Here is a 57,671-nt window from a genome sequence, read left to right on the forward strand (position 1 = left end):
TCCAAATCCATCGCCTTTGCGTTTGACCCTGTACACCGCTTTTCCCTCAGCAATCACTTCTCCCGTGGATTCGTGAAAAGCCTTCATGCGCGTCACGATGATCGCGCTGCCGCTGCGCACGATTTCGCCTTCGGCAATCACGTTGTCGGGTTTGGCCGGTTCCAAATAATCCACCCGGATGTCGATCGAAGAGATCATGTCGTCAGGGCCGGTAAGTGTGGTGATGGCAGCGGCACCGCCCGCTGAGTCCAAAAGACAGGCGATAATGCCGCCGTGCATCCGGTTGCTCCGCGGATCGCCCTCCAATTCGGGGCGGTAAGGCAGGTACAACTGCGCCCAACCCGGCTTGACGTCGCGCAGGCTGATGCCGAGGAACTTGTGAACGGGGATCATCTCATCGATGACCTGCGCCATGATTTTTTTCAGGTGTTCTTCCATGCAAGGGCAGGGTTTGAAAAAGTAACATGTAAAAGGCAAGCATGTCTTCGCAGGCTGCCACCGAAATCCGTTCGTTGGTGTTGTGAATGCGCCCGCCCTCGTCTTTGTGCACACAAAACGGGGAAAACCGGAAGAGATTTTCGCTCAAGGGGATGAAGTGTTTGCTGTCCGTGCCCGCGGGCATGAGCGCGGGCGACAAAATTGCCGTCGGATAGATATCGGTGATCGTTTCGCCGAGCATGGCAAACTCTTGACTTTGGTGACTCGTGACCGGCGAGGGCTCGGTCGGATCCTCCATCACGGTGATTTCGACGCCGGGATCGTTGATCGTCTTACGGATATGCTCCACCACGGAGGCGATGCTGTCGCCGGGCATGATGCGCACATTCAAAACCACCGTCGCCTCCTTGGGCAAAACATTCGATTTGAGTCCGCCGTTGATGATCGTCGGCGAAATTTTGGTGCGGATGATGGCATCGGTCAGTGGATCCTTGGCAAGCGCATGAAGAATCTGCTTGCGCAGCAAGCGGGCATTCTTCATGGCAAACTGCGTTTTTTTGTCCATCAACGGCGACACGTTGCGCAGGCTTTCCATGACCAAGGGCAACAGCCGCTCTTCCATCGGATTTTTTGCCAACCGGTCCAAGGCCATGGCGAGTTTGCCGATCACGGTCTCAAACGGCGGCGTCGCCGAATGCCCGCCATTTCCCAGAACTTTGAGTTGGATGTTGGCATGGCCTTTTTCGGCCATTGCGACCAAGGCGATCGGTGGATCCGTTTCTTTGAATGCCCCTTTGATCACGCCCAATCCCTCGTCGAGCACCCAGTCCAGCCGGATGTTCTCTGCCCCTAACCGACGCGCAATCCGGGAGGCACCTTGATTGCCGCCCACTTCTTCGTCATGTCCAAAGGCAAAGTAAATTGTCGACTCGGGCCGAAATCCCGCAGCGATCAGCCGCTCGGCAGCCTCCAATTGGCAGACGATGAGACTTTTTGTATCAAGTGCGCCGCGTCCCCAGATATAGCCGTCGGCAATTTCGCCCGAAAATGGCGGGTAGGTCCAGCCTTCGCCGTTTTCGCTCTCGACGGGGACCACATCTTGGTGGGCATAAAACATGACAGGAAGATTTTCCGGCTTGCGGCCTTCCCAACGAAACAAGAGGGAATGGCCCCCGATCACCTCGGGTTTGCATTCGGCGTTGACCTTTGGAAATGCTACACGCAAGAAATTGGCCAGCGCATCAAAGGCTTTCCAATCTGTTTTCAGGGAATCGGTATAGGAAATCGTCGGAAATCGCAGTGAAATCGCGATTTTTTCGTGAAGGGCAAGGCTGTCTTCACCGCCGGCACGCAAGAAAAGGGGGGCAAAAGCAAGCACCACGGCAAGGGTTGCCGTCCAATGCCTAGCCTTCCACATGATAAGATTTGAGTTCCAGGCAGACTTCGCCCTTTTCGTATTTCACCAATCCAACGCCCTTTGCAAAGTACTGATACTGAACTTCAGTGGTCATCGTCTCCTCGTTGACGTGGTAACTTTCGACCCTGATTTTCATACAATCCTTGAATGTGCCAGCCGGTACCACCACATCTACCTTTTGCTCGGTGGTGAAAACGGAAAAATGGTTTCCAGCCTTCCAAATCGCATAAAGCACATCTCCAGGCTGACTTGCATTGTTGTAAATCAGCTGAAACGAGCGCGGATTGTCAGGATCGACCGAATGCAATTCCCTTTCGTTTCCGGCAATGACGGTCGACAAAAACGACTTGTCTTTGCAGAAATAAGTGCTGTCCAGCGCTTCGTTGTAGTAGGAGCCGCTGATTTCCGGATTTTCGAGGAAGTAATAATCCAGGCCATTGACCTCGATTTTGCGCACGTTGTAGCGGTAGGTATCGTGCTTGGTTCCACTGGATTTGTATTCGTAGGCGGAACCCTCGACGAGTGGAAAATGGTCGTCTTTCAGCGATGGCGCGGCTTCGGAATTGGCAGGATTGGGTTTGCGGCGACCGTTGGTGGCTTCGTAGTACTCTACTTCGGACTTTTTGCCATCGTTGCGGTCAAAAGCTACGGCATAAAGAAAGCCACGGGAGGCGTGCATGGCCAAAGTTGCCATGGCGACTGCCATTTCTTCCCAATCTTGCTCGCCAGCGATGGCGTCGATGTCCAGAAGCATGACACCTTCGCTACGGAAGCTGTCTTGCAGACCCATTGCATCTGCGCCGCTTGCCTCAGATTGATTTTCGGCCATGGCACGCTCAAGGGCAGCTTGGTCCCTGAATTGAAAAATGCCTTTGTATGTCTGCCTGAAGCCCATTCTGATTCAAATTTTACGTTTTTCGCCTCCTGCAAATACCACACGGAAACTCGAAGCTAAATTGAGGTATTCATTGGAAAGGTGCAAGCAATTCGAATTGTCAAAGTCGTTAAAAATCGATCTTGCATTCTTGCCTTCTGTTTTACATTTTCAGGCTTGGATCCATGGGCGCCACGGCCTATGGTATTACACAGATTATGAATGTATTATGATTCGAAACTTGTCCTCCTTTTTCCTGACAATCACCTTGGTTTGCTTGGGATCCGCCATGCAGAAGACCCCATCTGTACAAACCGTGAGTTATTACATTCTCGGAACAAGTGGCGGTGTCTACAAAAACAACGCAAAAATTGACAGTGGTTATGAGGCTTTGGCCATCGCAGCTTCGGGGAATGACTATTTTATCTTGGGCACCGGTGGCGGTGTGTACAAAAACAACGTCAAGATCGCCTCAGGATATGAGGCTGTAGACATTGCGGCCGATGAGACGGGTTGGTACGTGCTCGGTGTAAGTGGCGGGGTTTACAAAAATGATGCAAAAATCGACTCCGACTATGAGGGTATCGCCATCGATGCCTATGGGGGTCATTATTATGTGCTCACTGCCGGTGGCAACGTTTACAAGGACGGCGCCAAAATCGACAGTGGATACCAGGGAATCGACATTGCCGTGGATGCTACCGGTTACTACGTGCTGGGAACGAGCGGCGGAGTGTATAAAAACAATGCAAAAATTGACAGCGGCTATGAAGCCCTTGCCATTGACGCCGCAGATGGACACTATTACATCCTGGGAAGTGGCGGAGGCGTGTACAAAGACAATGCAAAGATTGACAGTGGCTACGAGGGGATTGATATTGCCGTAGCAGCGGAATAGGACTTTGCCATTCATCCCTGAAGGCTGATCCAAGTATCCTTTTGAGTGGCGAATCCCAGCCTATTTGGGTGCGTCAGCTCCACAATACTGTTTGCGCATCGTTTCGCCTTCGTAGTTGCCGCCGTCGGCAGCGACCTTCAAGTCTGCACAGCCTTTTTCAATTTGCCCTGAATTGATCAGGGCCACACCGCGGTAATAGTAAAATGCCGGATTGTCAGGCTGCATCTCGATTGCCCTTGACATCCATACGACACCTTCAGGGGCCTGTCCTGTATTGGTGAGAATGATTCCTTTGTAAGCAATGGCTCCCAGGTAAGTTGAATCCAACGACAATGCTTTGTCGATATCTTTGAGCGCGGTGGCATAGTCGCCCATGCCGATGTAGGTATACCCCCGGTTCAGGAAGCTCACCTTGTCGTCGGGCATGAGTTCGATGGCTTTGTTGAAGTCACTGATCGCGGTTTTGTTGTCTCCGAGCTTCGAATTGTAATACCCGCGGTTGGTCCATGCGAAGTGGCTTTTGGGATCTGCCTTGACGGCTTTGTTGAGGTAGTCGAGCGCGAGGAGGTCGTCGCCCATGTTGCCTTCGTTCACGCCGAGGTAGGCGTAGGACTCCCCGACGTTGTAGCCACATTCGACTGCGTAGAGGAAGTCTGCCTTGGCTGACGGGAAAATTCCTTGGATATAATTGGCAAAGCCGCGGTCAAAAGCATAGGAGCCGATCGTGTCGCGGGGCGCATTGGCTTTTTTGGCGATGTCAATGGCTTTGGTGAAATCGGCCATGCAAAGGTCCCACTTTCCTTGTTGCATCCTGGCGTTCGCGAGCCCGTTCCAGGCGCCGGCATGGGTAGCGTCTTCCTTGACGATGGCTTGAAAGGCGGCCTCGGCCTCAACGAACTTCTGCTCGGAGAGCAATTGATTGGCCTTGGCCATTTTGTCTTGGCCTGAGCAAGCGCTGAGTGTCGTCAGCATCAACACAATGGAAAACAGCAGCTTCATACAGCTCAAATTTTATTTCAACCGAATGTCGGAATTCATCGTGGCGTTGCCATCGAGCAAATCTTTCAAATTGTTTTCGATTGTCACGGTCTTCTTGTCGGCACCTACCAAGGCAGCATCGTTGCCCTTGACCTTCTTTACTGCGGTCGGGAAGGTGTATTTGACGTTGTATTTGGCGTCTTTGAACATCATCATCGCCATCTCGGCGTATTGCTTTTGTTCTTCGTCTTCGTCCTCTTTTGGGTCCATTTTCATGTCGAGCTTCCGGCTGAACTTTTTGCCTTTGTAGCTGAAGGTGTTTTCCTTCTCCGTTTCGCCGGATTCTTCTTCACCCATTCCCAATGCTCCACCCATGCCAAAATCCGTGCCACGTGCGACTTGGGCAGCGTTTAAGGCATCCATGTCTTTGAATTCGAAGGAATAGCCGATTTGTTTCTTTTCCTTGTCGTTGAGGTTTTGCACGTTGGTGATTCCAGGCAACGTTTTGAGCATTTGGTAGGTTTCATTTTCGGCAAACATTTCGTCCATGGACTTGTCACCGCCGCCCTCCCCTGTGGAGTCGAGCGCGGAGCCAAATGCAGCCATCATGTCTACCATTTTGGAAACGTCCACAATCATCGTGGCTTTGCCTGAGCCATCGGCGTTGAATTCGTATTCTTCAAAAATATCAAAACAGGAAGAGGTGCCGATCGCGATGGTGAGAAGGGCGAAGCCAAAGAAAATTTTGAAATACTTGCGCATGTAATTTTTGCCAGGGGCGGTAATGAGTGTGCAAGTTATGGAATGTAAGCCGAAAATGGCTAACCCCGGTGGCTTTTTTGTAGCCGAATCCTATTTCGTCAAGGCCCAAATCCACTTGCCTTCCAGGTCGATATAACCGATGGCATCATCGTCTTCGACCTGTATCAAATCGCCCATTCGTCGCACAGTATCGTATTTTGCATCGAGCAAAACCTTGCCATTTCCATCTACCACGCCGATGCTCCGGCGCATCATGGCTGAGGCGAGACCTTGACTGAAATTGCCGATGGCATCGTACTTGCAAGGTGTCATGACTGCCCCAAACGTGTTGATCAAGCCCCATTTGGTGCCCATTTGCACCGAAATGATGCCTTCCTGCCGGAATCCGACCCCATCATATTCGCAGTCGATCACCCGCGTACCGTTCTGATTCACAAACCCCCAACCCAATCCCGAGACAAACACGGCTGCACGACCATCCTTGAAATCGGTCACTTTGTCATAAACCAACGGCACGGCAATCTCTCCGGAAGGATCAATAAATCCCCATTTATTGCCCACTCTGACCGCGGCCCGGTTTTCTGTGAAGGCATTGACTTTCAGGAATTCGGGTTTGATGATGACCGCCCCCGACGTATCAATGAACCCCCATTTTCCCTGGACAAAGATCGCAGCACGTCCACAAGCAAAATCCCCGGCATTGGCGAATTGGTCTTCAATCCGGGTAATGCCTTTGGCATCCATATAGCCATATTCCAATCCGCTTTTGAACCTTGATAGGCCTTCACTGAAGTCGCCAATCTCCTTGTAATGGGGTCGCACCAAAAACTCGCCCTTGGGATTGATCAGGCCAAACTGTCCCTTTTCCTGGATCACGGCCACGCTGTCTTTGAAGCTGCCGATGCGGTAATAGTTGGGCTGCACCGCCCAATTTCCCTTCCGATCGATGAGTCCAAAGACGCCCTTGCGCTTGGCGGGGGCAAGCCCCTCGCTGAAATCACCTACCGCTGAAAAGGCCGGCTTGATTTCCATCTGCCCATCAAGCCCGATGAATCCGAAAAATTTCTCCGTTTGCACCCAAGCCAATCCCTCCTTGAAATCTCCTGCACGTAGGTATTTCTGCGGCGTCAATACATTGCCCACACTGTCGATATAGCCCCATGCGCGGTTGTCACGCACGCGGGCACGCCCTTCGTGAAAGTCGCCGACGGCACCGTATTGCGGCGGAATGACCACCTCGCCTTGCAAATTGGCATAGCCCCATTTTTGGCCTTCCCGGATTTTGACAAGGCCCTCGCTGAATTGCCCGACCTCTGCAAATCGGGGCTGAATGAAAATTTCGCCCTTTTGATCGATGAAGCCGTAGGCAGTGCGGTCTTCGCCGACCGCAAACAGGATGCGGTCATTGACGCTAAACAATCGCTCGATGAAATCAAACTTTGGTTCCACGACAATGGCAAATGTCTTATTGACTGCCCCCCATTTGCCCTTCTGCTTGATACGGGCAATATTCCCGTCAAAATCCAAGGCCGATTCATACTCTACGGGTTTGAGCCATTTGCCGCGCGTATCGATATATCCCCATTTGCCGCCGCGACAATATTGATAATTGGTTTTGATCTCATTGCTGAAAACGTCGCGCGATTGGTCAGAGAGAATGGTATCAATCGCAACGCTTTTGCTCCATTCGATGCGCCCGCCCAAATTGATACGGGCAATGCTGTCACAAAACGGGCCGATAAAGGCGGCATTCTCAAAGGTTGCCGTTTTCCCATCCATGGAAAGGAGCGCATACCGGCCCGAACCCGCATAGATCACCCTTGCCATGGGGCTAATCCTCCAATCGCTGGAAAACACCTTTTCAAACAAGGGTTCGGAAAGCGTGCGACCCGTGGTGTGGTCCACAAGACCCCAAGCAAAGTCTTCCGAACCCTTGATTTTTGCCTTTACCAAGGTGTATTTCGTTCCTGGCACCACCTCGATTGCCGGGTAAGTCGGATCGATCATCACACGTCCCGTGCGGTTGTCGCGTAAGCCCCAGAGGTTGCGTGCAGTGGAGACAAACCAACCCAGTGTGGAATTTCCCGCAATGGAGAGCAAGTCCACCTCCTCATCTTCCTTTTCCTTGATGATGACGATGCGCTTGACCTTGGAAGAGTGCCCGTTTTCATCAAAATAGGAAAAGGTCCAATCCTCACCGAGTCGCGCTTTGGCGGCTTGCAGGTAGATTTTTACATCATCGTATTGCGGCGGAATCAACCATTGCCCTTCCACATTGATCATACCCCATCGACCCTTCAGCTTGGCGCGTGCCACCTTGGATGCAGTGAAGTTCCCGAGCGAATCAAAGGAGATGAATTTGCGGACCTGACCATCTGTTGCATACCATTTGAGATAGTTTCCATTTCGGGCGAGAATCGTGGAATCATTGGCCATCAAGCAATTGTCATATTTGACCGGCACAATTTCCGTACCAGCCCGGTTGACTGCGCCCGAAGCTGCATTCGCCTTCACGAGGCAAAAGTCCTTTTGGAAAAGGGCCACTTCCGTGAACATGTCGCGGGTAATGACGCGCTCGGAGGTATCTGCCAATCCGGTGTAATCCTTGATTTTGTAGGTCACCCAATGGTAGGGATTTACCCAAAGAAAGGTATGGATGGGTTGGTTCAGGATTTTACCTGTGCTGTCCATCAGCCCTAAAAACAGGCCTTTTTGGTAGGCGACATAACTTAGACCGGCGTCCTTGAAGCCATCATGGGTCGGCTCCACGATGAGCTTGCCACGGTTGTCGAGCAAACCCCACAGCTTGCCGCTGCGCATGGCAATATGCGTCGGGGAAATGCGTTCCAGCTTTTCGTACTTGGGCTCGACGATCATCCTTCCGAGGGCGAGGTCATACAAACCCCAGCCTTTGTCACCTTCGACGTACACTTCGTTTCCGAGGCCATACATGATCCGCTTGAATTGGGCAGGGAGCAGCTCGGTGGCCGTGGTGTCCACGATGCCCCAAAGTCCGCCTTCGCAGTCTTCGTAACCGCATTTGCCTCCAACATTTACGCGTGCATGCCCCTTGTCATTGAATTCGGCGATCAGTTGAAAGGTCGGCGCAATGGTTTGGTCGAGCAAACGGTTCATGATTCCCCATTTTCCGCCTTCGCAGTCCTCTCCGGTACATTCTCCGCCGAGATTGGTGAGAATGACGTCGTTGGAGATGCATTTGAGATAGGAATAAGACGGCTCGATCAAGGTTCTGCCTCCTGAATCCACGAGGCCATATTTGCCGTCCAATACCACCACTGCTTGCCTGTCCATGATCCTGGCAATGGCGTTGTATTTGGGTTCGGCAAGCATCTTTCCATTTGGGTCGATGATGCCCCAGAGCCTCCCGGACTTGACCGGCAGCATCTGCCCAAATGCGGTCATTGACAGGATTATCACCAAAACGTGGACTGCGATATGTCGATGCAGGTGGATCAAGGTGGTGAATGATTGAGCTTGGGAAAAAGCTTAAAGGTAAAGGTAAGCAAGTCGAGGTGGTTTGTCATAAAAATGCCCCAGATTCCAATCAGGAACCTGGGGCATTCCGAGTCAGGTTCAAACACCAAGTATCAAGCGGAGGTCGGCTGCCGAATGCACTTCGGTTTCCTTGGCCTCAAACACGACCTTCTGTTGCATTGATTTTGACTTGTTCAGCAGACTTTTGAAACCCGCAGGTCCAAATACAGCCACTTTTGAGCCAGGGATCACCACAACAAGATAGTTATCGTCAGATGGATTGAATTTGAGCAGCACGTTTTCGGTTGGCGTCAACGTCATCACAGCGCGGTTGTTGCCGGTGATATGGTACACCACGGTATTGCTGGCATTCACGTAGCTGTTTTCGGGAAACTCGAATTTGGTATTGTAGCTGACCGCGTCTTTTGAACCATAGAACCGGTCACAGTTGTAGATGCCAAACCCTGAGATGGAGAAGCTGCGGTAGACGTCGGCTTGGGTACCGAGACGATCTTGTTCCTGTGCCCGCTCCATGACCATTTTGTCATAAGCCGCTTTCTTTTCCTTGAAGCGTTTCATGCCTTTTTCGTAGTCCTCGTCCTCCAAAATCGGTTTCACGTTGACGGAAAGGGTGGCTTTTGACTTGCGCTTGAGGGTAATCTTGTAGCGCAAACCTTCGCTGTCCAATTCATCCAAGGTGGCATCGTTCCAGACATGGCTGTGGATCTTGTCCTCCAACTTTGCGTATGCCGCCTTGTCTTCTGCCATCCAGCGCACTTCCTTGTAGGGACGGAGTTCTGGGAATTCATCGTAGTCGACATTGAACATCACCTCTCCGTCTTGCTCGACACCTTTTTCACCTTTGACGGGAGGGCGGGGTACGGAGGCCATTTGACCTGAGCCTTCCAAATCCTTACCAGGCTTTGAAGCCTTTTTGGCGGGATTTGCCTCAGTCGTCGGCTTTCCAATGTCTTTCCAGCCCGCTTTGGGATCGAGGAAGTAGAGATTGTAGTCGTCTTCGGGGGTGAAGGATGCCATGCGCACGTCGATTTCCTTGCCTTGGGCAATGTAGACGGGAGACTCGCCTTGTTTACCGAGGATTTCCATCATTCCGGCAGTCTGGAAGTTTTCCTGGGCACCGTTTTCATTGTACTTCATCGTGATGCCACTCAAGATGATGTCTTCGGCGTCATGGAATTCGCGGTATTTGATTTGAACGTCGCCGGTGACCGGCTTGCCTTGTGCATCGACAAAGGTGCCGGGGTCCACGGTGAGCACGGTTCCGCTTGGGGCGGTCCAAGTGCCGCCGTTGTCGGCGCTGACGGTGAATCCGAGGTAGGGGACGTTGGTCTCCGGCATCGGCGGGGTCACTACCGGCGAAGCCTCGTAGAGATACTCTGCCTGTGAGGTAAGTGCAGCATTGTCGTCGGCACCCTGCGGAACGACCGCCGTCATTTTGCTCGGATCCTTGCCATCTTGGTTACCGTTGGTGGCAACGAAGTAGATGCCGGTACCGACGATGGCGGTGATCGTCGTCACGAGGGCGATCTTCCAGCCCAGCGCGATCTTGGCGAGGCCAGACTTTGCTGCGGTTGAGGCACCTGCGGCAGAGGAGCCGGCAGCTGCTGCGGCCTGCTGTGCGAGTCCTGTTTGAATATTGTTCCAAACCTGATTGCTCGGAACCTGGGAGTCAAACTTGTCCCTGTTGTTCTTGATGAATCCTTCGAGGTTGTTAGACATAAGACATTGCAGTTAAAATTTCCTTCAATTTTGATTTGGCGCGGTTGAATTGAGATTTGGAGCCGCCCTCCGAGATGCCGAGAATCTCAGCAATTTCACGGTGGTCGTAGCCTTCGAAGAGGTAGAGGGTAAAGACGACACGATAGCCATCTGGAAGTTGGTCGACTGCTCTTTTGATTTGCTCGACATTCCAGACAATCGGTTCTTCACCTTCATACATGTCCGCCTTTGCGGCGTTGGCGGCCTCTTGCGCGGCTTGCTCCTTGAAACTCAAGGATGCTTTTTCCTTCTGGAGCGCATTGATGCTCTTGTTCACGACGATGCTTTTCAGCCAAGCCCCAAAGGTGCTGTCGCCGGTGAAACCCGAGATTTTGGTAAATGCCGCCAAGAAGGCTTCCTGTAATACATCCTCGGCTTCGGCAGCATGTTGGACGATACGCAGGGCGGTGTTGTACATGGCGACCTTGTACAATTCGTAGGCTTCAAACTGAGCCCCGGGGTCACCTTCTCGCAATCTGGCGATCAGTTCCATGTGATAATCTATTTTTCTTTGTGCCATACTCCAGATGATTTACAACCCAATGACAGGCATATAACGCCTGGGTTGCATCTGGTTTCAACATTGTTGCTATTTTTTTCAATGATCCGACATCTTTGGACCAATCGGTCAATGCATCAAGGAATAAAGGTCGGTGAACCGAAGCAGGCGCTCCAATTCGGATACCGTTTTTACTCCCGGGGCTACGATTTCAATGGTGCGGGGCGATTCGGGACTCAAATCGAAGAAATTATCTGAAAAGCTGGCCTTGTGAATTGGCAATTGAAAGCTGCAAATCCTTGATCAAATGCTTGGAACGCAGGCTGATTCGAAACATCTCACCATCCTGCTGCAAGGTAAATTCCGGTGTTGTCTTGCGCAGACGCAGCTCTTTGGGGGCAACGAAATAAACGACATGACGGGCGATCGGCTCAGCTTGTAGGATGTTTTTGCTTCCGTCAAACACGGAAATCACCGCTTTGGCATTGCGCATGTCGATCGGTTTTGATTCAAAATCGCGAATGGGGTAGGCAAATTCATTGATGCCTTTGCGAAGACTGGAGGCGCATAAATGTTCCACAATGCTGGAATCATCCAGCGTGAGAATGTCGACGCTGAGCTTCACAAATTGGGTCGCAGCCTCTGCGGCGATGCGCACAAACAAGCTGTCATTCTTCCGTTCGGCTGCAACCAACCCAGGCGCATACAAGCGTTTCAAGGCATAATGCGCGGGCTTCCAAACGCCATCAAAGTCAATGGTACTCCAGGAAGCTCCCGGCCAACAGTCGCCGAGTTGCCAGTACAAGGTCCCCATGCAATGCGGACTTTTCATCCGATGGGCCTCGATGGCGAGCGTCATCGCATCACGTTGCAGCAATTGGCTCAAGGTCAGGAACGCGGAAAAGTCCTTGGGTTCGCCATACAACGGTCGCAGGAACTTGAGAATGGGCGCATTGCCCTTGTAGCTTTTTTGCCGGTTGCGAATGGCTGCACTGTCAACGTTCCAATCAGCCGAATCGATAACCCCGCGCAAGGTTTGCTCGGAGGGCCAAGATTGGAAACCGTATTCGCTCATGAAACGCGGGACAAAGTGGCTGAACCCGTCGAGGCTGTCGGTTCCATGCCAAACGCCCCAATAGTGCATGTTGTGGTGGTTGAAATTCTCTTCCTTGCCCCAATTGCTCAGCGGACTCGTGCTGATGTAGGCACGTTTCGGATCAACCTTCTCTAGAATCGAGGGAACCGATTCCTGAAAAAAAGGTCACGTATTCCTTCCAAAGCTTGGCTGCAAATTCCTCCGAATACTTGAATTCCTGCTGCCAGCCCCAATTGTGCCAAGCCACATCTATTTCATTGTTGCCGCACCAAAGCGCAAGGCTTGGGTGGGTGCGCAAACGCAAGGCATTGTCGGTAAACTCAAGCTTGGCATTCTCCAGAAATTTCCCCTCCAGCGGATACATCATGCAGGCGAAGGCCAAGTCTTGCCAAACGAGCATGCCGTTGGCATCGCACCATTCGTAGAAGGCCTCATCCGCATAAACGCCGCCGCCCCAGACGCGAATCATATTCATCCCGACGGCCTTGGCCGCCTCCAGCAATTGAATTTGCTTTTCCGCGCCGCGGGGCAAAAACGCATCCGAAGGCACATAATTGGCCCCCTTCATGAAGAGCGGTCCGCCTTCTTCCAAAAAATCATTGAAGGAAAAATAAAAGCTCGTTCCGATTTCGTCCTTTTCCCGCACCAAGCGGACCGTGCGCAAACCCGTATTTTGTCCAAAGGAATCCACCAATTCGCCCCCGCGCTCCAAACGCGCCTCCACATGGTACATCTCGGGTTTGCCCATGCCCACCGGCCACCAATACCGAGGTTGCGTCATCGTGTAGTTCAATTCGAATGTTTGAAGTCCCGGCTTGAGTTGGCGCCGCGAGGATGCTACCGTCTTTCCATCGAGCAACAAAGTCAATTCGTAGTTCCCGGAAAAGGCCACATCCACCGTCACACGGCTGCGCACCTTTGCAACTTCCCGTTTCAATCGAACGGGCTGCGTCGAAACGGCTGCAATCTTGGCATTCTTCCATAAAATCAATTTCACCGGTCGCCAAATGCCCGCCGTCACCATTCGTGGTCCGAAGTCCCATCCGAAATGATAGGCCGCCTTGCGCACATACGGACTCACCTTGGTCGGGGAGGCATCGTTGCCGGATGAAAGCAGAAACGGCGAGGCCACTACAGCAGGCATGGCCATCTTCATCGGCGAAAAGAACTTCAAAACCAGCTCATTTTCGCCGGTTTTAAGTCATTCTTCCCATCAAAAACCCAGCGGCGGTGCATGTTGTCACAATGCCCCAACAATTTACCATTGAGCAAGACATCGCAGTAGGTGTCCAACCCTTCGAATACGAATTCCGATTGGGTGTTTTGGATTTGCGCCGGCGACAATAAGAAGGTCTTGCGGTACTCCCAATTTCGCTCTTCGATCCATTGTACAGCCTTTTCATTCAGGCCAATGTAAGGATCCGGAATCCGCTTCAATGCCAGTAAATCGGTGTGGACCGTACCCGGAACCGTCGCCTGCAGCCATTTCAAGCTGTCTTCTTCGCGGAATTGCCAATCCCCATCCAAGCTGATGTGCTCAGGATGCTGACCGATCATACAGACGGACCATGCCATCAACCCGAAAAACAGGGCTATGGAGGTGCGTCTTTTTCGCATGGAAATTAGAAGCGATCCATGTTGAGGATGATCGAGGCAATGATTTGCCCGACGACATAGATGATCGCGCATGTGGCAATGATCGTGCTTGTGCGCTTCTTCTTGGCGATGCGGTCAGCCGCCTCGTTGGCATATTTTCCATTCGGAAAATAGCGCAAATAATGCTCGTAATACGTGCGGTTGTTGTAGGCAAGGCAAGTCTGCCAAGCCCGCTCGTCCTTTTGCTCGGGGGTGAGATTTTCTTCTTGTGCTCCGAAGGTGTTGTTGGTATTGGCGGCCGGGCCGGGACCAAACGATTCCTCGGCGGCAGGTGGTTGAAGACCCTTGCCGGTCAAGTCCCAGATTCCCTTGAGCAGCTTGCGCATGCCTTTGTGTTCGGTGCCACCGGTCCAGTCGGAAAGATCGGCATAAGCCACAGCATCAGTTCCGGGTGGCGGGATGATGTCCTTGTGGATGCGCGTTGCGATCAGCCGTCTGAGCGTGCTGCCCGCGCGTGCCTCTGCCTGTATGCGACCTGAACCCGCCGAATTGTTGCTCCAAATCACCACATGGCAATTGGTGTTGCTGATCGTGGTTCGCAAGGTTTGAAGGCTTTCCTGACTTGTGGAAGGCTGGTCACGAAACCAAACTTTGAGTCCGACCCATTCCAATTCCTCCACGATGCGGCGCACTTGCGCCTCGTCTTCGGGCGCGTAGCTGATGTAAACGTCAAATTGATCGATGGCCATATTGGCGAATTTAATGGAGAATGGTGAATTGAAAATGGAAAATTGAAAATGGATATCCGCTTCAGGCGGGCAGCGAAGCTAATGAACCCGCCGATCGCCAAAGTGCCTTCAATGAGCCGGCACTGCGAAAAACACGACTGGAATTCAGCTTGCAGCCTCCCCTTACAGCTGAATATAGACGTTTTTGGCTTCAGTGAAAAAATGCAAGGCTTCCATGCCGCCTTCACGACCGATTCCGGAGGCTTTCATCCCGCCGAATGGGGTGCGTAAATCCCGGACGAGCCAGCTATTGACCCAGACAATGCCGGTTTCCAAGGCCGCCGCCACGCGGTGCGCCCGCTTCAGGTCGCTCGTATGCAGCGATGCTGCCAAACCGTACATCGTTCCGTTGGCGTAGCTGATCGCCTCTTCCTCTGTATCAAATGGCCAAATGGTCACCACCGGACCAAAAATTTCCTCCTGATTGGTGCGGCAACTGGGCGCAAGGCCCGTAATCACCGTCGGTTGCAAAAACCATCCACCTTCACAACGGATGTTGGGCGCAGGTGCCGGTTCGCCGCCGGCGACAATGGTTCCGCCTTCATCAGTTGCGAGTTGGATATAGCTCAGATCCTTTTCGAATTGATCTTTGGAGACGATCGCACCAATGTCGGTTCCATCTTCGAGCGGATCGCCGATGCGCAAGGCCTTCACGCGGGCAACAAAATCCTCGACAAACTTGGGGTAAAGTGACCTTTCGACCAAAATCCGCGAACCGCAAAGGCAAATCTGCCCTTGGTTGGCAAACGACGAACGCACGCTCGTGGCCAAAGTCGCTTCGTAGTCGCAGTCGGCAAAAATGACATTGGGGTTTTTGCCGCCGAGTTCGAGGCTGAGTTTCTTGAACATCGGTCCGGCGACCTCCATGATTTTGCGTCCGGTGACGGTGCCGCCGGTAAACGAAATGGCCGGCACCTGCGGATGGGCCACGATGGCGGCGCCGGTTTTGTGTCCGAGGCCATGCACGATGTTGAGCACGCCTGCGGGCAAGCCTGCTTCAATGCAGATCTTGGACAGCAAAAACGAAGTCATCGGCGTAATTTCCGACGGCTTGGCGACGACGGTATTGCCCGCTGCGAGTGCAGGCGCGATCTTCCATGTGAAGAGGTAAAGCGGCAAATTCCACGGCGAAATGCAACCGGCGACGCCGATCGGGCGACGCAAGGTGTAGTTGAAGCCGCGGCTGCCCATGTCGTAGGTTTCGCTGTGAAACTGGGTAATCGCCTGCGCAAAAAACCGGAAATTGGCTGATGCACGGGGAATGTCGATCTCGCGGGCAAGAAACAGGCTTGCCGTTGTCGATGCTCTCGGCGGTCGCAAGCTGATCCATCTTTGCGTCGATCAAGTCAGCAATCCGCAGCAAAATCGCCGAGCGCTTCTCAATCGGCATGTCGGACCACGCTGGGAAAGCTTCGCGGGCAGCTTCGACGGCCATCTCAACGTCGCGTTCGTCGCTGTCGGGAATCAGGGAATAAACACGCCCCGTTGCAGGCTCGATGTTGTCAAGCCATTGGTTGGCATGTGGGTCGACCAATTCGCCGCCGATGTAATTTTTGAGCTTTTCCATACAGGATCAGAATTTGCGAGCGCGGTGTTCTTCTTGCGAATAGTATAGCAATGTGGATCGGTTGTCTCTGATCGTGTAGCCAAAAGTGGGTTGTGAATGGGCGCGTTCCATGATCACCGAATCGGGTTGGGGTGCGCGTTTGCCTTCCACGATCTCGTGCATCGCAGCATGTACCGCCTGAATTGCGTCCTTGTCGGATGCGCTTTTCCCTTCTGGAAGCAGCCATTCGCCCTCCCATTCATCGCTGTAAATGGTATCGCCCTTGTGGCAGACGATATAGAAATAGACAAGTGTGTCCAAGGGACTCTCTCCGAAATAGCCGGCAGTAAACTTGTCGGGGAGTTCGGCGCCGCAAAACGGGGCTAAATGTTCGACAAACATACTTGCAGGCGGAACAGGCTTCAGGGCATCAGAATCCACGGAGGAACCTCCACATGCCGTAAGCATGAGGCAACTGAGCAGTGCGAGAGCGGCACCGAATCTAGGCAAAGTGCTGGCCATGCTGCCAATTTAGGAAAATTTAAAGAGGCATTTCCAATCCTGTCATGAATCAGAGGCTTTTCGTGCGTCCGCCGTCGACGGGCAGGTTGATGCCGTTGATATAGCTTGCGGATGGGGAGGCGAGGAAAGCGATGGCATAAGCCACTTCTTCGGGTCTGGCGAAGCGTTTTGCGGGGATGGAGGACAGCATCTGATTGGCGGCTTCGGCTTCGCTGATGCCTGTTTTTTCCACTTTGGCTTGGAGAATGCTTTGAAGGCGCTCGGTTTCGGTCGCACCGGGGAGCACGTTGTTGACGGTAATGCCAAAGCCGCCGAGTTCATTGGCGAGGGTTTTGGCCCAGTTGGCAACTGCGCCACGGATGGTATTGGAAACGCCGAGGCCGTCGAGCGGCTGCTTGACGCTGGTGGAGATCACATTGATGATGCGGCCGTAGCCACTGGCTTTCATGCCGGGCAGGAGTGCTTGCACCAAGATATGGTTACAAACTAGGTGCTGGTTGAAGGCCGCGCGGTATTCTTCGATGTCTGCAGAATGGGCGGCGCCTCCGGCCGGGCCACCGGTATTGTTGATGAGAATATGAATCGTATGGAGGTGCTCGGCCATCCAACGGTCGAGCGCATCGCGCAGTTGGGCGGGACGGTCAAAATCGGCAACGAGGTAGCCATGATGCTGGCCATTGGGTGTTGGCAATTCGGCAGCAACGGCTTTCAGCTTCTCGGCATTCCGCGCGACAAGCGTTACCTGTGCGCCCATGCTTGCGAGCTCGATGGCGGCGGCTTTGCCGATGCCTTGCGTGCTGCCACAAACCACTGCCGATTTTCCATTTAAATTCAGTTCCATATCCGACCGTTGTGCTAAGTATTGCGTAAGAAACAAAAAGTCAATTCTGCGAATTCTACTGGAATGCCGCATCCTTTCTGCCAAATTGTTACAGAATTTTTATATTTACTTGGAATGCCGAAAAAAAGCAGGGCACAATCCTGTTTTGAATTCGTCAATCCGAGTGGTTTTTGGTGGAAAATACGCTTTCTGGACCATGAACTGGCTTTTTGAGAAATTAGGTTAGAGAATTAAACGACATCTGATGATGAGTCAATTACCACAATCGCCCTTTGGGAACCCTTTACGCTTTTTGCTGATTTTGCTCACCCTGACAATCGGAATTTCCGGTGTGCGAGCGCAGTGCCCCGTCAATGCCTCCTTTAACCACAGCTCGAGTTACATCTGTCAAGGTGCAAGCCTTACCTTTAACAATACAACCACAGGAGGTGCCATCGGCCAGAATTGGTTTGAGAACGTCACTTCCTTCTCTACGCTGCTCAGCCCGACCCGAACGTTCAATACGCCGGGCACTTACATCATTTCGCTGCTTTCAACGAATGGGGCTTGCACGGATACCGCTCAATCTGCCATCACCGTGAGCCCGACCATGACGGCTACGGCAACATTTGTGAGCCCGACCTGTTTCAATGGCACCAACGGATCTGCCAACCTCACACCTGGCGGAGGCACTCCCAACCGCAGCGTCAACAACAACCGTGCAATCTCTGACTACATCGCCGCCAACACCGTTTCCAATGCGGGTTATGCAGGTGGCATTACGGTCGAAGCTTGGGTTAAACCAAGGTCCACTTGGACAACAGGGGACGGCCTTTTTATGGCGTTCAACCAGACCGGCGGTACAAGCAATCGCTTCTTCGTGGGATACAATCCTGGCTTTCAGCAGTTTGTTTATTTTGATGACAATACTGGAAACTCATTCATGCTGGGAACCCAACCTCGGGGAAATTGGTACCATGTTGCGCTGACAATCAATGCTGCCAACCAAGTGAATTTTTACTTGAATGGGGTCCTCAATAAAACCTTCAACACGACCAATACTTGGATTCCGCAAGCGGGAGATCGCTTTTCCATGGGACAAGAATGGGATTACACGGTGCTTTCCCAGCACTTTGATGGATTCATTGACGAAGCCCGTGTATGGAATGCAGTTTTGTCTGGCCCAACGATTTTGAGCAATAGAAACAGTTGCATGGGCATCAACAATACCCACCCCAACTGGGGAAATTTGGTTGCCTATTACAGCATGAACGAGGGTTCGGGCACGTATATTTTTGACCGCTCTGGCCGCAACAACCACGGTCAGCGCATCAACGGCACTGTTTATGGCACCGCTGCTGAAAGCAACTGGGGCTGCTTCAGTGCTGGAACGGGTTACGGCTATTCCTGGAGCAATGGCGCCACCACCGAAGACCTCACAGGCATCGGCGCAGGCACCTACACCGTCACCCTGATGGATGGCGCTGGCGCAGGTTGCAATCCGACGGCGACCGTGACCCTCATCAACCCAGCAGCTACGGTAGTCGCAATCACCCCTCCCGGACCGGTCGCGATTTGTGCCGGCTTGTCCACGACCTTGACCGCATCTGGCGCGAATACCTATGTTTGGTCACCGGGAACCGGCCTTTCGGGAACGACGACGCCATCTGTCACGGCAAGTCCGACCGGCACGACGACCTATACTTGTGTCGGTACAAGCGCATTGGGATGCACAGGCAGTTCCACCGTACAGGTTGTCGTCAATCCCTTGCCAACAGCAACGATTACAGGAACCAACATCCTTTGCTTTGGAGACACCACTACCCTTACAGCTGGCGGAGGTACCTCTTATGTGTGGAGCAACGGCCCTACAACCGCTGGAAACACGGTGACTCCTGGCACGACGACAACCTACACGGTCACTGTCACCGACGCCAATACCTGTATCGATACGGAAACTGCAACGGTCACTGTCAACCCATTACCGATCGTGACCTTCACGGGAATTGACACGATTTGCAATGGTGATTCGACAACGATCACCGCCGCAGGCGGCACTGGCTACGTATGGAGCAATGGCCCCACTACCGCGGGTCAAATCCTTGCTCCTAATACTTCGACAAGCTACACGGTCACCGTTTCGGATGCCAATTCTTGCGAAAATACGGGCTCCATCACGGTCGTTGTCAATGCATTGCCGGTGCTGAACTTTGCCGGCATCGATACGATCTGTGCGGGCGATACTACGCAAATCACGGTTGCTGGGGCAAGCACCTATCTCTGGGGCCATGGTCCGACCACGGCCCTCGTCGATTTGAATCCGTTTGGAAACACATTTTATAGTGTGATGGGAACCGACAGCAATGGTTGCAGTGCTGCCGATTCGATCGAAATCATCGTCAATGCCTTGCCGGTCATCACGATCACAGGCAACGATACGCTCTGCGTTGGCGATTCCACTTTGCTCACCGGAAATGGCGGCACAAGCTACCTTTGGAGCACCGGGGATCTGACGTCCATGATCACAGCGATTCCCGCCGGCAATACGACCTATACCTTGACAGGCACAGATGGCAATGGCTGCAGTGGTAATGCCGCATTCGCAGTCGTGGTCAATGCGCTTCCGACCCCGACCATCACAGGCTTGGACAGCATCTGCGTTGGTGACACCACGACTTTGATTGCCTCAGGCGGATTGACTTATTTCTGGAGCACGTTTACGAATACCGCAAGTATTTCCGTCGGTCCGTTGGTCAATACCACTTATACGGTTACCGCTACGGATGGCAATGGCTGCGAAGCCTCGGCAAGTACGACCGTAGTGGTCAATGCCCTGCCAACGACACCGGTCATCACCCAAAGCGGCAACCTGCTGTCGACAACGGGCGGATTTGCCAGCTATCAATGGTTTTTCAATGGCAACCCGATTTCGGGGGCAACGTCTGCGAGCCATACTGCAACACAAGACGGCAACTATACCGTCACTGTGACCAATGCGGCAGGATGCTCTGCAACTTCAGCTCCACTTGCAGTCATCGTCATCGGGATCACGCCAAGTGGTTTTGCCAACTTCGGATTGCAGGTTTATCCCAATCCGAATGGCGGCAAATTCACGGTGCGTTTGGACTTGGAGCGTGACCGGAATGTAAGCTTGCGGATCTTTGACTTGGTCGGCAAGCAGGTTTGGAGTCAGCAAGGCGATCTTCCATTCGGCGAATGGAAACAAGCCATCGACCTCAGCCAATTGACCAAGGGCACCTACATGCTCGACGTCACTTCTGAAGGTCAACGGATGACGACGAAGGTGGTCGTGCAATAAGCGCTGGAGATCGTGAATCAAAAAAACGCCCCGAAGAGAAACGGGGCGTTTCTTGCCCCATTTCTATTTTCCTGCAATCGCAATCGCGGTTACAACACCGTATCATAAGCCTGCGGCAGCTTCTCGGGATAATCCGTCGTGAAGTGCAGGCCTCGGCTTTCCTTGCGAATCTTGGCCGATTTGATGGTCAGATAGGCGCAGGTGATGATGTTGCGCAATTCGCAGAGCTCGGGGGAGACTTTGGTTTTGCGGTAAAAGTCTTCTGTCTCTTCGAATATCAACTTAATGCGGCGCTCGGCACGCTCCAAGCGCAGGTTGCTGCGCACGATGCCCACGAAGTTGGTCATCAAGGTCTGCACCTCGCGGAAGTTGTGCGAAATCAGCACCCATTCCTCGGTCAATTCCACGCCTTGCTCGTTCCATTCCGGGATATCTTCCTGAAAATTGTAGTTCTGCCAGTTTTCCTTGACGGCTTCGAAGATGTTGTGGGCATAGACGATCCCTTCGAGCAAGCTGTTGGATGCCAGGCGATTCGCCCCATGTAACCCCGAACTGCTCACTTCACCCATGGCATACAAACGGCCGATGCTCGAATGTCCGTGCATGTCGATCAAAACCCCGCCGCAAGTGTAATGCTGTGCGGGCCTTACAGGAATCATGTCTTTGGTAATGTCGATACCCTTGCTCAGGCACTTCTCCAAAATGTTGGGGAAATGGCCATGCAATTCCTTGGGGTCGATATGGGTGGCGTCGAGCCAGACAAATTCGGAGCCGGAAAGCTTCATTTCGTTGTCGATGGCGCGGGCGACGATGTCACGGGGTGCGAGGTCCTTGCGGGGATCGTACTTTTCCATGAATGCCGTCTTGTTGTATTGCGTGCGCAAGATGGCGCCGGCACCACGCATGGCTTCGGTGATCAAAAAGGCGGGGCGCACGCCGGGTTCGTAGAGCGAGGTCGGATGAAACTGGGCGAATTCCATGTTGGCGACGCGGCCCATGGCGCGGTACACCATCGCGATGCCGTCACCCGTGGCGACGCTCGGGTTGGTGGTCGCATCAAAGACATTGCCGCAGCCGCCCGAGGCGAGCATGGTCAGGCGCGAGAGGATGCGCACGACCTTTTTGGCCTTGACGTCGAGGGCGTAAACGCCGTAACATTCGATGCCGGGAGTGCCGCGGTTGAGGTAACGCCCGAGATGATGCTGCGTGAGCAGGTCGATGGCGAAGAAATGTTCGCTGAGGGTGATGTTGGGATGCAACTCGACAGCGGCCAAGAGGGCGCGTTCGATTTCCCAGCCCGTGGCATCCTTGGAGTGGAGAATGCGGCTTTCGGAGTGGCCACCTTCGCGGCCAAGGCTGAGGGTGCCGTCTTCGCGGCGGTCGAAGCGGGCGCCATTGTCGATGAGCTCCTGCACGCGCAGGGGGCCATTTTCGACGACCATGCGCACCACTTCCTCATTGCAAAGGCCGTCGCCCGCATCGAGGGTGTCGGCAACATGGGATTCGAAGGTATCCATATTGGAAACAACGGCCGCGATACCGCCCTGCGCATACTTGGTATTGCTTTCGTCTTTGTTGCGCTTGGTTATGATGAGCACCTTGCCCAACTGCGCCGCCTTGAGCGCAAACGACAGTCCGGCCACGCCGGAACCGATCACCAAAAAATCTGTGCGAATGTCCATGTGGCTAAAGTAGGGAATTTTTGTTTCCTACGGTTGGCCATGAACGATGCTGTGATGTCCCAACCTGCGGCAGCGTCAAATAGCGAAGGGGGCGCTATCACCAAAAAAGTGTTAGCGCCCCCTTCGCACAAAAAGGATTACCCCTCGTTCATCAAGCGCTTGATGATGTCGGCGCTCGTGATGCCTTCGGCTTCAGCGGTGAAGCTGGGCACGATACGGTGGCGCAAGACGGAAACGGCGACGGCCTTCACGTCTTCGATGTCGGGGCTGTATTTGCCGCGGAGCAGGGCGTGCGCCTTGGCGCCGAGGATCAGGTATTGCGAGGCGCGTGGGCCTGCACCCCATGTGATCAAGTCCTTGATAAATGCCGGGGCGGCAGGCGTGCCGACACGGGTTTTGGTGACCAAGTTCACGGCGTAGGTGATCACAGTGTCTGTGACAGGCACCTTGCGCACGAGGTCTTGGAAATATTGGATGTCTTCGCGGTCGAGGATGACCTTGAGCTCGGCTTTGTGATCGCTCGTCGTCTGCTTGACGATGTTGATTTCCTCCTGCAGCGTAGGATAACCGACCTCGATGTTGAACATGAAGCGGTCGAGCTGCGCCTCGGGCAATGGGTAGGTACCTTCCTGCTCGATCGGGTTTTGGGTCGCCAACACGAAGAAAGGCTCGTCGAGTTTATAGCTCTGACCTGCGATGGTCACCCTTTTTTCCTGCATCGCCTCCAAAAGCGCGGCTTGCGTCTTGGGAGGGGTACGGTTGATCTCGTCGGCGAGGATGATATTCGCGAAGATCGGACCCTTGATGAACTTGAAATATTTTTTGTTGGTGTCCACGTCGATCTCCAAAATTTCGGAGCCGAGGATGTCACCGGGCATCAGGTCAGGCGTGAACTGAATGCGGTTGAACTCCAAGTCGAGGATGCGGGAAACAGTGCTGATGAGCAAGGTTTTCGCGAGACCGGGCACACCGACCAACAAACTGTGACCTTTGCAGAAGAGCGCGATGATCAATTTCTCGATCACATCCTCTTGGCCTACAATGACTTTGCCAATTTCAGCTTTAAGGGCTTTGTATTTTTCGGCGAGCGCGTCGGCTGCCTGCTTATCGTCTTTGTACTTGCTCATTGAATCCAGTTGCTTAAAACTTCCTTGCAGTCGGTGTCTTTGATCTCGATGAAGATGTTCTTACGTGCACTCATCAACCAACGTTCGAGTTCGCCGGCTTGTTTTGCCTGAAGCGCCGCGGATTGAATTTTTTGGTAATCGGCCTCGAGGCTTGCCACGTGGGGTGCGACACGCTTTTTGAGGTAAAGCATGTGGTAAACCTTCTTGTTGTCGGGCTGAATCCACTCCATCGGCTCCGTGATATCGCCCTCCTTCATCTCATCGACCTTGAGGTAGAAGTCAGCGTCGAGGAGGTCAAGGGGAATCCGGGTTTCGCCCGTTTGCGGATTTTTGATGCATCCGCCGCAGGTTTTGGTTTCGTCGTCGTCGGAATATTCACGTGCAGCGCGCTCAAACGTCAAGGTGTCGGTCGCCTCGATCTTGGCCCGAATTTCCTTGAGCTGCTCTTCGGCGCGCAATTCGTCCTCATAATTGACGCGTGGGGCGACCAGAATGTGACGGGCACTGACGAGTTCGCCGACAATCTTGTATACCTGCATGATGTGGAAGCCGAATTCGCTTTTGAAGACTTGGGAAATTTCTCCCTCCTTGGATTTGAATGCAATCTCTTCAAAGGCAGGAACCATTCGCCCACGGCCAAATTCGCCTAAGTCGCCACCCAAACGTGCACTGCCAAAGTCCTCGGAAATCTTCTTTGCCATTTCCTGAAACCCGACTTCGCCGCGGACGATCTGCTCCCTTGCAGTCTCCAATTTAGCCTTGGCGTCCTTGATCGCAGCGTCGGTCGCCACCGGACGTTTGACAATGTGGAACAATTCGACCTCAGCGGGCAAATAGGGAAGGCTGTCACTGGGGAAGCCATTGTAGAATTTCTTGACTTCGCGCGGTGTGATCACGACCTTGGAGATGATCTGCTCGCGCATGCGTTCGACGAGCAGTTGGTCTTGAATTTCAGGCCAAAGGTCGGCTTTGATCTCGATCAGCGGCTTATGGTATTCTTCTTCGAGTTTGGCGATGCTGCCAAATCCTTGAATGAAGTAATTGAGTTTGCGGCCCAACTCGGATTCAATTTGGTCGTCGGTGACGGTGAGCGAGTCCTGTCTCGCCTTGTTCAGGAGGAGCTTCTCGATGATGAGCTTCTCCAAAATCTGGCAACGCAGCGTACCGTCGTCTTTTTGCCCATTGGCGATAAAATAGGCGAATTGGTTTTCGACATCAGAAAGCAGGATGATGTCTTCGCCTACCACCGCGACAATTTTGTCGAGCAATTGGGCTTGGAGGCTGCTGCCAAAACCGATGAACGAGACCAAGATGGCCAAAAGGATTTTTTTCATCTTGGAATCAGTATTCGTGGATGTAATTGTTGGTGCGGGCATTTTTCAGGATCTTCTCTTCGTTTTTCTCAATCAAGCTCACTTTCCGTTCATTGAGGATCAGATCCACGATTTTGTCGCGGCAAAGCTCGATGGTGAGCGGTTCGCCCGCTTCGACGACCTGAATCATCTTGAAAAGATAGTAGCGCTTCTCTCCTCTGATAACGCCATTCCATCGAATTAATTTTCCCGGGGCAGTTTTTTGAAGGTTTCCGTAGTAGCCTTTGGAGACAAACTCGATTTTGGACTCATTGACATAGTTGCTGTCAACTTTGGATTCGATCGCATTTTCCTTTGCCCATTCCTTGAGTTTGACGATGTCTTGTGGATTCCCACTTCTCATCCAGTCGGCCACCAAAGCGACATCACTTTTGTTGGTGACAATGTAAAAGTAGTTGTAGAGCTTCTCAGAACTGATAAAGTTGTCTTTGTTGGCTTCGTAGAAGGCCACGATTTCCTTTTTGGAGACATTTTTATCCAAAGACTCCTCGATCAGCCGGTTTTCGTAACCATGCATGATCAATTTGGCTTTGTAGTCCTGAACCTTGTGTTCGACTTCCTCTGCGAGGTCTTTGTAGGTGCTGAGGGCCTCGTCCATGATGGCCTGTTCCTCCAGCCATTGCTGTACAAATGCCTTTGAAACACGCGAACTATCTTCCGGGGAAAGTCCCTTTGGAAGATAGTTCGCGAGCATTTCCTTGGTCAGTTGACGCTCTTTGTAAGCGGCAATTGCGCCATTGTCATCTGGTGTTTTGCCCCCACCACAGCCCATAATGGCTAAGGTCAGGCCTATTCCCGAGCAGATATGCAGGATATGCCGGGGATCAAACACGCTTATTTATAGAGCTTTTCGAGCACTTTGGTTTTCACTTCGACAGGATACTTGGCCGCAAGTTCCTTGAGCCACTCAGCCTCCAGATAGTTCTGGTATTGGGTAATGCACTCGCTTTTGGCATCCTCAAAGGACTTCTGACCAGCAGAAAGATTCTCCTGCAATACCAAAATACGGAATGTGCGGCCACCTTCCAGGATTTCACTGCGGAAACCTTGTTGCTTGCCAAACATCACGGCCTCTTGCTCGGCTTTGCCTTTTTCGTAGTTCTGTGTGCGAATGCGGATGTTGAGGGCCGAACTTTTGTTGACTTCGGTGTCAATTTCCTTTTCGGTTTTGCCATCGGCAAGCAACTTCTGAACCTGCTCGATCACAGGGCGCTTTTCAGAGATGTACTCGGTGACAACGACACGTTCGCCAGCGGTGAATTTGCTTTGATTGTCGTTGTAGTACTTCTTGAGGCCAACGGTGTCTTCGACGGCTTTGCGCCACACTTTGTCTTCTGTGAGGGTGAAGAGCAGGATTCCGTCACGGTATTCTTTCAACAGTTCACGGTAGTCGCGGTATTTTTTAGGCAATTGCTGCTCCTCGTAATTGAGCATTTCTTGCTCGATGTACATCGGGAGAAGCTTGTCGGTGACCTGCTGCGTTGTTGCACCTTCGAAGCCTTTGTGGAGGTTTACATACCAATCAAGGTAGTTTTTGACCGTACCTGTTTTCTTCTCGGAATCTTTGCCGATCGAGAAAACAGGGAGTTCATACAGTCCTTTGTGCAAGGAATCGGTTGGTCTCCAGAAGCCTTTGGTATATACACCTGATGCGCCTTCGTCGTCAATTTGCTTCACCAATTTGGCCATGCCATCGGTGAATTGCTGAAAAGCATAGTCCTTTTTCACGCGAGCGATCAGGCGCTCGCGGCTGAGGGTGCTGCGCGCATCACGAGCGATGCGGGTTTTCAATTCGGGGGCGGATTCTTCAAAGCTCTTGATCGGCTCTACCTCGGTTACCTTCAAGATGTGGCTACCAAAGCTCGTCGAAAACGGTTCGGAGACTTCGCCGGCACCCAATTTGCGCTTGTAGGTTTCCATTTCCGGGATCAAACGGCCTTGTCCCAAGGCGCCGCCTTTTTTGGCAGTATTGGGGTCGTCGCTGTATTTCTCACATAACTCGTTCCAATCACCGCCGGCTTTGAGCTTCTGGTGAATTTCATTGATCATTGTTTTGGCCTGCTCTTCAGTCTTGGCGGTGTACTGTGCACCGACACGGATGATGATGTGCGCGGCTGTCTTTTTGCCAGTATTCGGGACACGGTCATAGACCTTGACGATGTGGTAGCCAAAGGTGCTGCGCACCGGCTTGGAAACCTCGCCGACCTTGGTATTGTAGGCACCCGATTCAAAGGGATAAACCATGTCAAAAACACTGAAATAGCCAAGGTCACCTTTGTTGGACTTGGCACTTGGATCGGTACTGTGGCGCTGGGCCATGGTGCCAAAGTCCTTGCCGCCGGTCACGATGGAGTCACGGATTGCGAGAATTTTCTCGTAAGCCTTGAGTGTATCTTCGGCAGGCGCATCAGGACCTACGGCGATCAGGATATGTGACGCAGCTACGATTTCCTTGCTACGGTCATAGGCTTGGTGTACAAGCTCTTCCTGGCTGCTTTTGTCGACGAGGTAAGGCTGGGCGAGTTGCTTGCGATAGCCTTCGAATTCAGTTTTGAAGGCGTCGGCGTTCTGAAGACCATTGGCTTCAGCTTCGAGAACCTTGCGCTTGAAATTGATGTAGAGGTCGAGGTACTCCTTGTACTGCGCTTGGGTATGGCTTTTGACTGCATCCCAACCGCCATTGTTTTTTTGGTAGACATACTCAAAGTCACTCTTTTGGACGGTGTCTTTGCCAGGGAATACCAAAAGTGCAGGATCCTTTTTGCTGGTTTTGCCCTTGCCCTTGGATTTGCCCCCGCCAAGATCGGCCCCCGAAACCAAGGAAAACGATCCGAAAAGCGCAAAAGCGAGAAGTAAGACGATGGTTACCTGTTTTCTCATTGCATTCAATCCTTTATTCTGAATTTAGGAGGGCAAATTTAAGCAAAATAGCGATAAGTCAGGCAATAATTCTGAGAATCAAGACCCCGAAATCTTGGCTGCGAAAAGTTTGTTGAGGATTTTTAACAGTCGCCGCCCTTGCGGCATCCGCAGTTTCACGTCTTGGTCCAGAGCCGGCAGGGCGCTTTCCGGAACAAAAGCTCAGACATATTTGATGAAGCGATAGACGAAATGGTCGTCGTTTTCCACGACCTCAATCTTGTCCATGATTTTGTTGATCAGAAAAATGCCCAAGCCTCCCTTGGTGCGCTTGCGAATGATCTCGGCAAGGTCTTCGGGCTTGTATTCATGGATCGGAAACGGATCGCCGTTGTCGGTGAGCTCAATGAGCAACTCCTTGCCGTTGCGGCTGATGGTGAGCTTGATCCGCGAACTTTCGTCACAAAGGTGATGGTGAATGATGCTGTTGGCACAGGCCTCGTCCACCGCGAGCACGAGCTGATGGGTGACAGCGTCTTGCACATTAAGGGCACGCAGTTCCTCTTCCACGAAGGCTCTGATCTTGGGGAGACTCTGCTTGGAGCAAGCGGCTACGTAATGTGTCTTCATACGCCTAGGAGGTTTTCTGCTTCTTCATTGGTTGCCACAATCGTCATCAACTGCTCCAAGCCCAACAATTGAAAAACCTTGAAGACGTTGTCTGCCATGTTGGTGAAGACAAACTTGCCGCCGTTGGCATTCAATACGTCCATAAAGGAGATGAATACACCAAGCCCTGCACTCGAGATGTAACGCAATCCGGCACAATCGATATGAAACTTGTAGATATCGCGATCGATGCCTTCTTGGATTTTTTCATCCATTTGCATGGACGAATTGGCATCCAAATCTCCGTCGGGGATCAGGGTGATGTACTTTCCGTGATTGTGCTCCTTTATCTGCATCGCCTTTTTTTACGGTTTCTATTTCGAATTGGTTGACGTCATAAGAATTTGATTACCAAGATGCTGTAATCGTCCTCGATTTTTCCTCCGGTAAACGCCTTGACTTGGGAGACCAAGGTCTCCACAATCAGTCTGGAATCGGTCCTGCGCAGCCTTTGTACAATTTCTTGCAGACGCTCGAAGGTGAATTCTTCCATGGTTGAATTTCTTGCCTCAATGATGCCATCGGTAAACAAAATGATCAGGTCTCCCGGATGAAGTGCGATTTTCTCGGGTTCGCCGATGTAGTTGGCAAATGAATCGTTGCGCACGATGCCCAGCCCCGGTCCGCCCTTGCTCAGGATGCGCAAAGCATCCTGTTGACTGTCGTAATAGAGCGTTTCGCAATGTCCCGCGCGCAACAATTCAAGTTCTTTGCGCTCCATGTCGATCTGCAAATAGGTCAGGGTCATGAAGCTGCCCTTGCGGAGGCATTTGCTCAGCGCCTTGTTGGCAGTCAAAATCACGTCACGCACACCCATGTCGAGCTGCGTGAGTGCTTGAAAGATTCCCTTGGTCTCGGCCATGTAAAAGGCAGCGGTTGTCCCTTTACCGGAGACATCTCCGATGGCAATTTTGTAGGTTTGGCCGTTTTGAGTCACGTCGTAGAAGTCTCCCCCGATCTCGTCGACCTCTTGACTCATGACAAAAAATTCGATTTGATCGGTGCCGGGAAGCGCTTGCGGCAAAATCTGCTTTTGGAAAGTTTTGGCCATCCTGAGCTGCTCACGGTAAACTTCCAAATCAATGGACCGGGCGACAAGCTCTGCGTTTTCGATGGAAATACCGCTTTGCTCGGTCAATCCGACCAACATCAGCACCGTTGCGTCCTCAAACGAGCCAGCCAATTCATTGAGCAGATAGATCACGCCGACCGGCTTGCGGGAAGTCATGATCGGCAAGGCCAACAAGCTGCGGATGCGTGTGCGTGCAAACCGGAAATGTTTGTGGTTGCGGATGTTACGAATGTGGATGTGTTTCCCCGAATCCAAAACTGCACGGGTGATGTTGTCCCGTCTGCGCAGTTCTTCGATTTCGGCCATTTCCACATTTTTGGAATAGCTCACCAACAAGTCGGTTTTGCCCTCGCTGTCACCGTAAAGTTCGATCCACCCGCCCGTTGCATTGCTTGTGAGTAGGCTGGCATCCAAGAGTGTGCGCAAAATCTCCTCCGAATCCAGATTGCTTTGGATGCTTTGGTTGATGCGCTGAATGGTCGCCAACTCGGAGCTCCGTTGCTCAAAAACACTGCTCGTCGGCAAATTGAATATCAAAACCAGTCCGGAAATGAGCGTGTAGATCACCGGAAAGAGAAAAAACAGCCCCAAGATCAAGTAGCGCTTGGTGAGCAATTCGCCAAAATCGGAGCTATGGGGCAAGGCATCAAATGGAAACTGCTGGAAGAATGCGACAAAGAGCAGGACGATGATAATGATGAGAAACAAGCTTCTCAGCTTTTGGTTGAAGTTGAGGTAGGCACTCCAATTCACATTCGCGCTCAGCAGTAAGGATGCCCCGATAAACACCGGAATCAAAATGCGATTGTAGATGGTCTCCAGTTGTGAGGGTTCATCGAGATTTGTGCCACCCATGAAGGAAAGGGAGGGTTCGGCCCCGATGAACAAGCGCACGATTCCGAGGACAAAAACGACCTCCATGATACGCCAAGAGACCACCTTGCGCTTATTTTTCTGGTAGAGAATAAGCTTTCGATAGATGAAAAGCGTGCTCAAACAAAAGATCAGCAAGGCATAAAGCTTGACAGAAACGCTGAGCGATTTCACCTGTGCATACAGGGCATCGGTTTCCATGTAGCTCTCAATGATCTCAAAAAGGAATACCAGGCTGATGCAGGAAATGCCGATGACGACCAGTTTCCAAAGCAGGTCGATCACATCCCATTTCTCGATGCGGCGCAAGACTTGATCGATGAGTACGTAGTTGCAAATGAAAAATGCTGCGTAGAAGCTCAGACGCAACGGTTCACTCAAAAAGTTTGGATAGATCGCATAGCTCACTGTCAGGTTGCTCACCCAATAGTAGAAATTGATGACCAGGATGGGAATCCACGTGGAGATCCCCAACAGGAACAACAAGCTATATTTACTGACCAGACGCAATCCGCAACGGGTATCGGTGGCTTTTGATTCTGGCCGGAGCCAAATTGATTCACGGCCAAAAAGAGCCTGCAAATTAAGCCAATCCTTAGGCCAATGCAAAGTTGCGGCTTGCTTGGTCATCGAGGAATTTCCCGATGGCGGCCGCCAGAAGGCAAAAAAGCTGCTCGCAGCCACTGAGGAGACGTTCTGAATCCGAGCGAATTCCGTACCTTCCCGCCCATGTACATTGTATTTGACACAGAAACCACGGGACTACCCAAGGATTGGAAGGCGCCCGTATCGCAAGTCGACAATTGGCCGCGGCTTGTTCAATTGGGATGGATGCGTTTTGATGCTGCGAATGAAGTCGTGGAAGAGGCGAATCTGATCATTTATCCTGATGGATTTGTCATTCCAAAGGAAGCCTCCCGTATTCACGGCATCTCGCAAGCGCGGGCGCTCGTGGATGGTTTGCCTGTTGCGGACGTTCTCACAAGATTTGTTCAGGCTCTGGAAGCGTCGCAATTTGTCATCGCCCATAACCTCGACTATGACGAAAAGGTGATGGGTGCCGAATTCATTCGTGCCGGGGTCAGCAACCCCTTCAAAGGCAAGAACATGCTCTGCACCAAAACTGCTGCCACCGACTATTGTCAACTTCCCGGGAAGTATGGTTTCAAATGGCCGACCTTGGCCGAATTACACCAAAAACTATTTGGCGCAGGCTTTGAAGATGCCCACAACGCCTTGGGTGACGTCCGCGCAACAGCCCGCAGCTTTTTTGAGTTGAGAAAGCGTGGAGTTATGTAGACTTATCGTATTTTGCATTACAATAAATAATAATCTCCCAATGAAACAGAACATTTTGAACGTTTTTGCCATCGCAATGGTCGCGGTTCTTCTCTTTGCAGGTTGCAAAAAAGACGATGTCACAGCTCCGGTCATCACGCTGCTCGGCGACAACCCGATGAACATTGAAATGGGTACCACCTTTACCGACCCGGGTGCGACGGCCACAGACGATGTCGATGGCGACCTTACAGTGCGATCACGGCATCTGGAACGGTTACGACGACTGCGCCCGGCGTGTATACCCGCAGCTATGTCGTCTCTGACGATGCCGGCAATGCTGGAACGGCTTCGCGTACAGTCAATGTTCAATTGAGCCGCGATGCCATTCTCGGAGCCTATACGAGCACCAACAATTGCCCTGTCCCACAAAGCTTTGTGGCAACCGCTCCCAATTTTGAGACCCATGGCACAGATGGTAAATTCACCATCAACATGTTTTATTACAACGGTGGCACGCTCACCTGCACACTCAATGGCTCGAATGTCACGGTCGATGCCGGACAAGCTCCCAATCCTCAATTTACGACGGTCACCGGAACAGGCACCTTTAATGCAAGCGGCAATGTCTTGACAATGAATTATGTTTTTGATCCAAGTGGATCGCCGGTTGCTTGCACCGTGATTTACACACGCAACTAGGAGCTAAAGGCTTTTCTTCTTAGATGATAGGCGCAAAAACGTAGAAATTTCCACGTTTTTGCGCCTATTCTCGTTTTCTGATCTTTTGTCGCAACTTTTTTTCAATCCACTTTGTGGAATCGTGGATCTCTAGGCACCCTAGATGCACTTACGCCGCAAAGCGCGGCATTCGCAGTCAAAAAACGCATTCGAAGATGAATACCAATACCGCAGTGCTCCATGCGGCAAGGAATCCGCTTGCCCAGATTTGGACATGGTTTTTGAAAGATGCCCGGCACTTTCAGATTCTGTCCCTGTCAACATTCCTCTGTTACGGGATCCTTCAACTCGGTTGGAACACCAACCTCGACCGGATTCTGATCACCTTTGGCACTTGTCTGCTCACGCAGCTTTTCTGGATCAAGTGGAGCGGCGCTCCTTGGCATTCGTTGAAGAGTGCCATGATTTCCAGTCTCGGACTTTGTTTGTTACTCAAAACGAATCTGCTCACAACCGCGATCATTGCGGGAATCCTCACGATCAGCAGCAAATTCATCATTCAGTACGAACGCAAGCACATCTTCAACCCCGTCAATTTTGGCATCATCGCCACCGTGATGCTCACCGGCGATGCCTGGGTCTCGCCCGGTCAATGGGGCAGCAGCTTTACCACGCTATTTTTTGTCGGCGCGGCCGGACTCATGGTGTTGCTGAAATGCGGCCGCATTGACATCAGCTTGGCCTTTATTGTTTCGTATTACGGACTCGAATTTACGCGCTCGGTACTCTGGCTCGGCTGGCCCATCGATCATTTCGGCCACATGGTCACCAATGGCGCCTTGCTGCTGTTTACCTTCTTCATGATCACCGACCCGGTGACGACGCCCAACCATCCCAAAGCCCGGATCGCTTGGGCGGTCATGGTCGGCCTGCTCACTTTTGGCCTGAACCATATCTTCATCCTGAATTCAGGAGCGCCGATCTGGGCACTCTTTATCATTTCCCCGCTTACGCTTGTCTTTGACAAATTCTTCAAGGCTCAAAAATTCAATTGGCTTCCTGCTCCCACTACGCAGGCTTGAAAATCCCGATTCGATTCCATTCCCCCATTTTCAAAGCACAAAAACAATGAAAACAAGACTTTCAAAAGCCCTGCTTCTCGCACTCTCCCTGCTCGTGGGTACCCAACAGGTAAACGCCTTCTGCGGCTTTTACGTCGCCAAGGCCGATGCCAAACTCTTCAATAAATCCTCGCAGGTGATCATAGCGCGCGATGGTAACCATACGGTCATCACCATGTCGAGTGATTATCAAGGCGATGCGAAGGATTTCGCCATGGTTGTTCCCGTGCCGGAGGTGCTCAAGGAGAGCGATATCCGCGTGGTCCAACAGTACATTTTTGACAAATTTGATGCCTTTACTGCGCCGCGTTTGGTGGAATATTGGGATGAAAATCCCTGCCAACAGTACTACTACCAACGCGCAGTATCCTCAAAAACAGAATCCAAGCGTTCCAAAGCCATTGAGGAGTCGAGCATGGATGACTTTGCCAAGGACAACGGTGTGACCATTGAGGCCAAGTACACGGTTGGCGAATATGACATTCTGATCCTGAGCGCAACGGAAAGCACCGGCCTCAAAACTTGGCTCACGGGTAGCGGCTACAAAATCCCGAGCGGGGCCGACGAAGTCTTGGATCCCTATATCAAGGACGGAATGAAGTTTTTTGTGGTCAAGGTGAATCTCGAACAACAAAAAGCACTCGGTGTCCAAACCCTGCGCCCGCTCCAAATCCAATTCAACAGCAGCCGCTTCATGTTGCCCATCCGACTGGGAATGGCCAATGCAGAAAGTGCCCAAGACATGATTGTCTACGCCTTCACCCGCAAAGGACGCGTCGAGACCGCCAATTACCGCACGACCAAATTGCCCACTGATCGCGACATTCCGGAGTTTGTGCTTACCGACAATCTATTCGGTGATTTTTACAAGTCTCTCTATGAAAAGGCTTGGTCGAGCGAAGGTAAAAACTCAGTCATGCTGGAATATGCCTGGGATGAAAGTTCGCAGCAAAGTGTTCATTGCGACCCATGCGTGACGTCGCCACTCAGCTTTGCGGAGGTGCGTGAGGCGGGCGTATGGTGGGTGACGCCTGATGCCGGCGACGGCGGCTATGACGGCGACCTCTTTGTGACGCGCCTGCATGTGCGTTACGACCGCAAGACCTTTCCGCAGGACTTGATGTTCATCAACACGCCCGATCAAAGCAGGTTTCAAGGACGTTATGTCATCCGGCATGCCGCGACTGGGTCCTTGGATTGCGAAGAAGGCAAACGTTATAAATCGGACCTGCGGATGCGTCGGCAGAAAGAATTGCAGGAACTTGCCGCGCTCACTGGCTGGAGCGTAAGCAAATGGGGAAGCTACCTCGGCCAAAACATCTTGCCCGATCCCGTGACGCCGGTGCTACCGAGCTTGCGTGACAGCAACATTCCGCAGTCAAGTTTCCCTATCGGTTTGACGGATCCCAAGGCACATGTGATCAAAGTCAACCGCGCTGGATTCATCATCGTCGAAGACAGTTCAAAGCCTTCAGTTGCCACCGCCCAATCAGACTCGGGCTTGGTGGATGAGGCCACCAGCATAGCAGCTAGCAATGCCTACCTCGGCGACGCTGTGTCGGCCAAGAAGCCGGCCATTACTAGGAACCAATGGCTGCTTGCACTCGCAGGGCTGATGTTTGTCGGGGGCATGATCGTGCGAATCGTTGGCCGAAAGCCAAAACCCGGCGCCAATGCTTGATCGAAATTACCAATTCCAGTGATCGTTTGGACGCGGCTCCCCAGCAATGGGTGGGCCGCTGTCTTTTGGTGGGTATTCGAAGTAAAACGGCAACGGGCAGGATTACCCTTGGGAAGAATCAGGCTGCGAGAAAAACTCGTTGAAAAATTGGGGAGGCAAGGAAAACCAATTCGAAGGAAAGCGAAGGCCTAAAAACCTATTCGTTACGCCCGCTGCGGAGAATGGAAATCAGCAGGAAGAAGCCGGTGATGGCTGCCAAGATGAAAAGTCCAGCGCTCACTTGGGGAATGGTGCCTTCTTCGCGGTAACCCGGAGACGCGACCATGACAATCGCCCCCGAAACGAGCATCGATGCCAAGGCAAGGGCAAGGCTGAGGCGGTTACCAATGCTGTCAAGCGTGTCCATCACCCGATCAAGTCCCGCATGGCGGACTTCCATCGTGATTTGGCCCTTCCTGATTTTCCGCAAAATGGCCTTGACCTCATTGGGGAAGGCCGTGAGGAATGACATCAAGGATTGGCCGCGTGTCGTGGCTTCCTTGAGCAAGTTCTTGGGGCTGAATTGCTCGGCAAGCAATTTGGCACCAAAGGGTTTGACGTGCTCGAGTGTATTGATTTTCGGGTGAATGGTCTTTCCGATCCCTTCCAAAATGGCCAAGGCGCGGAAGATCAAAAACACACTCCCCGGCACCGCCATCTTGTTTTTGTAGATGATCGACTGCAAGCGCTGGGAAATATCCGCGATCGAACTTTCATCAACATCCAAATAGGCAAAGTCCTCGATCAGGTCATTCAGTTCCATTTCCAGGATGCGCATGTCCTTGATGTCGTGCTCGACCGCCAAGCTGCGCAACGCCAAGGCCATTTGTTGTGCATCGTGGTTGGCCATGCCCACAAACACACCTGCGAAAGCAAATTTGTCCTTGGGCAACATTTTGCCCACCATCCCGAAGTCAATGAGGACGATGCGACCGTTTTCCTGCACAAACACGTTACCCGGGTGAGGGTCGGCGTGGAAATAGCCAAATTCGAAGATTTGCGTCAGGTAGATGTCCAATCCCAATTCCGCAATCGCCGTAGGTTCCAGCCCCCATTTGATCAACTGATCGACATCGGTGATTTTGCAGCCCTTGACGAACTCGATCACGAGGACCTTGTCGGTGCTGATTTCGCGATAAGGCTTTGGGACGTAAAAGGACTTTTGAGCCTTGTAAAAATTCCGGAACTGCTCCATTGCCCTACCTTCGGTGAGGTATTGCAGTTCCTTGGACATGGTCTTTTCAAACGAATCGACGATGTCAATGGCGTTGAGGATGCCTTGTTTCTGAAAATAGTTGTCGGCGTAGCCGACCAAGTCCTTGATGATCTGCAGGTCGCTTTGAATCTGCTCGCGCACCCCGGGGCGCTGCACCTTCACAACGACTTCTTCGCCCGTGATCAACCTGGCGCGGTGCACCTGCCCGATGGAGGCGGAGCCGATCACGTCATTCTCGAAGTAGGAGAAAAGTTCCTCGATCTTTTTCCCTGTCTCGTGCTCGATGACCGCGATTGCTTCCTCGGTCGGAAAGGGCGGCACGTTGCTTTGCAGTTTTTGGAGCTCATTGATCAGCTCTTCGGGCAAAATGTCAGGGCGGTTGCTCAGCACCTGACAAAGTTTCACGAATGTCGGACCGAGTTCTTCGGCTGCCATGCGCACGCGTTCCCAGCGGCTGTATTCAAACACGGGCCTGCCTCTGCGTTGCCAAGTAAGGCGTCGTTTTTGGGAAACCAAGCCGCGTAGCCGCGAATGGGTCACCAAATCCTCAAAGCCATACTTGAACAGTACGCCGATCACGGCCCTGATGCGCCGGATATTCTTGATGGTACGCGTGATCTGCATATTCCGAAGGGTGCACGAAATTAAGAAGAATGCTTGATTTGGCAGCAAACTAAAACGACCTCATTCTTGTGGAACGAGGTCGTTGTATGAACCGTCCGCCAGAGGCGGCATTTGTCCGGCCAAAATTAGGCTTCTGCAGTCGCTGCTTCAGCAGTTTTCTTGGCAGGAGCTTTTTTCTTGGATTTGGCGTCTTCCTTTTTCTCAGGAACTTCGATGCCCAATTTGGTTTCGACCACTGCGAGGCGATCCTGAAGCTCTTGAACTTGGGTTTGTGTGGCGAGGTTCATGCGCACCATCACTTCTTCGACCACTTTCTTCAATTTGGTCTCAAACTCTTCGCGCTTGGACTCAGTATTTTTGAACAGGTCGTCGACCAATTTCTTGCCTTCTTCTTGTGACAATTTGTCTTCGTCCACCAGTTTCTCAACCGACTTTTGGAATTTTTCGAGGCTTGAAGAAACCATACCGACACCGGTGTACACGAATTTTTTAAACAGATCCTCCATTTTGATGAGAGATAAAAAGGTTAATGAAAAAAGAATGAATTCGAAGAGTGACATTCAAGAATCGTGCACATGGCGGCCACAGAGGCACTTTGTTGTCTGCAACCTCATGTGAATCAATGCCAAAAGCGAGGTTTAGTGCGGATAGGGCATGATTTGAAGGCTTCAAAAAAATATTTTGAAGGTATTTTCCACTTGTGGCAAAGTGGCAGTCACATGTGACAAAGGGGCAGGGTGTCTGCCAAACACGGTCAAATCAAGTAGTTATCTGCATTCGACAATGCCTGAAATACTGAAAAAGCTGTTGGGCAAAAATTCGGGTGGTTACTTTCCGGCTTGTTCTCCGACGAATGCAACGATTTTGGTGATGGCTTCCTTGGCTTGATCCAGGTAGCGCCAGTAAATGTGCCAAACATGCATGAGCCCCTCTGAAACTTGGAGTGTCACATCAATTCCGGCGGCCTTTGCCCGCTCGGCAAGCTCTAAATCCTCATCGACAAGCACTTCGGTATCGCTCATTTGAAGCAACATCGGCGGCAAGCCTGTGAGGTCGGCATACAATGGGCTGACCAGCGGATGGTCGAGCGCCTCCTCGTCGGCATAGTTGCGGGCCCAAGTTTTCATCTCACGGAGATAAAACATCGGCGTCTTGTCCATGTACTTGTAGATGCTCGGCTTGGAGACCGTCAGATCCACCCATGGCGAAATCAAAACTTGCGCAGCGGGCATGGGCAAGCCCATTTCCTTGGCCTTCAAGAGGCAGGCCAACGCCAATCCGCCGCCAGCGGAGTCGCCCCCGACGATGATGTCCTTGGGGTCATGGCCAGTTTCCAGCAGCCATTCGTAACATCTAACGGCGTCATTCAGCGCACATGGGAACGGGAATTCGGGTGCAAGGCGGTATTCCGGGATCAGTGCACAGAATCCTGCCTGACGCACAATCTCTGCGGCAAGTGCACGATGCGTGATTTTGGATCCCAAGGCGTAACCGCCACCGTGTAGATAGAGAAAGACTTTGTTGTGATTCGCTTTTTTGGGGATGATCCATTCGCAGTCAATATGATCGACCATCACCTTTTCGGTTTCCACACCCGAAGGCATGAAAAACACGAAGGATCCCATATCGGCTACGCGGCGCATCACCGGGATGTTGTATTCGGACCCGCGCAAAGCCCATACGAGCGTGCCCAAGGTGGAGCGAATCAAGCCATGTTGTATTGTCGACACGAATGAAGTCCCAGTTTACAAATGTTAAATTAAGACTAAATCCAGCAATACAAAAGGCTAAATCGATTTTGTAACAGATAACAAAAAATCCGCAAGCCTGCGATCACGACCGGAATCGCTTGCAGATCTTGCGGATTTCTATTTAAAACCTTTGGCTTACAGCCGATTTTGTTGGGTCAAATTACCGGCTTCACCATCTTGCCCAAGAAGAGAATGCTCTTGGAGGCGTTGTGCTGAATCATGAAAATAAAAGGGTGGTCGGCCCGAAAATTGCGGATCGGATCTTCTTGCATCGCAGCGGATTTCTCCGCGACCACCACCGCAGTCGCTGCTGCAGCCTCGGTTCCCTCCTCATTGACCTCGACAAATGCCTTGTGAAAAACATCGCTGATCTTGAATTCGACAGGATCCGAAAACATGTTGGAAAAATCTGCGGATTCAAACAAAGAGGCCATTCCGAGAGAAGACAGGGCTGGCTTGATCGAACCGCCGCCTTCGATTTTGAACTTGGGGAGCCAAACATTGACGGGTGCCGGATGGAGCTGCATCGAAATCAGCGACCATTGTGCGGCGTCAAGTTTCTTTTCCAAATCAGCCATCTTGTCCAACTCTGGAAGCAAGACGATCATTGAGAGGTCGTCGCCCTGGTAGGGCAGGGAAAGTGCCTCAAAACCATCCATTTGGGCATATTTGAGCTTCTGCTTTTTGTAGGGCAAATACATCAGCGGGGCCTCCACCTTGTTTCCCTTTGAAAGCCAAAAGGGTTGTGACTGCGTCAGCTTCTTGTCGAATTCGAATTTCCACTTGCCCTTGAAATAGATGGCATTGGTGAGGACCATGCGGGTGAGTTCGGTGAGAGAGCCCTCGGGAAGAAGATTTTTGATGCGTTGGTTTGTCTGCTTTTCGACCCAAGCGTTGATGGTCTTGCGTGAATTTTCGAAATCGGATTTGAAGTTGAGCGGCAAGGATTCACCGTGGTAGACCTTGCGGATGACGGAAAGAAATTCTGGTTTGAGGTGAAATGACTTTTCGGGCCAAATGGCATTGGCTACGGCCAAAGCGTAGGGAGCGTCGCCACGGCTCAAGGCGGCACCCAATTCGCTGAGTCCGGCATGGAGAACTTCCCTTTCTGGCAGTGCGAGGGTGTTCTTGAGAATGTCGAGGGTGGTGCCACCTGCCCCCTCAGAGGTCATCGCCAAGGCTGCGAAGACCGAAAATCCAGACATAAATTGATTTTCCTCGGGCTTTTCGCCCACCAATTTCTGGTAGAGGTTGAAGCCAAAGGCATTGCTTGCGGCTGCGACGGCATCCAACGGTTTTGCTTGTTCTGTGGGGCTACTTTCACCAAGATTTCCGAGCGCACAAGCGACAGCTGTTTGCGCGGCACCAAGACAAAACATTCCAACAATCATGGATTTCAAAGGAATCATCATTCTACGGGCTTCGAATTTCATCTTTCTATTCTTTGATTTTCTTCACGGGATTCGAAAGGGCTCGAATCTGAAAGCTAGGTGAAGTTTGTTGGAAAATTCCACAAATGCATTCAGAAAATTCACGATTCAAAACACGATCGATGCTGATATTCGTCAGTAAACGAGCTCCTTGCATTCATTTGGGCGCAACTGAATCTCCACCATTCATGCATTGAAAACTTGGTCGCCCACTTCAGCAGCAAAAAGGGCCATCCACTTGCGCGGACAGCCCTTTCGTATTCTTGCTGAAAAGCCTTACAACTTTGCGAGCAGTTCCTTCTTTTTCTCGTTGAATTCCTCTTCCGTCAGTACTCCGGCAGCCTTCAACTCAGCCAAGTCTTTCAAGGTTTTCATGATGTCTTCCTTGCTTTGGACCGGTGGCTGATTCTGGTTGTTCTGCGTATTCTGCTGATTTTGTTGCTGATTCTGCATGTTTTGCATCATCATGTTCGCCATCATCATGCCGGCCATGTCCATGTTTCCGCCGCCGTTTTTGGCAGCATCTTCCATGGATTTTGCCTGCTGAAACTGCTGGAACTTGTTCAAGTCACCGACCATGTTCATCTGCGTGTTTTTGCGCAGGAACTCGTTGACTTCGGGAGGAAGCGTGATGCTTTGAATCTGGAAGTCGGTGATATCGAGGCCAAATTGCTCGAAGTAGTCATGGATGCGCGGCATCAAGGCCTTGGTAAACTCCGACTTCTGGGCCTGAAGTTGCACGAAGGACAAACCTTGCTCGGCCATTTCAGCGACAACTTCTGTGAAGCGGTCGACCAATTTGCCACGCAATGTGCCTTCGAGTTCACTCACTTGCACCTCAGGATCGGTACCTGCGAATTCCTTGAAGAATTTGCCGGCATCTTTGACACGGAAGTTGAAGGCACCAAAGGCGCGGATTTCAACCTGGCCAAATTTGCTGTCCGGGATATAGACCGGCGTTGGGGTACCCCACTTCAGGTCAGTGAATTGACGGGTATTGACATAGTAGATGTCAACCTTGAATGGCGACTCAAAGCCATATTTCCATGACCTGAGCGAGGTCATGATGGGCATGTTGCGGGTTGTGAGTTCGTAGCGGCCGGGCTGGAAAATGTCGGCTGCAGAACCCTCGTTGATCATGAGGGCCACTTGTGACTCACGCACGGTGAGTTGGGCACCCATTTTCACTTCCTTGTCTTGGTCGGGAAATTTCCAGATGATCGTATCGCGGGAGGCATCCACCCATTCGATGACATCGATAAACTGGCCACGGATAAAGTCAAAAAGTCCCATAATGTATCTTTATAAATCTAAGTCTAAGGTAGAAATTTATTGGATAACCTGTGTTTTGATTTTCTCTTTTTTCCAAAGCGGCACGGTGGAGCAGGGTTCGCCATACATGAGCTTGTCGGCGATCGCGCGGAGTCGCACGATGAATTCCACAAATGTGGCTTGGGGAATCTCTATGTCGCCACAACCTTTCACGACAATTTTTTTGCCCTCCAAGGCAGCATAGTCGATGCGGGCGAGTGATTTTTGCCAGATGGCCTTTTCAAGATCTTCACGGCTACCAAATACGATGGTTGCGGCAAAAGGTTGGAGTTGAATCGCCAAAAGCATCCAAGTCCAGCCTGGAATGATCGCATCGGCCGAGCAATAAAGGTGTACATGCTGCCCGGCGTACTGTGCCCAATCGTGTTCTGCAAGCCAAACACGAAAATCAGCTTCCTTGAGAAGCATGCCCATGTACAGCCGCTCCGCGATATCGATACCCACTCTTGGACCATTGTCATAATAGTCGGCGAGGTCAAAAGAAACGAGCGGACTGAGGGCGATTTTGTTGACGATGTCCTTTTCCATGTTGTCGAATACGGGATTAAAATAAGGAAGTCTTGGGTGAGTGGAAAACGTATCTCAGGAGGATTTGGTTTTGATACCTAATCAGAAACCGAAGTAGAAGGGGAATTGTCCCCATTGCAAAGATAATGTGCGATGGCACGCAATGTCGGTGGCGGACTCAATCGTTCATTTTCACTTCGCGTTGTCACTCATCGCGATACTGACGCGGATGCGCGCCTTGCCCAAAGTTCGATGATGACACGAACCCAAGCAAAAAAGCATGGCAATGCCTTCAAATGATAGGGATAGGCGTAAGCCTTTCGAAATGACTTGGGAGTAATGTCTGAAAAAAGCAGCGAAACACCGGCAAATACAAATAGCAGCAATAGAATGTCGGGCCATTGCCTTGGACCACTGAAAAACCAGAGCGCGACACCCATCATTGCAATCACATACGAAGGCGATTCCGCCTTGTGGTTAAAAATGACCATCCAAATCAACAGCGCCGCCAAAACCAATTGCCTGAACCATGGCTGCTTCCATTTTTGAATTTGAATTAAAGGCAACAGCATCAAAACCAGGCTGATACCTAACAAGAGCGTTTTGGGCGGGTTCATGCCCGAAAAAGATCCCAGCATTCCAAAAAAGGACATCCCGGCATATTTTGCGTGGTCGCCTAGAATCTGTGTATGCCAAGCTTCGTAGATCCCCCACAATTCTGAAGGGCTCACGACCACGAGTGGAACCAAAGCAAGCACCGCGATCCAAAGCAGGGTATACAAGGCTAGCTTTGGTTTTTGCGGATAGAAAATGAACAACAAAATCGCCCCAAATCCAAATAGTTTGATGAATCCTGTAATCACGATGAAAAGTGTCGCAGGCAGGTATTTGCGACGTTCAAGGAAGGCAAATGCGAGCAGCAACAAGGCTGCTACAAGCGCGTTGGTTTGTTGCGCTTGGAGGCAAAGCAGGCATTCAAAGCTGGCAAATACAAAAAACAGAAATTGCTTTGGAGGGTCCATGCCTGGCAAGGCGCGCATCGCGGCATAGGTCACTCCGACTGTGACCATCAACCATAACCAAAGTCCTATGCCTTGAGGGACATAAGCGAACAAGCCAAAAAACAAGGCAAACGCTGGACTGTATTTATAAGTGAAACAATGCTCGTCCAGATGGTCAATGTAGAGGTTTTTGCCATTGAGCAAATGTTCGTGGGAATACACAAAAAGGTCGTAGGTCTCGATTTGGGAACAGGCGGGCCCCTTGTAGGTTTTTGAGTTGTAATAAGTTTGGATGCAGGCAAAAGTGCCCATGCCAATGAGGATCACCAAAATCGTGTATCTCCAGTTGGCTACAGCCAAAGCTGCCCTCTTTAAGCGGTGATGGATGCCTCTCTGTTCCAATTTTTCCTATTCCCGAGACGTCAAATGTCAACAATAAGCTGCAAACCTAGAAAAATGTGCAGCCAATTTTGTTGTGCTGAAATGCCATTCATGTAGAAGTTCAATGCGCATTTGCCCGTGACCGGCTCATCCCGGCCATTCGCCAGTCTCGCTTTGCTCCCGAGCCATTGCCTCGTAATCAGGAATTTCCGAAAACTTGAAGTGGGGGTATTTGTCCTTGTATTCCTGACGAACCAGATCGAGCAACTGCTTTTTCAAAACGTCGATGTTGAGGTTGGCGCCTGCGGCGACAAAGGTTGCAGGTGCGTTTTCGCGGGCGATCCAGGTTTTTTCCAACGAATCGCGCTCCTCTGCCGACAATCGGTCGATCTTGTTGAAGACGACGATCGTGGGTTTCTCGTTGGCTTTGAGGGAGGCGAGCGTCTCATTGACCACTTGGATTTGCTCCTCAAATGCAGGGTGACTGAGGTCGACCACGTGCAGGAGAATATCGCTTTCGCGTACCTCATCGAGCGTGCTTTTGAAGCACTCGACCAAGTCGTGGGGGAGCTTGCGCAGGAAGCCGACGGTATCGCTGAGCAAGAAAGGTACTTGGTCCACGACCACCTTGCGCACGGTGGTGTCGAGGGTCGCGAAAAGTTTATCTTCGGCGAGGACATCACTTTTGCTCAGGCGGTTCATGAGCGTGCTTTTTCCGGCATTGGTATAGCCGACGAGGGCGACACGCACCATCTCGCCGCGGTGCTTGCGGCGGGTCTGATTTTGCTGATCAATTTTTTTGAGATCCTCTTTGAGCAGGTCGATCTTGAAACGGATGTTACGGCGGTCGGTTTCGATTTCCTTTTCGCCAGCACCTTTCATACCAATACCGCCCTTTTGCTTGCTCAAGTGCGTCCAAAGCCCTGTCAATCTCGGCAATAGATATTGTAATTGAGCGAGTTCCACTTGCGCCTTGGCCTGTGCTGAGCGTGCCCTTTCGGAGAAAATGTGCAGGATGATGCCACTTCGATCCATGACCTTGACCTCCAGCACACGGTCGATGTTGCGCACTTGTGAGGGTGTGAGATCATCGTCAAAAATCACAAGGTCCACTTTGTGTTCATCTACATAGGCCTTGATTTCTTCCAGCTTTCCCTTGCCAACATAGGTGCCTGAATGGACCTTGTCCATCTTCTGAAGATATACTTTGAGGGTTACTGCTCCTGCTGTTTGCGCGAGCAGTTGCATCTCTTCCAAATATTCTTCTGCCTTTTCCTTGGTGACCGTGCGGTTATAGATCCCCACCAAAATGGCCTTTTCTTTGCCTGCGTATTCCAATTTAACTCCTTGTGAATTCATGTTGTGCGAGCTCCCTCAATGACAGACTGACAGTGAGCGTGCAGCTTCTATTGCAAATATCCACCGAATTGGCGAAAACTTTGCTATCTTTACAATGTAGGTCGTGTGAGGTAAGAAGATGGCGGTTGGAAATTTTGATTTCCGATTTGATGTTTTGATTTTTGCCGTGGCCAGAAATGGCTTTCTTGAGATCAACACTTGAAACTTTGAACTTGACAGGAAAACCCTCCAAGGGTCCCAAAATAAAGCCTGAATCGAAAAAAAAGGCGCATTCTATTCCGTCGCTTCCTTTCGAAGTGGTCGTGATGGCAGGTGGGAAAGGTGAGCGTTTGAGTCCTTTGACGGATGACCTCCCAAAGCCCCTTGTGAAGATCGGCAATCGCCCCATTGCTGAGTACAGTATCATTCGGCTTCAAAAGGCTGGCGTGAAACATTTCACATTTTGTGTCAACCATTTTGGAGAGCAAATCGCAGCGCACTTTGGAGATGGCTCTGATTGGGGGTTGACCTTTGAGTACATCTTTGAACCTAAACCGCTCGGCACGATGGGCGGAGTGGCCCTCAAAGAAAACTTCGTTTACGACGATTTGCTCGTGATCAATGGCGACTTGCTCACCACCATTAACTTCGAAAAGTTTTTCGCCTTTTTTGTAGAAGAAGATGCAGATATGGCGGTGGCAACGATTCCCTACCGCATCAACCTTCCTTACGGCATCATTGAACTGGACGACCAACACGTCATCAGCTCAATCAAAGAAAAGCCCACTTTTACTTATCATATCAACTGTGGCATTTACTTCGTGCGGAAAGAGTTGCTTCAACTTGTTCCGGCAAACAAGCGATTTGACGCCATTGAGCTCATCGAAACCGCCATGCGCGCCGGGAAAAAAGTATCTTCCTTTCCGGTGATGGAATATTGGATCGACATCGGAAAGATGGACGACTATCAGAAAGCACAAGAGGACGTGCAGTTCCTCGATTTCTGAGCCCAAAACCTTTAGGTATTTTTAACGAATGTATCCCCTAGGGTCGGTAGGACCCGATTTTTGCATTAATTCAAGGTGAAAACACGCTTTCTGGAGCGATTTTGCTCGGATCTGGCAAAACCAAGGGTTACGGACCTGCGTTTAAAGGACTATCTCGGACTTTGACGAATTGGATGATGAAAAGATCGGTTGGAACATTTTTGCTTGCTTTTGTTGGTGCTGCATTGGGTTTTGGGGTCATGCGGTGGGTTACGCCAGCCGCTGACACCGGTTTTCAATTGAGCAAACCCATGGTGGTAGCCGCCAATCAAACCCATTTGCCCAATAGAGATCTCTCGCAAGTCGGGGAGTTGCCCAGTTTCGTTCAGGCATCCGCAATCGCGACACCCTCTGTGGTGCACATTCGGTCGTTTTTTGCCGAAAAATCAGGCGATCCTTTCCATGGTTTTTTTGGCAGCCCGTTGCAGGGCGGCATGCGGCCACAATCCTCGGGATCCGGCGTGATCATCTCCAAAGACGGCTATATCGCGACCAATAACCACGTGGTCAAAGGCGCCGAAAAGGTGGAAGTAACCTTGGAAGACAAACGCAGCTTCAAAGCAACCATTGTCGGCACAGACCCCACAACTGACCTTGCCTTGCTCAAAATCGATCAAGACGATCTCCCTTTCCTTCCTTTTGGCAATTCTACAGAGGTTTTGGTCGGCGAATGGGTGCTCGCAGTCGGCAATCCATTTAACCTGACCTCCACCGTCACCGCCGGCATCGTAAGTGCCAAAGGCCGCAGCCTCAACCTGCTGAATGAGGAATTTGCCATCGAGAGCTTCATCCAAACCGACGCTGCAGTCAATCCAGGCAACAGCGGAGGCGCCTTGATCAACACTGCCGGCCAACTCATCGGCATCAACACGGCCATCGCCTCGGAAACAGGCTCATTTTCAGGCTATTCATTTGCAATTCCCGTCAACATCGTGCGCAAGGTCATGGAAGACCTCCGCGAATTTGGCGAAGTGCAACGTGGCATCATCGGCGTGCAAATCCAGAACATCAACGCACAAATCGCCGAGAAATATGGGCTTGAGACCTTGGAGGGCGCTTTGGTAACAGGCACGATCCAAGGCGGAGCAGCGCAGTCTGCCGGCATCGAGCAGGGAGACATCATCACCAAGGTGAATGAAACCCCGATTCGTGGTGCCTCCGAATTGCAAGAGGAAATTGGGATTTACCATCCCGGTGACAAGGTGCAACTCACCTTGATCAGGGATGGAGCCACCCGCCAAATGGAAGTTGTCCTGCGCAGCCGCGAAGGCAAGACAACGATGAATGAACGCACCGCAGACGGGCAAAAACCCTCGGAAACCAACGATTCCGAAGGTTTCAACACAAAACTTGGTGTACAATTGGAGGCGATTACCTTGACGGAAAAGGGCAAGCTTGGCTTGGAAAACGGCGTCAAGGTCGTAAAACTGCGCAAAGGCAAATTGTTGGATGCAGGGTTGGAAGAGGGTTTTGTGATCACCCGTGTCAACAAACACTTCGTGGAAAGCCCCGCCGATGTCGAACGCTACGTGGCGAGCAGTGAAGGGGGTATCTTGATCGAAGGTGTGACCGCGGATGGCAAGAAGAAATTCTTCGCTTTTGAGTAAGCCACGATAACGACGCTTGCCGGATTCAAAAGCATTTGCCGATGCATCCAAGCCCGCTTGGCAAAATCTGCGTTGGCAAAAAATGAAGCTTGATCAAGTTGCTGAAACCAATCAGCCAACGGCTTTTGCTGGAACTGCCTTGTAGGCGCGGTGCGCCAAAAACAGGAATCCGACGCCTACGACGAACATGCATCCAAGAAACAGCGATGCATTGCGCATGGTGCCGGTGAGGTTGATGATGACACCGTAGGAGAATGTTCCGGTCGCCGTGGCAACCTTTTCCGTCAATTCATAAAAGCTGTAATAGGAGGCGTGGTCATCGGTTTCAGGCAGAAGTTTGGCATAGGTGCTTCTCGCAAGCGCCTGAATACCACCCATGACCGTGCCGACAAAAAATGCAACCACGTAGAAGCCGACCTTGTCGGTGACAAAAAAGGTGGAGCAGCAAACCAAGGCCCAAATCGAGGCAGAGATCATGATGGCTGGAATATTCCCGATTCGACCCGAAATGGCCGCAAACAGGTAGCTTCCACCAATGGCTACAAATTGAATGATCAACACAGTGATCATCAGCTCACTTGCCGACATGCCGATTTCCTTTTCTCCAAAAAGGGTCGCTAAATAGATCACAGTCATGTACCCCAGCGCACAGAAGAAAAATCCGGCCAAGAAAAATACCAGCTTGCGTTGCGCGGGCTGCCGCAATTGGCGCACCACGTTCAAAAGCTCTTTGTAGCCATGCGTGAGCAGGCGCTTGGAGTCGACCGGACGGGTATGGGTGCGTGCAGGCAACCCTGCAAAGGCGATTTGTGCGAAGCCTAACCACCAAAGTCCGGCCATCATGAAGCTGAAACGCGTGGCCAAGCCCGTATTGGGGTCACCATTGGGAAGATTGGGGATGCCAAAGGTATTGGGCATCATGATCACGACGAAACAAAGGATGAGCAGAATTGACGAGCCGATATAACCCATCGTGAAACCGCGTGCGCTCACGCGGTCCATTCGCTTTTCTTCGACGATTTCAGGCAGGAATGCATTGTAAAAAACGAGGCTGCCTGCGAATCCGATACTTGCCATGATCGACCCGACGACGCCAATCCAAAGATTTTCCCTGCCGGTAAAGAAAAACAGGGAGATGGATGCGAGTGCCCCGATGCTGGAAAATATCTGCATGAAGAGCCTTTTCCTGCCCGCATAGTCCGCAATCCCTGACAATATCGGGGAAATCATCGCCACCATCAGGAAGGAAAGGGAGACCAGGTAGCTATAAAACTCACTATTGACGACTTGGCGGCCGAGGAACTCGATATAGCTCACGTCACCGGTTTTGGTCACTGCGCCAAAGTAGATCGGGAACACCGCCGTGGTGATCACCAATGGATAAACGGAGTTGGCCCAGTCGTACCAACACCAAGCATTGATGATCTTCTTGTTGCCCTTTTCTATGCTCATGCCAAAATCGTTGCGTTGGGATTGGATGCAAGCTAATGAATTATTTGCTCCGTAAACGGTGAACTACATCGTCATCAAACCATTTCAGGAGCCTTTAGATCGGAGTCAGATGCGCAACCCAAAACCTGATTCGGAGAAACTCATCGGCCCCTGACCTGCGATTTTCATGTTTTTTTATCCGATTGGCCTGCGTTTTCAAGTTTTTTCAGGGCCGTTGGCGTTACCCGAAAGGTCATTTTTTCCGCATTCGCAAGTCGCTCATAATCAAAATGTTGCTCTCGCACACATGTGTATACATTATACGTGTGTGGCACTGTTACCTGGCACCTGCTTTTTCCATTGTCAGCCAAGCCCAACCCCGGAAGTTTGCAACATCAAATTTTAATTCTTTCACAAAAACATTAACGAAAATGAAAAGTGCAGTAGGAACAGCGGAACAAATGCCGCCGGTGAGCAAGGAAGAAAACCTGAAAGTGCTGACCACACAAATTCTGAAGACGATGATTTTGCTGGGCAAACCCTTCGGCCAAAACTACCTGATCAATGTGATGACCGGCAATCCGGAAACCAATTACCGTGATTTGAGCCATACCAAGCTCGAGACCTTCGGGGCTGTGCCACGGTATATGGCCAACCGCCTCGCTTGTGTGATCCACTATTTGGTCGATGCCGGACTGGTGGAGACAAACGTCCCGGCCTGCAATGTCCTCAAACCGACCGATGCTGGCAAAGCCTGGCTCGACGATCCGCAAGACCTGATGGCCAACTCAGGTCGCATGAACTTCACCGGCTTGGAAATCTACCTCCGCAATGCGCTCCGTGCCCACCGCAATGAAACTTCAAAAATCACTGGGACAGATTCCTGGGCGATATTCACCGATTATACCATGGACCGCATTGTTTTGGGCAAACCCTTGAGCCTTGAATATCTGCTGCGAATCCCGGGATTTTCCACTGCCAAATGCGAAAAATTTGGCCCGGGAATCATCCGTGTGGTGCAAAATGTGATTGAAAACTACGATGAATTCCGTCGGCAGACTTTGGTGCAGCAAGCCAAAGGACCTGGTTACCAGACGGTAAAGAAGATGTTTGCCGACAATTTCACATTGCCCGAGATTGCCCGGGTGGCTACGCTGAAGGTCGATACGGTGGTACGTTACCTCTGCGACCTCCACGAAATCGGTCAGGTGGACATGGTGCCCTGGATCGAAAAAAACATCAGCAGCAAATCCCTTTTCAAAGGCGTCGAATACTTCAACCGCGTCCAAGCTCCGACCTTGAAAGAAGCCTATTCGACGCTGGGCTTGGACTACAATACCCTTCGTTTTGCCTGGTTGTACAAGCGTGACACCGATGCACGGAAGGAAGAAGCGCGCTTGAGCGCTTGAAAATTGACCACTTACGTTTCGTTCTTTGAAGAAAAGTCCCGCCCCTCTGCGGGATTTTTCATTTTTAGCTTTTGAAAACCAACAGATTTCTGCTTACCTTTGTCACCCATTCACGGAGAGGTGTCCGAGTGGTTGAAGGAGCACGCCTGGAAAGTGTGTGTATCTCAAAAGGGTACCGCGGGTTCGAATCCCGCTCTCTCCGCAAAACAAAGGCTTGCGCCGCGTGTGGGCAAGGCAGGGGGTGTGAACAAAGTGATCACCCAAATACTTGCCCACACGTACGCACCTTCGTACAAACCCAAACGATTGCACAACTAAATATTCAAGACCATTCCGGAAGGTGTTTGAATTTGCGAGGTTGGAAGTCTCTTCCCTTTCCACAAGAATGCCCAAGTGATGAAATGTCTGCTGAAGGAGTAAGCAAAGTTGTGGATCAAGCGGAATGCTTGTGGTCAGCGACGAAGTGCATCCCGTTTGCATTACATCCATTTCGCTGATGGATCTGATCGGGGTTCCAAAGTTGGATCGTGCTGACACACAGCTTCTGGACCTCCTTTGCAAACAGCATCTTTTCAGGTCGAGGGTGAATCCTGCAAGGCAACCGTTGGAAGCCATGCACCCTCCGATTGGGGTAAAGTGTGACCACGTACTTGGCCAAAGGCATGACGATCCCAAGGCGACTTCCCGAATCGTCCTTTATACCCTTGTCCGAACCCAAATGTCGAAGGCCGCCAGCGGCGTCAGCCGTTATGCTTTTGTCAGCTTCTCAAATCCAGTGTATTTCTGCAGCACTTTTGGCAAAGTCACCGTGCCGTCTTCATTCTGGAAATTCTCCAAAATTGCGGCCATGATCCGCGGGAATGCCAATGCTGAGCCATTCAAGGTATGGCAAAGGGTGTTTTTGTTGCCGTCTTTGAAACGCAGCTTGAGGCGGTTGCTTTGAAATGTCTCGAAACAAGACACGGAGCTCACCTCGAGCCAGCGCTGCTGCGCACCGCTCCAAACTTCCAGATCATAGGTTTTTGCGGAGGCAAAACCCATATCGCCGCTGCAAAGCAGCAATACCCTGTGGTGCAAGCCCAACTTGTCAAGCAAGCCGCGGGCATGTTCCAACATCGCTTCGTGACGCTCATAAGATGTGTCAGGGTGCGAAAGCTCTACGATTTCGACCTTGTCAAATTGATGCAAGCGGTTCAGCCCGCGCACATGTGAGCCATAAGCGCCCGCCTCACGACGGAAACACTGCGAATACGCGCAATTTTTGATCGGCAAGTCCCCTGCATCCACGATCACGTCACGGTAGAGGTTGGTGACAGGTACCTCAGCTGTCGGGATCAGATAAAGCTTGTCCTCGGGCACATAGTACATTTGCCCTTCTTTGTCCGGGATTTGGCCTGTACCATAGCCGGAATCTTCATTGACCAAAAGTGGCGGCACCACTTCCATATAGCCCACTGCAATGGCTTCGTCCAAGAAGAAGGTCTTCAGCGCACGCAAAAAGGCGGCACCTTGTCCTTTATATACAGGAAATCCTGCGCCGGTGATTTTTGCGCCAAGGGCAAAGTCCACGATGTCGAGGTCGTCGAGAATTTCCCAGTGCGGACGTGCCCAAGGGCCCAGGTCGGGAACGCTGCCATGCAGCGAAACCACGACATTGTCGTCGGCACTTTTGCCAAATGGCACCGTGGGATGCGGTGTATTGGGAAGGGTGAGCAACAGTTTGGTTTGCTCGTCGTCCTCCTCCTTGAGCCTTTGTTCCAGCGCAGCAATCTGCGATTTGGCTGCGGAGGAGATGGCTTTGGTCTTTTCGGCCGCTTCCGACTGACCAGCTTTCATCAATTCGCTCACGGCGGCAGAAGCCTTTTTGGCTTCGGCACGCAACGTTTCCGCTTGCAGCATCACATCGCGGCGGCTTTGGTCGATGTCCAGCAGGCGCTGAATCACCTGTTCTGCATCGGGAAAGTTCCTCGCTTTGAGCCCCGTGATAAATGGCTCTTTATTTTCTCTGATCTTGCGTATTTCCAGCATTTGTCCAATTTTCCTGCAAAATAACAAATTCCAACGCAAACGAGCAGCCCCGATAATGGAATTCGGCACCAAGAATGCAAGGAATTCAAAAGAAATTAGGATCGGCAAGTCCAAAGATTTGCAGAATCAAACCTTCTCCCTAGATTTGCCCACAGTTTGATTGCAGAATCGGGACAGCACTCACGAATGCAGGGTGCTTCTGTTCAAATTGACAAAATCCTTCCGCGGGTGCTTGGAAATCAAAATTAAAGCTTGTTGGTATTGCAAAACTTGGATGCATTCCCGTTCTTTGTCCTCAATCTGCTCCCACAAACTTTTCTTCCACATATTCCGTTGTTGATTGGGACGCAGCAAAATCATCTATGTTACGGAAATAAGAATGAGTTTCACTGAAAATTGGGTGTAACAAATCATTTATGCACGATATTATTGAATTGAATGGCCTTCTGTTGAATGAGCTGAAAGACGTTGCGAAAGGCCTGGGGATTGAAGATTACAAAGGCCTGAAAAAGCAGGATTTGATCTATAAAATTCTGGACCACCAAATGTCGATGGCTGCCGAAAGTCCAGCCAAAGCCGAAGAGACCGGAGCCAAGAAGCGTCCGGGTCGCAAGGCCAAGGAAGAGGTGGAAGCCCCGACCCTCCAATTCGAGGAAGTGAAAGAAGAGCAATTGCCAGTGGTCGAACCCAAGGTCGAGGCTCCCAAAATCGTTGAAAAGCCACCGGTAGGCCGCAAAACTGTGGTCGCTCCGATCGTCAAAAAGCCAGTTGCAGAGAAGAAGGCTCCGATAGAGGTGGAAACCCCTGTCGAAAGTCCGATTTCAAATGAAGAGCCAGTGGATACAAGCGAAAAACCATCCGTGGTGAAACGCGAATCCGCAGCCGACCTGTCCAATCGTGGCAAACGTCCGCGGTTGACCGAGCGCGAACGCAACGAAGAAGCGGCAGCGCGTGGATTTGCCGAGCGCAGCATTTTCAGCGAAAAACCCAAGGAAGAGCGGCCTATCGTGGAGCGCGTCGTAGAGGAGAAGCCGGTGGTCGAGCGGGAAGAGCCCATCGAAAAACCAGCCGTTGAGCGCAATGTCGAGCGTCCAAAAGACTTTTCACGTGAAGGTCAGAACCGCGAGTTTCAAACCCGCGAAACGCCGACACGTGACTTTCAAAATCGTGAATTCCAAAATCGCGAGCAACGCGAAAACCGTGAACCGCGTGAGCAGCGTGAAAATCGTGAACCACGTGAGCAACGCGAAAACCGTGGCAATGACCGCGACCAACCACACCGCGAATACCTGAACCGCAGCATGGAGCGGGGCATTGAACGCGGAAACGAGCGTGGCAATGAACGCGAAAGGCCGATTCGCCAGGAAAACCAGCCCCGCGAACAACAGCATCGCGAAGAGGGCGGTGGAGGCGGTCAGTTTGAGCGCCGCAAAGAAAAAGAATTCAACTTCGACGGCATCATCAGCAACCACGGTGTGCTCGAAGTCATCACAGAAGGTTACGGATTCCTCCGTTCACCTGAATACAACTACCTCCCTTCGCCAGACGATATCTACGTTTCGCCTTCGCAGATCAAGCTCTTTGGTTTGAAGACGGGCGATACCGTGTTTGGTCAGATCAGTCCACCTAAAGAAGGCGAACGTTATTTTGCCCTGCTCAAGGTTGAAACCTTGAACGGCCGTCGCCCGGACGAAGTCCGCGACCGGATCAACTTTGATCACTTGGTGCCGATTTTCCCAGAAGAGAAGTTCAAGCTTGAGCGCCCAGGTGAAAAAGACCTGAGCCTCCGGATTTTGGACTTGTTTTCCCCGATCGGCAAAGGACAGCGTGGTTTGATCGTGGCGCAGCCCAAGACCGGTAAAACCGTCTTGATGCAAAAGGTCGCGAATGCCATTGCCGCCAACCACCCCGAGGCTTATTTGTTGGTCCTGTTGATCGACGAACGCCCTGAGGAGGTCACCGACATGGCCCGCAACGTGAATGCCGAGGTGATTGCCTCGACCTTTGACGAGCCCGCCGATCGTCACGTACAAGTTGCGACCATCGCCTTGAGCAAAGCCAAGCGCATGGTGGAATCCGGCCACGACGTCGTGATCCTCTTGGACTCGATCACCCGTCTTGCCCGTGCCCACAACACTGTCATGCCAGCTTCCGGAAAGATTCTCTCCGGTGGTGTGGACGCCAACGCCTTGCACAAGCCAAAGCGTTTCTTTGGTGCAGCGCGTAAAGTTGAGCATGGTGGATCGTTGACGATTTTGGCAACCGCCTTGATCGACACAGGTTCCAAGATGGACGAGGTGATCTACGAAGAATTCAAAGGCACCGGCAACATGGAATTGCAACTCGACCGCCGCTTGAGCAATCGCCGGATTTATCCTTCGGTCGACGTGCTCTCTTCGGGTACGCGCCGCGAAGACTTGTTGCTCGAAGCCAAAGACCTGAGCCGCATCTGGGTGCTGCGCAAGTTCATGGCCGACATGAACCCGATCGAGGCGATGGAATTCTTGCAGGACCGCATGCGCGGAACCCGCGACAATGCCGAGTTCTTGATGTCGATGAACGGCTAATTTCGAAAGAATCCAATGAATAAAATGGGCCGCCTTCATTTGAGGCGGCCCATTTTATTTTCCCGGTGCGAGAAGGAAGTAGCTGAGATACCCGCTTAGTGGGTACCGACAGTGAATTTTCCCTCGATCAATTGGCCATTTGCGATTCCTCTTACAAAATAGAGTCCAGCCGGCAGTGTTTGAACTTCGATCCGAAAGTCTGCTTCACGGGTCAATGTTCCATTTGCGATCTGCATTCCTGAGATGTCGAAAACGACAAACGTGGTACTTTCGATGTTTTCTGGAAGCCGCAGGTACAGGTACGCGGTGCTTGGATTTGGAAAAGCGCAAAAGCTGAGCGGCGAAGTTTGATTCGTCAATTGCGTCACGGTACCATATTTGGCAGCGGCGTAGACAGTATTGTCAGCCTCCAATTCGCTGAGGTCGTATGTGGGCAACTGCAGCGCCGTCAGTGTATGCGATTGTGTGTTGTACCCCCACAAACCCAATGCTGTGTCCTCCGCAATGAACGCCATCGTATGCGTGGCCTGATCGTAGGTGTTGGCACCGATTTGCAAACCAGGGAACTGTGAAAAATCTCCATCCAAGGTCATTGCACCGGTAACAGTATCGATCTTTTGAATTTGTACGTGCACAACGCTCGTTGTCAAGGTATCGACAAGTTGGCCCAATGCGTACAGGACGTTGTTGTCATTGTCGTATTCCATTGACGATGGCATGAATTGCCGATTGATCAATGGAATTTTGACGAAGGAAGGATTGGTGTTGGCGTGGGTGATCTTGTAGAGGTTGTAATACTGCGAGGTGTCAACACCAACGAAATAGTAGGTACCATGGTTGGAATCATAAGCGCTTCCATCGATGATATAGCCTTGGGCATCCGTGATGGTCAATAAATTCGTTTCTGTGTTGTTGGCGAGGTTATATTGAATAAAATCGAGGCTGCTGCCAATGTACATTCCTGAAGAATCAAACCGGTCGGTGGTGGTGAGTGCAAAGATTTTCCCCGTTTGCATATCGATCTCCGCATTTCCCAAGTCAAATTGCAAATTGAGGGCATCGAGGTGTCGGGTGAGAACGAAACCCGATGCATGCTGGAAATGTCCCGGATATAATACTGTCCATTGACCGCGTCAAAGACGGATGCCCCCATCACATAACCTTGTGATTGGGTCGGTACGGTAGCCTGCTGCGTCCCGGTATTGGCATTCCACCGCAGGACATTGGTCACTCCAAGCGTGTCGTTCTGGGCACCAACCAGCATGATCTGTGCTTCCGCACACGTGACAGAAACCAATGAGAACAATGAAATCAAGAAGTTTTTGAGCATCCTGGGTAGAATAAAATACTGTTGCAAAATGAAGTCCTCGTACAAGGGTAAAGCTAGGTAGGAATCGCCCGAAATGTTGAACGAAATTAAAAATAAATTAAACAAAATCTGTCGGATACTTCCATGCGACTGCTGATGGGACTAGAATAATTTTGCTAATTTCCGTCCATGAAAAAGATGCTGCTGATTGTCCTGCTCTTCGTGTTTGCATGTTTGCCATTGTCCGCCCAATTCCAGCCGGGGAAGATTTTTGTGAAGATCAAATCAGACGACCTTCGGGAGTTTCCGCAGTACCGCAATGGTCAGTCTCGGCCTAGTTATGCAGCATTTCCAGGGATCGAAGCGATTTTGGATGAATACAAGGTTTCGGAATTCTACAAACCATTCAAAACCAAAAATATCCATGTGCAGCATATCTACGAATTGCATTTTGATCCCGCATTGAATGTGGATTTGCTCCTCAAAGCATGGGATCAGTTCGCCTACATCGAATATGCCGAGCAGCTTCCGATCTATGAAATGTCCTACACGCCCAATGACTACGCGCCTTTGCAATGGGGGCTTTTCAAAATCGACGCCGGCACTGCTTGGGATGTGAACCGGGGGAGTCGTCGTGTGACCGTCGCCGTTGTCGACGATGCTTGCTTGACGACACACGAGGATCTTGCGCCACAACTTTGGACCAATCCGGGTGAAATCCCTGGAGATAGTATTGACAATGAAGGAAATGGATGGATTGATGACGTGCATGGGTACGACCTTGCTGATCGTGACAATGATCCCAATCCGCCGTCGGGCGCCGACGACAATGCCTTCAGCCATGGGACGCATACTTGCGGCATCGCCGCGGCTGCGACCGACAATGGGTTAGGCATGGCATCGGTCGGCTTCAATGTGAGCCTCGTTCCCGTGAAAGCAAAAGAAGATTCGACCATCAACGATCCGTATTTGTATGCCACATTCACTGGGATCGACTATGCCGTTGCCAATCATTTTGATATCGTAAGCATGAGTTTTGGTTCGACCAACTACAACGCTTCGCTCGCCTATCTTGTGCAAGCGGGCCATGACAGCGGCACGGTCATGATCGCTGCCGCCGGCAATACCGGCAGCTACCAAGTGCATTATCCATCCGCCTACGACGGCGTGATTTCGGTCGGCTCGACAGACTTTGACGATGGCAAATCAGGATTCAGCACCTACCATTATTCGGTGGATGTGATGGCGCCCGGGAGTGGCATCTACAGTGCCGTTGCGGGTGGCGACGACCACTATGGCTTCAAAAGTGGCACATCGATGGCATGCCCGATGGTGGCGAGCTTGGCGGCCTTGATGCTTTCGGCAGACAGTACATTGAGTCCCGACGATGTGCAGAATTGTCTGCAAAGCAG

At 51.6% G+C, this 57,671-nt stretch carries 44 protein-coding genes, 1 tRNA gene and 2 pseudogenes (2 of these 47 cut by a window edge); 12 read left to right on the top strand and 35 right to left on the bottom strand.

The window, feature by feature from the left end; translation table 11 throughout:
• The 3 genes in view from IPN95_01705 to IPN95_01715 are tightly spaced (each overlapping or abutting the next) and all read right to left on the bottom strand, a layout consistent with a single transcriptional unit that may run on beyond the window.
• Nucleotides 1–438 carry the 5' portion of a hotdog fold thioesterase gene (locus IPN95_01705; protein ID MBK9448135.1) on the bottom strand. The gene continues 18 nt to the left of window position 1, outside the view, so the window shows 438 of its 456 coding nt (coding positions 1–438); its start codon is at nt 436–438; its stop codon lies beyond the left edge, outside the window.
• A complete protein-coding gene (locus IPN95_01710; protein ID MBK9448136.1) occupies nt 395–1,855 on the bottom strand; it encodes a M20/M25/M40 family metallo-hydrolase in 1,461 nt (486 codons plus the stop codon). The genes IPN95_01705 and IPN95_01710 overlap by 44 nt, the downstream gene beginning before the upstream one ends.
• Nucleotides 1,842–2,750: a hypothetical protein gene (locus IPN95_01715; GenBank protein MBK9448137.1), complete on the bottom strand. Its 909-nt coding sequence runs from the start codon at nt 2,748–2,750 to the stop codon at nt 1,842–1,844. The genes IPN95_01710 and IPN95_01715 overlap by 14 nt, the downstream gene beginning before the upstream one ends.
• A 208-nt stretch (nt 2,751–2,958) precedes the next feature.
• Here IPN95_01715 and IPN95_01720 point away from each other — a divergent pair, with 208 nt between their 5' ends.
• Nucleotides 2,959–3,627: a hypothetical protein gene (locus IPN95_01720; GenBank protein MBK9448138.1), complete on the top strand. Its 669-nt coding sequence runs from the start codon at nt 2,959–2,961 to the stop codon at nt 3,625–3,627.
• 60 nt (nt 3,628–3,687) lie between these two features.
• On the opposite strand, the gene IPN95_01725 is transcribed toward IPN95_01720, so the two are convergent.
• From IPN95_01725 to IPN95_01785, 13 genes and pseudogenes are all read right to left on the bottom strand, one after another.
• A complete protein-coding gene (locus IPN95_01725; protein ID MBK9448139.1) occupies nt 3,688–4,626 on the bottom strand; it encodes a tetratricopeptide repeat protein in 939 nt (312 codons plus the stop codon).
• A gap of 12 nt (nt 4,627–4,638) precedes the next feature.
• Nucleotides 4,639–5,367: a hypothetical protein gene (locus IPN95_01730; protein MBK9448140.1), complete on the bottom strand. Its 729-nt coding sequence runs from the start codon at nt 5,365–5,367 to the stop codon at nt 4,639–4,641.
• A 90-nt stretch (nt 5,368–5,457) separates the two neighbouring features.
• Entirely contained in the window at nt 5,458–8,805 is a 3,348-nt protein-coding gene (locus IPN95_01735; protein MBK9448141.1) for a WG repeat-containing protein, read from the bottom strand.
• A 156-nt stretch (nt 8,806–8,961) separates the two neighbouring features.
• Nucleotides 8,962–10,602 (bottom strand): hypothetical protein, encoded by a 1,641-nt coding sequence (locus IPN95_01740; GenBank protein MBK9448142.1) that lies wholly within the window; start codon nt 10,600–10,602, stop codon nt 8,962–8,964.
• Nucleotides 10,595–11,161, bottom strand: a complete 567-nt coding sequence (locus IPN95_01745) for an RNA polymerase sigma factor (GenBank protein MBK9448143.1) — start codon at nt 11,159–11,161, stop codon at nt 10,595–10,597. The genes IPN95_01740 and IPN95_01745 overlap by 8 nt, the downstream gene beginning before the upstream one ends.
• Before the next feature lie 108 nt (nt 11,162–11,269).
• Nucleotides 11,270–11,380, bottom strand: a complete 111-nt coding sequence (locus IPN95_01750) for a hypothetical protein (protein MBK9448144.1) — start codon at nt 11,378–11,380, stop codon at nt 11,270–11,272.
• Between the two features lie 10 nt (nt 11,381–11,390).
• Nucleotides 11,391–12,284 (bottom strand): hypothetical protein, encoded by an 894-nt coding sequence (locus tag IPN95_01755; protein MBK9448145.1) that lies wholly within the window; start codon nt 12,282–12,284, stop codon nt 11,391–11,393.
• A 73-nt stretch (nt 12,285–12,357) separates the two neighbouring features.
• Complete coding sequence (locus tag IPN95_01760) at nt 12,358–13,392, bottom strand: hypothetical protein (protein MBK9448146.1); 1,035 nt, start codon at nt 13,390–13,392, stop codon at nt 12,358–12,360.
• A gap of 14 nt (nt 13,393–13,406) precedes the next feature.
• Entirely contained in the window at nt 13,407–13,853 is a 447-nt protein-coding gene (locus IPN95_01765) for a hypothetical protein (protein ID MBK9448147.1), read from the bottom strand.
• Between the two features lie 5 nt (nt 13,854–13,858).
• Entirely contained in the window at nt 13,859–14,581 is a 723-nt protein-coding gene (locus IPN95_01770; GenBank protein ID MBK9448148.1) for a toll/interleukin-1 receptor domain-containing protein, read from the bottom strand.
• Between the two features lie 162 nt (nt 14,582–14,743).
• Nucleotides 14,744–16,187, bottom strand: a pseudogene (locus IPN95_01775) (aldehyde dehydrogenase).
• Between the two features lie 6 nt (nt 16,188–16,193).
• A complete protein-coding gene (locus IPN95_01780; GenBank protein MBK9448149.1) occupies nt 16,194–16,688 on the bottom strand; it encodes a hypothetical protein in 495 nt (164 codons plus the stop codon).
• Nucleotides 16,689–16,737: 49 nt separating this feature from the next.
• The gene (locus IPN95_01785; GenBank protein MBK9448150.1) at nt 16,738–17,529 is read right to left on the bottom strand and encodes an SDR family oxidoreductase; all 792 of its coding nucleotides are present in this window, start codon (nt 17,527–17,529) and stop codon (nt 16,738–16,740) included.
• Nucleotides 17,530–17,776: 247 nt separating this feature from the next.
• On the opposite strand from IPN95_01785, the gene IPN95_01790 reads away from it, so the two are divergent.
• A complete protein-coding gene (locus tag IPN95_01790) occupies nt 17,777–20,827 on the top strand; it encodes a T9SS type A sorting domain-containing protein (protein MBK9448151.1) in 3,051 nt (1,016 codons plus the stop codon).
• Nucleotides 20,828–20,916: 89 nt separating this feature from the next.
• Here the strand turns inward: IPN95_01790 and nadB are convergent, their stop codons facing one another.
• From nadB to IPN95_01830, 8 genes are all read right to left on the bottom strand, one after another.
• Complete coding sequence (gene nadB, locus IPN95_01795; protein MBK9448152.1) at nt 20,917–22,509, bottom strand: L-aspartate oxidase; 1,593 nt, start codon at nt 22,507–22,509, stop codon at nt 20,917–20,919.
• Between the two features lie 137 nt (nt 22,510–22,646).
• Nucleotides 22,647–23,636 carry a MoxR family ATPase gene (locus IPN95_01800; protein ID MBK9448153.1) on the bottom strand — a complete coding sequence of 330 codons (990 nt, stop codon included), beginning with the start codon at nt 23,634–23,636 and terminating at the stop codon, nt 22,647–22,649.
• Complete coding sequence (locus tag IPN95_01805; GenBank protein ID MBK9448154.1) at nt 23,633–24,970, bottom strand: peptidylprolyl isomerase; 1,338 nt, start codon at nt 24,968–24,970, stop codon at nt 23,633–23,635. Before IPN95_01805 ends, IPN95_01800 begins: the two co-directional genes overlap by 4 nt.
• 7 nt (nt 24,971–24,977) lie before the next feature.
• Entirely contained in the window at nt 24,978–25,841 is an 864-nt protein-coding gene (locus IPN95_01810) for a peptidyl-prolyl cis-trans isomerase (protein MBK9448155.1), read from the bottom strand.
• A gap of 2 nt (nt 25,842–25,843) precedes the next feature.
• Nucleotides 25,844–27,889, bottom strand: a complete 2,046-nt coding sequence (locus IPN95_01815; GenBank protein MBK9448156.1) for a peptidylprolyl isomerase — start codon at nt 27,887–27,889, stop codon at nt 25,844–25,846.
• Nucleotides 27,890–28,090: 201 nt separating this feature from the next.
• Nucleotides 28,091–28,498, bottom strand: a complete 408-nt coding sequence (locus IPN95_01820; GenBank protein ID MBK9448157.1) for an ATP-binding protein — start codon at nt 28,496–28,498, stop codon at nt 28,091–28,093.
• Nucleotides 28,495–28,833 (bottom strand): STAS domain-containing protein, encoded by a 339-nt coding sequence (locus IPN95_01825; protein MBK9448158.1) that lies wholly within the window; start codon nt 28,831–28,833, stop codon nt 28,495–28,497. Before IPN95_01825 ends, IPN95_01820 begins: the two co-directional genes overlap by 4 nt.
• A 38-nt stretch (nt 28,834–28,871) precedes the next feature.
• Entirely contained in the window at nt 28,872–30,992 is a 2,121-nt protein-coding gene (locus tag IPN95_01830; protein ID MBK9448159.1) for a SpoIIE family protein phosphatase, read from the bottom strand.
• A gap of 219 nt (nt 30,993–31,211) precedes the next feature.
• On the opposite strand from IPN95_01830, the gene IPN95_01835 reads away from it, so the two are divergent.
• The 4 genes and pseudogenes from IPN95_01835 to IPN95_01850 all read left to right on the top strand — a co-directional run bounded on the left by IPN95_01835 (nt 31,212) and on the right by IPN95_01850 (nt 35,243).
• On the top strand, nt 31,212–31,781 hold the full coding sequence (locus IPN95_01835) for a 3'-5' exonuclease (protein MBK9448160.1): 570 nt from the start codon (nt 31,212–31,214) through the stop codon (nt 31,779–31,781).
• Between the two features lie 40 nt (nt 31,782–31,821).
• Nucleotides 31,822–32,462: pseudogene (locus IPN95_01840) on the top strand (DUF5011 domain-containing protein).
• A gap of 194 nt (nt 32,463–32,656) precedes the next feature.
• A complete protein-coding gene (locus tag IPN95_01845) occupies nt 32,657–33,523 on the top strand; it encodes an RnfABCDGE type electron transport complex subunit D (protein ID MBK9448161.1) in 867 nt (288 codons plus the stop codon).
• Nucleotides 33,524–33,569: 46 nt separating this feature from the next.
• A complete protein-coding gene (locus IPN95_01850; protein MBK9448162.1) occupies nt 33,570–35,243 on the top strand; it encodes a DUF2330 domain-containing protein in 1,674 nt (557 codons plus the stop codon).
• Between the two features lie 196 nt (nt 35,244–35,439).
• On the opposite strand, the gene IPN95_01855 is transcribed toward IPN95_01850, so the two are convergent.
• From IPN95_01855 to hflX, 8 genes are all read right to left on the bottom strand, one after another.
• Complete coding sequence (locus IPN95_01855) at nt 35,440–37,122, bottom strand: AarF/ABC1/UbiB kinase family protein (GenBank protein ID MBK9448163.1); 1,683 nt, start codon at nt 37,120–37,122, stop codon at nt 35,440–35,442.
• 125 nt (nt 37,123–37,247) lie between these two features.
• Nucleotides 37,248–37,628 carry a hypothetical protein gene (locus IPN95_01860; protein ID MBK9448164.1) on the bottom strand — a complete coding sequence of 127 codons (381 nt, stop codon included), beginning with the start codon at nt 37,626–37,628 and terminating at the stop codon, nt 37,248–37,250.
• Between the two features lie 321 nt (nt 37,629–37,949).
• Nucleotides 37,950–38,852 carry an alpha/beta hydrolase gene (locus tag IPN95_01865; protein ID MBK9448165.1) on the bottom strand — a complete coding sequence of 301 codons (903 nt, stop codon included), beginning with the start codon at nt 38,850–38,852 and terminating at the stop codon, nt 37,950–37,952.
• A 176-nt stretch (nt 38,853–39,028) separates the two neighbouring features.
• Nucleotides 39,029–40,306, bottom strand: coding sequence for a serpin family protein (locus tag IPN95_01870; protein ID MBK9448166.1), 1,278 nt, complete (start codon nt 40,304–40,306; stop codon nt 39,029–39,031).
• A gap of 273 nt (nt 40,307–40,579) precedes the next feature.
• A complete protein-coding gene (locus IPN95_01875) occupies nt 40,580–41,596 on the bottom strand; it encodes an SPFH domain-containing protein (GenBank protein MBK9448167.1) in 1,017 nt (338 codons plus the stop codon).
• Between the two features lie 36 nt (nt 41,597–41,632).
• Nucleotides 41,633–42,163, bottom strand: a complete 531-nt coding sequence (locus tag IPN95_01880; protein ID MBK9448168.1) for a DUF2480 family protein — start codon at nt 42,161–42,163, stop codon at nt 41,633–41,635.
• 188 nt (nt 42,164–42,351) lie between these two features.
• Nucleotides 42,352–43,503, bottom strand: a complete 1,152-nt coding sequence (locus tag IPN95_01885) for a DUF2029 domain-containing protein (GenBank protein ID MBK9448169.1) — start codon at nt 43,501–43,503, stop codon at nt 42,352–42,354.
• Nucleotides 43,504–43,671: 168 nt separating this feature from the next.
• Nucleotides 43,672–44,883, bottom strand: a complete 1,212-nt coding sequence (hflX, locus tag IPN95_01890) for a GTPase HflX (protein MBK9448170.1) — start codon at nt 44,881–44,883, stop codon at nt 43,672–43,674.
• A 305-nt stretch (nt 44,884–45,188) separates the two neighbouring features.
• Here hflX and IPN95_01895 point away from each other — a divergent pair, with 305 nt between their 5' ends.
• Both IPN95_01895 and IPN95_01900 read left to right on the top strand, forming a co-directional pair.
• Complete coding sequence (locus tag IPN95_01895) at nt 45,189–45,869, top strand: NTP transferase domain-containing protein (GenBank protein MBK9448171.1); 681 nt, start codon at nt 45,189–45,191, stop codon at nt 45,867–45,869.
• A 176-nt stretch (nt 45,870–46,045) separates the two neighbouring features.
• Nucleotides 46,046–47,515 carry a Do family serine endopeptidase gene (locus IPN95_01900; GenBank protein ID MBK9448172.1) on the top strand — a complete coding sequence of 490 codons (1,470 nt, stop codon included), beginning with the start codon at nt 46,046–46,048 and terminating at the stop codon, nt 47,513–47,515.
• Between the two features lie 111 nt (nt 47,516–47,626).
• On the opposite strand, the gene IPN95_01905 is transcribed toward IPN95_01900, so the two are convergent.
• Nucleotides 47,627–48,967 (bottom strand): MFS transporter, encoded by a 1,341-nt coding sequence (locus tag IPN95_01905; GenBank protein ID MBK9448173.1) that lies wholly within the window; start codon nt 48,965–48,967, stop codon nt 47,627–47,629.
• 410 nt (nt 48,968–49,377) lie between these two features.
• Here IPN95_01905 and IPN95_01910 point away from each other — a divergent pair, with 410 nt between their 5' ends.
• Nucleotides 49,378–50,355, top strand: a complete 978-nt coding sequence (locus tag IPN95_01910; GenBank protein MBK9448174.1) for an HRDC domain-containing protein — start codon at nt 49,378–49,380, stop codon at nt 50,353–50,355.
• A gap of 114 nt (nt 50,356–50,469) precedes the next feature.
• A tRNA-Ser gene (locus tag IPN95_01915) sits at nt 50,470–50,557 on the top strand.
• A gap of 545 nt (nt 50,558–51,102) precedes the next feature.
• On the opposite strand, the gene serS is transcribed toward IPN95_01915, so the two are convergent.
• Nucleotides 51,103–52,383 carry a serine--tRNA ligase gene (gene serS / locus IPN95_01920; GenBank protein ID MBK9448175.1) on the bottom strand — a complete coding sequence of 427 codons (1,281 nt, stop codon included), beginning with the start codon at nt 52,381–52,383 and terminating at the stop codon, nt 51,103–51,105.
• A 416-nt stretch (nt 52,384–52,799) separates the two neighbouring features.
• On the opposite strand from serS, the gene rho reads away from it, so the two are divergent.
• Nucleotides 52,800–54,950, top strand: a complete 2,151-nt coding sequence (rho, locus tag IPN95_01925) for a transcription termination factor Rho (GenBank protein MBK9448176.1) — start codon at nt 52,800–52,802, stop codon at nt 54,948–54,950.
• A 95-nt stretch (nt 54,951–55,045) separates the two neighbouring features.
• On the opposite strand, the gene IPN95_01930 is transcribed toward rho, so the two are convergent.
• Nucleotides 55,046–55,987 (bottom strand): T9SS type A sorting domain-containing protein, encoded by a 942-nt coding sequence (locus tag IPN95_01930; protein MBK9448177.1) that lies wholly within the window; start codon nt 55,985–55,987, stop codon nt 55,046–55,048.
• 461 nt (nt 55,988–56,448) lie between these two features.
• Between IPN95_01930 and IPN95_01935 the strand changes: the two genes are divergently transcribed.
• A protein-coding gene (locus IPN95_01935; GenBank protein MBK9448178.1) for a S8 family peptidase crosses the window boundary here: on the top strand, nt 56,449–57,671 show its 5' portion. The gene runs 382 nt beyond the window's last position; 1,223 of the gene's 1,605 nt are visible here — the first part of the coding sequence; it begins with the start codon at nt 56,449–56,451; the stop codon falls past the right edge of the window.

Source organism: Bacteroidota bacterium (assembly GCA_016718825.1).
GTDB lineage: Bacteria > Bacteroidota > Bacteroidia > J057 > JADKCL01 > JADKCL01.

Excerpts from the sequence above, each read along its gene's own strand:
- IPN95_01825 (MBK9448158.1), bottom strand. The coding sequence starts at position 28,833 with ATGCAGATAAAGGAGCACAATCACGGAAAGTACATCACCCTGATCCCC.
- IPN95_01805 (MBK9448154.1), bottom strand. The coding sequence starts at position 24,970 with ATGAAAAAAATCCTTTTGGCCATCTTGGTCTCGTTCATCGGTTTTGGC.
- IPN95_01755 (MBK9448145.1), bottom strand. The coding sequence starts at position 12,284 with ATGCACTATTGGGGCGTTTGGCATGGAACCGACAGCCTCGACGGGTTC.
- IPN95_01850 (MBK9448162.1), top strand. The coding sequence starts at position 33,570 with ATGAAAACAAGACTTTCAAAAGCCCTGCTTCTCGCACTCTCCCTGCTC.
- IPN95_01765 (MBK9448147.1), bottom strand. The coding sequence starts at position 13,853 with ATGCGAAAAAGACGCACCTCCATAGCCCTGTTTTTCGGGTTGATGGCA.
- IPN95_01835 (MBK9448160.1), top strand. The coding sequence starts at position 31,212 with ATGTACATTGTATTTGACACAGAAACCACGGGACTACCCAAGGATTGG.
- IPN95_01875 (MBK9448167.1), bottom strand. The coding sequence starts at position 41,596 with ATGGGACTTTTTGACTTTATCCGTGGCCAGTTTATCGATGTCATCGAA.
- IPN95_01740 (MBK9448142.1), bottom strand. The coding sequence starts at position 10,602 with ATGTCTAACAACCTCGAAGGATTCATCAAGAACAACAGGGACAAGTTT.
- IPN95_01710 (MBK9448136.1), bottom strand. The coding sequence starts at position 1,855 with ATGTGGAAGGCTAGGCATTGGACGGCAACCCTTGCCGTGGTGCTTGCT.
- IPN95_01725 (MBK9448139.1), bottom strand. The coding sequence starts at position 4,626 with ATGAAGCTGCTGTTTTCCATTGTGTTGATGCTGACGACACTCAGCGCT.
- IPN95_01880 (MBK9448168.1), bottom strand. The coding sequence starts at position 42,163 with ATGGAAAAGGACATCGTCAACAAAATCGCCCTCAGTCCGCTCGTTTCT.
- IPN95_01745 (MBK9448143.1), bottom strand. The coding sequence starts at position 11,161 with ATGGCACAAAGAAAAATAGATTATCACATGGAACTGATCGCCAGATTG.
- nadB (MBK9448152.1), bottom strand. The coding sequence starts at position 22,509 with ATGGACATTCGCACAGATTTTTTGGTGATCGGTTCCGGCGTGGCCGGA.
- IPN95_01800 (MBK9448153.1), bottom strand. The coding sequence starts at position 23,636 with ATGAGCAAGTACAAAGACGATAAGCAGGCAGCCGACGCGCTCGCCGAA.
- IPN95_01895 (MBK9448171.1), top strand. The coding sequence starts at position 45,189 with ATGGCAGGTGGGAAAGGTGAGCGTTTGAGTCCTTTGACGGATGACCTC.
- IPN95_01910 (MBK9448174.1), top strand. The coding sequence starts at position 49,378 with ATGAAAAGTGCAGTAGGAACAGCGGAACAAATGCCGCCGGTGAGCAAG.
- IPN95_01905 (MBK9448173.1), bottom strand. The coding sequence starts at position 48,967 with ATGAGCATAGAAAAGGGCAACAAGAAGATCATCAATGCTTGGTGTTGG.
- hflX (MBK9448170.1), bottom strand. The coding sequence starts at position 44,883 with ATGAATTCACAAGGAGTTAAATTGGAATACGCAGGCAAAGAAAAGGCC.
- IPN95_01855 (MBK9448163.1), bottom strand. The coding sequence starts at position 37,122 with ATGCAGATCACGCGTACCATCAAGAATATCCGGCGCATCAGGGCCGTG.
- IPN95_01720 (MBK9448138.1), top strand. The coding sequence starts at position 2,959 with ATGATTCGAAACTTGTCCTCCTTTTTCCTGACAATCACCTTGGTTTGC.
- IPN95_01820 (MBK9448157.1), bottom strand. The coding sequence starts at position 28,498 with ATGAAGACACATTACGTAGCCGCTTGCTCCAAGCAGAGTCTCCCCAAG.
- IPN95_01780 (MBK9448149.1), bottom strand. The coding sequence starts at position 16,688 with ATGGCCAGCACTTTGCCTAGATTCGGTGCCGCTCTCGCACTGCTCAGT.
- IPN95_01815 (MBK9448156.1), bottom strand. The coding sequence starts at position 27,889 with ATGAGAAAACAGGTAACCATCGTCTTACTTCTCGCTTTTGCGCTTTTC.
- IPN95_01845 (MBK9448161.1), top strand. The coding sequence starts at position 32,657 with ATGAATACCAATACCGCAGTGCTCCATGCGGCAAGGAATCCGCTTGCC.
- IPN95_01860 (MBK9448164.1), bottom strand. The coding sequence starts at position 37,628 with ATGGAGGATCTGTTTAAAAAATTCGTGTACACCGGTGTCGGTATGGTT.
- IPN95_01900 (MBK9448172.1), top strand. The coding sequence starts at position 46,046 with ATGAAAAGATCGGTTGGAACATTTTTGCTTGCTTTTGTTGGTGCTGCA.
- serS (MBK9448175.1), bottom strand. The coding sequence starts at position 52,383 with ATGCTGGAAATACGCAAGATCAGAGAAAATAAAGAGCCATTTATCACG.
- IPN95_01790 (MBK9448151.1), top strand. The coding sequence starts at position 17,777 with ATGAGTCAATTACCACAATCGCCCTTTGGGAACCCTTTACGCTTTTTG.
- rho (MBK9448176.1), top strand. The coding sequence starts at position 52,800 with ATGCACGATATTATTGAATTGAATGGCCTTCTGTTGAATGAGCTGAAA.
- IPN95_01715 (MBK9448137.1), bottom strand. The coding sequence starts at position 2,750 with ATGGGCTTCAGGCAGACATACAAAGGCATTTTTCAATTCAGGGACCAA.
- IPN95_01730 (MBK9448140.1), bottom strand. The coding sequence starts at position 5,367 with ATGCGCAAGTATTTCAAAATTTTCTTTGGCTTCGCCCTTCTCACCATC.
- IPN95_01770 (MBK9448148.1), bottom strand. The coding sequence starts at position 14,581 with ATGGCCATCGATCAATTTGACGTTTACATCAGCTACGCGCCCGAAGAC.
- IPN95_01870 (MBK9448166.1), bottom strand. The coding sequence starts at position 40,306 with ATGAAATTCGAAGCCCGTAGAATGATGATTCCTTTGAAATCCATGATT.
- IPN95_01760 (MBK9448146.1), bottom strand. The coding sequence starts at position 13,392 with ATGAAGATGGCCATGCCTGCTGTAGTGGCCTCGCCGTTTCTGCTTTCA.
- IPN95_01785 (MBK9448150.1), bottom strand. The coding sequence starts at position 17,529 with ATGGAACTGAATTTAAATGGAAAATCGGCAGTGGTTTGTGGCAGCACG.